Consider the following 57,671-nt stretch of genomic DNA (forward strand, 5'->3'; position numbering starts at 1 on the left):
AACTCAATTCTATCACTATAACTTTCCGCATTTCACTTTTTTGTAGTAACTTTGTTTAATCAATTACATAAGTACATACTATAAAAGACCAATTTATGGGAAACAATCAACCTTCGGCAAGAAAAAAAACTTATTATATATCCCTGGCTATTCTAGCCGGTATGTTTTTTATATTCGGATTCGTATCATGGGTCAATTCCATACTGATTCCATACTTCCGTATTTCTTGCGAGCTTACCCATTTTGAATCCTATTTTGTAGCCTTTGCTTTCTATATAGCATACTTTGTCATGGCCATTCCTTCGGGCATTCTATTAAAGAAAGTAGGATTTAAAAAAGGAATCATGTATGGCTTTATGCTGACTGCTTTGGGAGCTTTTATCTTTGTCCCGGCGGCTTTGGCACGTCAATTTGAGATATTTCTCATCGGCTTGTTTTCTATTGGCACCGGCCTGGCTATTTTGCAGACAGCCGCCAATCCCTATGTCACCATTATCGGTCCGATAGATAGTGCAGCACGACGTATCAGCATCATGGGAATCTGCAATAAAGTGGCAGGAATTATCTCCCCGCTCATATTCGCTGCCCTTATTCTGAAAGCAAACGACAGTGAACTCTTTGCATTGATTGAATCCGGTGCGCTGGACGAAGCAACAAAGAACGCCATGCTCAATGAATTGATACAACGTGTCATTATCCCATACAGCATTCTAGGCATTATCTTACTGTTGACAGGTATCGGCATCCGCTACTCCGTATTACCGGAAATAAATACTGACGAGCAGAATGCCACTGATGAACAGGACAATAAACATACTGGCAAAAAAAGCATTCTCGACTTTCCATACCTTATATTAGGTGCATTGGCCATTTTCTTTCATGTAGGCACACAGGTTATAGCCATTGACACTATAATCAATTACGCCAACTCTATGGGAATGGATTTGCTGGAAGCAAAAGTATTCCCTTCTTACACACTGGGATGCACAATGATAGGATATATACTTGGTATCATCCTTATCCCCAAATACATTTCTCAGAAAAATGCACTAATAGGGTGTACATTACTAGGTTTGGCTCTCTCATTCGGAGTGGTATGGGCAGACTTTGATATGACATTGTTCGGTCATCAAGCCAATGCCTCCATCTTCTTCCTGAATGCTTTAGGTTTTCCCAACGCTCTTATCTATGCAGGAATATGGCCTCTTTCCATTCATGGATTAGGCAAATTCACCAAAACCGGTTCCTCTCTGCTGATTATGGGATTATGCGGCAATGCCATCTTACCTTTGGTATATGGTCACTTTGCCGATCAGTACAGTTTGCGTATCGGTTACTGGGTACTTATTCCTTGTTTTATCTATCTGGTGTTCTTTGCCATCAAAGGGCATAAAATCAATTCCTGGAGATAGGATTAAACGTAAGACATTAAAAATAAAAAAAATGGAAAGACTAATTATTATCAATGGGAAGCTAATACTCCCTACCGGCATTGAAACCAATAAAACAATGGTTTGCCGGAATGGTAAGATAGAACATATTGTATCGTCCGAAGCATATATTCCTCAAGCTGACGACCGGATCATAGATGCCAACCAACAATATGTCTCCCCAGGATTTATCGATATACATATTCACGGTGGCGGAGGTCACGACTTTATGGATGGAACCGTAGAAGCTTTTCTGGGAGTAGCAGAAACTCATGCCAAATATGGAACAACAGCCATGGTACCTACGACACTGACCAGCACAAACGAAGAGCTAATGACTACCTTTGCCGTTTATCAAAAAGCCAAAAGCCTTAATAAAAAAGGGGCCCAATTTATCGGGCTGCATCTGGAAGGTCCTTATTTCTCACCTAAGCAGTGCGGAGCACAAGACCCCAACCATTTGAAAACGCCCCGGCCGGATGAATATAACGCAATACTGGAAGCCTCACAAGATATTGTACGATGGAGCATTGCGCCGGAACTGGCAGGAGCAGTCGAACTGGGGGAAAAGCTCAAAAGTTGTCACATCCTCCCATCTATCGCACATACCGATGCCATTTATGAAGAAGTGGTAAAAGCATACGAAGCAGGATATACCCATATCACTCATTTATATTCAGCTATGTCAACCATCACCCGTAGAAATGCCTATCGCTATGCAGGTGTAGTAGAGGCAGCCTATCTGATTGATGATATGACAGTAGAAATCATTGCGGACGGCATTCATCTGCCCAAACCTTTACTACAATTTGTATATAAGTTCAAGGGGGCCGATAAAACAGCACTTTGCACAGATGCCATGCGAGGTGCGGGAATGCCGGACGGTGAATCCATATTGGGCAGCCTGACCAACGGTCAGAAAGTTATTATTGAAGATGGAGTAGCCAAGCTTCCCGACCGTTCGGCATTCGCCGGAAGCGTAGCTACCGCCGATCGTTTGGTAAGAACCATGATAAATATAGCCGGCATACCCCTAATCGATGCTATCCGAATGATAACCCTTACCCCCGCCCGCATTCTGCATGTGGATGCTCAGAAGGGTTCTCTGGAGGAAGGTAAAGATGCCGACATCGTCATTTTCGACAATCAAATTAACATAACAACAACTATATCAGAAGGCCATGTTATCTACAATCAATGAAACATACCTGTTTCAACAAGATCTATTAACAGTCAAAATGTTCCCTTCTATCCAACAGATGGGAAAATGTGCTGCAACAGAAGTTACTAACAAAATATGCGAACTTCTAAAAGAAAAGGCTGAAATCAATATGATTTTTGCAGCAGCCCCTTCACAAAATGAATTTTTAAGTCATCTGATTCACAGTAAACAGATTGACTGGACCAGAATCAACGCTTTCCACATGGATGAATATATCGGTATTCATGCGGAAGCTCCACAGAGTTTCGGAAATTTTCTCCGGCAGCGTATCTTCGACAAAGTCCCGTTCAAGACTGTAAACTACTTGAACGGACAAGCAGAAAACCTTGAAGAAGAATGCAAACGTTATTCCGAATTGCTGCTTCGCCATCCAGTCGATATTGTCTGTCTGGGAATTGGAGAAAACGGTCATATTGCATTCAATGATCCGGATGTAGCCAATTTCAATGACTCCCAATTAGTTAAAGTAGTAGAACTCGACCCGATATGTCGCCAGCAACAAGTGAATGAAAAATGCTTTGAGACATTCGACCTTGTCCCTGCCAAAGCACTGACTCTTACCATTCCAGCCTTATTAAAAGCAGACTGGATGTTCTGCATTGTACCTTTTAAAAATAAAGCCAATGCAGTATATAATACCCTTTATGGAGAAATTTCCGAAAAATGTCCGGCCAGTATATTACGCAAAAAAGAAAATTCTTGTTTATATTTGGATCCTGAAAGTGCAGAACGAATAAACTTATAAATACATATGAAAAATATCTTATTTATCCTCCTTGCTTTCTTGTCTGTCAGCTTCAGACTGTATGCACAGGATGTAATTAAAATAGGAATTATCGGACTCGATACTTCCCATTCTACAGCTTTCACCGAGCTACTGAACGGAGACTCTGACGATAAGTTTGTCAAGGAGTTCGAAGTCGTAGCAGCTTACCCTTATGGTTCAAAGACTATCCAGTCCAGTTACGAACGAATTCCCGGATATATAGAAGAGGTCAAGAAACATGGTGTGGAGATTACATCTTCCATAGCAGAATTGCTTGACAAGGTAGATTGTGTCATGCTTGAAACAAACGATGGTAGAATCCACCTTGAACAAGCTATGGAAGTATTCAAATCCGAGAAAATATGCTATATCGACAAGCCTATTGGAGCGACATTGGGACAAGCTATTGCCATTTACGAAATGGCGGAGAAATACAAGGTTCCTATCTTTTCTTCTTCTGCACTCAGATATTCTCCACAAAACCAAAAACTGAGAAACGAAGAGTTTGGTAAAATTCTGGGAGCGGACTGTTACTCTCCGCACAAGGTAGAACCGACTCATCCCGACTTCGGTTTTTATGGCATTCACGGAGTAGAAACACTATATACTCTTATGGGAACGGGTTGCGAGTCAGTCAACCGTATGTCTTCCAAAGATGCTGATGTAGTGGTAGGTCGTTGGAAAGACGGACGGATAGGCACTTTCAGAGGAATCAAAGAAGGTCCGGCCATTTATGGCGGCACAGCTTACACTCCAAAAGGTGCAATCGCAGCGGGAGGATATGAAGGTTACAAAGTATTACTCGATCAAATACTCACTTTTTTCAAGACCGGAGTTGCTCCGATCTCCAAAGAAGAAACAATTGAGATATTCACTTTTATGAAAGCTTCCAATATGAGCAAAGAACAGAATGGAAGAATAGTCAGCATGGAAGAAGCATACCGAGAAGGGCTGAAAGATGCACAGAAGCTAATTAAAACCTACAAATAAAGATAGCACATGAGGTACACATACAGACACATCGGGATTCTGACCATCTCATTAATAGTTGCTTCCTGTTCTTTTTCCAAAAAGCAGGCAAACAACAACCATGACAAAGATATGAACCCAAACGTAAAATTAGTGGTCCTCGACCCAGGACATTTTCATGCCAGTCTGTTGCAAAAGAATCCGCTGGCCTCAGTGAACGACACAATTCGGGTATATGCTCCCGAAGGAGCGGAAGTCAAACAATATCTGAACGACATAAATAGTTATAATCAACGGGCGGAGAATCCCACATCCTGGAAAGAAGAAATATATATTGGGGGCGATTATCTTTCCAGGATGCTTTCCGACCGTCAAGGAGATGTAGTCGTGCTTGCCGGAAACAACCAGAAAAAAACAAACTATATTCTGGAAGCTATCAAAGCAGGATACAATGTGCTTTCCGACAAGCCTCTGGCCATTAACAAGAAGGATTTCGGCTTATTGATTCAAGCATATCAATTGGCACAGGAAAGGAATTTGCTCCTTTACGACTTGATGACTGAACGATATGACATCCTGAATATCATCGAAAAAGCATTGCTGAACAATCCGGATCTTTTTGGTGAATTGCAAAAAGGGTCTTTGAATGATCCGTCTGTTTCTATGGAAAGTGTTCATCATTTCTTTAAGAATGTATCAGGCAAGCCACTGATTCGTCCGGTATGGTATTATGACACAGAACAACAAGGAGAAGGCATTGCGGATGTAACCACTCACCTTATCGATTTGGTCAACTGGCAATGTTTCCCCAACGAAACCATCCGTTATCAGTCAGATGTAGAAGTATTGGAAGCCAGACACTGGCCTACCCGCATTACATTACCTGAATTTTCGCAGTCGACGCAGGCTGACACCTTCCCCGCCTTCTTAAACAAATATATCAAGAATAATGTGCTGGAGGTTTTAGCGAATGGTAGCCTAAATTACACCGTAAAGGGGATTCATATAGGCATGAAGGTTATCTGGAATTACACACCTCCAAGTGATGGCGGCGACACTTTTACCTCCCTTAAGAAAGGAAGTAAGGCTACATTGAAAACAATTCAGGACAAAGAAAGTGGTTTTGTGAAACAACTCTACATCCAAAGAGCCGCAGGCTCTGATCACTCTGAATTTGAGAGCCAGTTGCAAAAGGCAATCAAACAACTGCAAGCGACCTATCCGTTCCTATCCGTCAAAAAAATGAATGAAGGACTTTATCTGATTGATATTCCACAGGCGGACAGACTGGGACATGAAGCTCACTTCAGTAAAGTAGCAGAAGCATTCCTTGGCTATTTGCATGATAAAAATATGCCGGAATGGGAAAACGAGAATACAATATCTAAATATTATATCACCACTACAGCTGTAGAGCTGGCAAAGAAAGAGAAATAAGAAAGGCCGCAGACACGTGTTAAGAAGTGAAATAAAATATTATGCAGATGAATCCATGTTTCATGGATTCATTCCTCATGTTATGGGGACACGTCTTGATATCCTGATGATTCACTCCAACCTTCCCCTACTAAACATGCTTTGGGCACATATTACCGACGAGTTAGAAAGGTTGGATAAGATGTTGAATCGATTTGATGCCACAAGTGAAGTATCAAAGCTAAACAGCCATACACAACAAGATTCAGTTTCTGTCAGTGCGGAATTGGAAGATATCCTACGGTCATGCCAATATTATTATGAAAAGACTCTTCATCTTTTCGACATCACATTAAACGATTTCTCACAAATACAAATTCACGGCAATCACCATATCTCTTTTAGCAACTTTTCCGTAACACTTGATTTTGGAGGTTTCGCGAAGGGATACGCCTTAAAAAAGATTCAAGAAATCCTCTTGCGGGGAAATATAGAGAATGCTTTCGTCGATTTTGGCAACAGTTCGATTATGGGAATAGGACACCATCCTTATGGAGACTGCTGGAAAGTCAGTTTGCAGAATCCTTACACTCAACAAACTCTTGACGAATTCTGCCTTACTGACAATACGTTGTCCACTTCCGGGAATACGGAACAGTACACCGGACATATTATAAATCCGCTTACAGGAATCTACAACGAACAAAAAAAAGTTACGAGTATCTTATCAGACAATCCGCTGGATGCAGAAATACTCAGTACAGTCTGGATGATTGCCGACGACCAACAACGGGAACAGATCAACGAGAACTTCAAACATATAAAAGGAACTATATATACTCTATAAAATATGAGAAACAAAATAGAAAAAGGAGTCGATTTGAATCTCAGACAATTCATCAAAAGTCTGGGATATATCGCAGGAGGAACTGCACTGCTGGCAAGCACACCCTGGCTGTCTTCCTGCACACCCGAAAAACTTAAAGAAATCCGCAACGAGAAAGCCCGGATCGCTTTGATCGGTACTGGTTCCAGGGGACAGTATCATATCCACAATCTAAAAGAGATTCCCCATGCCCGGATTGTTGCCGTTTGTGACAATTATGCTCCTAACCTCCAACAAGCAGTAGAGTTATGTCCGGGTGCCAAAGCATACACTGACTACCGGAAGCTTTTGGAATCGGCAGATATTGACGGCGTAATTATCTCTACTCCGTTGAACTGGCATGCTCCCATTGTACTGGATGCCCTGGCAGCCGGCAAACACGTATTCTGTGAAAAAGCCATGGCACGGACTTTAGACGAATGCAAAGCTATATATGATGCCTATCAAACGACCAACCAGGTTCTCTACTTCTGTATGCAGCGCATGTATGACGAGAAGTATATCAAAGGAATGCAAATGATTCATTCCGGACTCATCGGAGATGTGGTAGGAATGCGCTGCCATTGGTTCAGAAATGCAGACTGGCGCCGTCCCGTCCCCTCACCGGAACTGGAACATCAAATCAACTGGCGATTGTACAAAGAAAGCTCAGGCGGATTAATGACCGAACTGGCCTGTCACCAACTGGAAGTATGCAACTGGGCAGCTAAAAGAATGCCGGTAAGCATCATCGGTATGGGAGACATCGTCTACTGGAAAGACGGTCGCGAAGTATACGATAGCGTAAATGTGACTTACCGATACTCCGACGGAACCAAGATTGCCTACGAATCGTTGATTTCCAATAAGTTCAACGGTATGGAAGACCAGATCCTCGGGCACAAAGGTACTATGGAAATGGCAAAAGGTATCTATTATCTGGAAGAGGACCATTCAACATCGGGCATCCGGCAACTTATCGGACAGGTTAAGGATAAAGTATTCGCTGCTATCCCGACAGCCGGACCCAGTTGGAGACCGGAAACAAAAATGGAATACACGCCACATTTTGTTATTGAAGGAGACATTAACGTCAACAACGGGCTGAGCATGATCGGAGCCGACAAAGATGGTTCCGATATCATTCTCTCTTCTTTCTGCCAATCATGTATCACTGGAGAAAAAGCACAAAATGTGGTAGAAGAAGCCTATTGCTCCACCGTACTTTGCCTGCTTGGCAATCAAGCAATGGAGGAAGAGCGACATATCCTTTTCCCCGACGAATATAAAATACCATATATGAAATTTTAAATTATGAAAGATATCATCATCACCTCCCAAAAAATTAAAAGGGAAAGAAACATTTATCTGATATGCTTTCTTCTCTCTTTTGCAATCAATATTATTGCAATCCTTGTCTATACACGTCCGTGGATTGAAATATTCACTCAACTGGGGTATGTGCTCGTTATCAGTTTTTTCATCTATTTCATACTATGGATTCCGCGTATACTCATTATCGGGTTACGTCATCTCCTTCGAAAAAAGAAGTAACAGCTTTACGTTTTTTGAAGATTGATTGACGGAAAAGAAGTCTGATATCAGTTAATAACGGCTTAACTTTGAGGAAAAATAAACACTATGACAACAAGAAGAGATTTTATCAAAAAAACAGTTGCAGGCACGGCCGCCCTTTCCTTGGGAAGCATTATTCCCGGCTTCGGTTCAAATAGTTATCAGGAAATCCTGGGTGCGAACGAAAAAATACGAATCGGAGTCATTGGTGTAAACTCCAGAGGTAATGCCTTGGCACAAGGATTTGCCAAGATGAAAGGTTGTGAAGTTACTTACCTTTGTGATGTTGATTCAAGAGCACTTGAAAGATGTCAGGCAGATATTCATAAAATAAGCGGACGCACTCCTAAAGGAGAAAAAGATATCCGCAAAATGCTGGAATCGGATGATTTTGAGGCAGTAGTCATTGCCACGCCTGACCACTGGCATGCCAAAGCAGCCATTATGGCTATGCAAGCAGGAAAGCATGTTTATCTGGAGAAACCGACCAGCCACAATCCGGCAGAGAATGAAATGTTAGTCAGGGCGACGCTTAAATATAACCGGATTGTCCAAGTCGGCAACCAGCGCCGTTCGTGGCCGAACGTTATCAAAGCAATAGAAGAGATTAAGTCTGGGGCAATCGGGAAAGTGAGATATGCCAAGTCCTGGTATGTCAACAACCGTCCTTCCATAGGCACAGGAAAAGTGGTTCCTGTACCCGACTATCTGGACTGGGATTTATGGCAAGGTCCTGCACCACGGGTACCCAATTTTAAAGACAATTATATTCATTATAACTGGCACTGGTTCTGGAACTGGGGTACCGGTGAAGCATTGAATAACGGAACTCATTTCGTTGATATCCTCCGTTGGGGGCTGGGCGTTGATTATCCGACAAAGGTAGATTCTGTCGGAGGACGTTATCGCTTTCAGGACGACTGGCAAACTCCGGATACACAACTCATCACTTTCCAGTTCGGCGACGAAGCATCCTGCTCTTGGGAAGGGCGTAGTTGCAACAGCACACCGGTAGACGGATACGGAGTAGGTACCGCTTTCTACGGAGAAACAGGCACCCTTTTCATCAGTGGAGGCAATGAGTACAAAATAACAGACTTACAAGGGAAAGTAATCAAAGATGTAAAAAGTAACTTGAAGTTTGAAACTGGTAATTTGCTAAATCCATCGGAAAAGCTGGATGCTTATCACTTCGAAAACTGGTTTGACGCCATCCGCAAAGGTGGTAAGCTGAATTCCGGCATTGTAGATGCCTGCATCAGTACTCAGTTAGTACAGTTAGGCAATATCGCGCAGCGTGTAGGTCATTCTTTAGATATTGATCCGGGAAGCGGACGTATTCTGAATGATCTGGAAGCTAACAAGCTCTGGGGCAGAGAATACGAAAAAGGTTGGGAAATACGGGTATAACCCCGCCCTTCTCTTCCTCGTTTTTTCATTAGGTTATAGTTTTGTTGGAGGGTATGTCAAAAGTAACTAAACTCCCCTCCTTCGGGAAGGAAGGGTGGCTGAAAGCCGGGGTGGTAGGTGTACTGTACAATTGAATATCAATAGTTTATGTATTCACCTACCACCTCCCCCTACGGGGACTCCTCCTTCCTGAAGGAGGAGAATTTTGTTACTATTGACTCTGACACACGCTCCTTCTTTGTATCATAAAGCGAACAGAGTTTATGTTATCATATTTCACCATATAAGCACATCCGTGGCAGAGATACTGCAACACCCCGACCAAGCTCCCATGAAAAACTTCAACCTTTTATTTATAAACCAGACAAACGTTTCTAATAAATTCCTGCATCGTTTATTATAAACGTCCCCCCAGTTTATTATAAACTCAAATTCCCCTTTTCAAAGATTAATCTTTAATTTTATGCAACAAAAAAGGCTGCAAACCCGCTAAGAGTTCGCAGCCCATCAATGATAAATGAGTCTCACAGAGTCTGTTTTTTCAGACTTCCGTTCTTTATATTGTCAGTATATCATACCAAATTAAAGGCATATACTTCCTATCAGATGCAGCAAAAAACAATTCTTTTTTCATTGGTTCAGGTTTTAATTAAAGCTGGATAGCCGACTACAAATATACAACATAAAAAGGGCTTTGTCAAGTCTTCGGGAAGTTTACACAAGAAAACAAAGGATTACTGAAGCTGTCAGCATCATAAAAAACGTGAGTTCTTTTCGTCCTCATATTGAATTTATTTCGTATTTTTGCGTGCACATCCTCCTTTTTTGATGGATAGAAGAAAATTTGTTGTTAAAGCAAAGCGAAGATTGATATATGAGTGACGAAATCAACGAGATAACGGAAGGACATTCAGACTACAAACCGGCGGACGCGCGGGACGAAAACGTAAAGCATCAGTTAACAGGCATGTACCAGAATTGGTTTCTGGACTATGCTTCTTATGTGATTCTGGAACGTGCCGTTCCCCACATCAATGACGGTTTGAAGCCTGTACAACGACGTATTCTACATTCCATGAAACGTCTGGACGACGGGCGGTATAACAAAGTGGCAAATATTGTGGGACACACCATGCAGTTCCATCCGCACGGTGATGCTTCTATCGGCGATGCACTGGTACAGCTGGGGCAGAAAGACCTGCTGATAGACTGTCAGGGTAACTGGGGTAATATACTCACCGGTGACGGTGCGGCAGCTCCCCGTTATATCGAGGCACGCCTTTCCAAGTTTGCGCTGGATATCGTATTCAATCCAAAGACGACCGAATGGAAGCTGTCTTACGACGGCAGAAACAAGGAACCGGTCACCCTCCCCGTGAAGTTCCCGCTATTGCTGGCACAGGGAGTGGAAGGTATCGCCGTCGGACTTTCATCCAAGATATTACCTCACAACTTCAATGAACTTTGCGACGCCTCCATCAGCTATCTGCGTGGAGAATCGTTTCAGCTATATCCCGACTTCCAGACAGGCGGTTCCATCGACGTAGCCAAATACAATGACGGAGAACGCGGCGGAGCGGTAAAAGTACGCGCCAAGATCAACAAGCTGGACAACAAGACACTCGCCATCACGGAGATTCCGTATGGTAAGACCACCTCTACCGTCATCGACTCCATCCTGAAAGCTGTTGACAAAGGAAAAATCAAGATACGCAAAGTAGACGACAACACAGCCGCCAACGTAGAGATACTGGTACACCTGGCACCCGGAACTTCATCGGACAAAACGATCGACGCGCTGTACGCCTTTACCGACTGCGAGGTAAGCATCTCACCCAACTGCTGTGTGATTGATGACAGCAAGCCTCACTTCCTCACCGTCAGCAAGGTACTGAAAAAGTCGGCAGACAACACACTGGGACTGCTGAAACAGGAACTGGAAATCAAGAAAGGGGAAATACTGGAATCACTCCATTTCGCTTCCCTCGAAAAGATATTTATCGAAGAACGCATCTATAAGGACAAAGAGTTCGAGCAATCCAAAGACATGGACGCCGCGTGCGCACATATCGACGACCGCCTGACTCCTTTCTACCCGAGCTTTATCCGTGAAGTGACCAAAGAGGATATTCTCAAACTGATGGAAATCAAGATGGGACGCATCCTGAAGTTCAACACCGACAAAGCTGATGAACTGATCGCCCGTATGAAAGAAGAGATTGCCGAAATCGACGATCACCTCGCTCACATCGTAGACTATACCGTAAACTGGTATCAGATGCTGAAAAACAAATACGGAAAGAACTTCCCGCGCCGTACCGAACTGCGCAACTTCGACACCATCGAAGCCGCCAAAGTGGTAGAGGCCAACGAGAAACTCTACATCAACCGCGATGAAGGATTTATCGGAACAGCACTGAAGAAGGACGAATTCGTAGCCAACTGTTCGGATATCGATGACGTGATCGTCTTCTTCCGGGATGGTAAATATATCGTCACTCCGGTAGCCGACAAGAAGTTTGTGGGCAAAAACATACTTTACGTCAATGTCTTCAAGAAGAATGACAAACGCACCATCTACAATATCACTTACCGGGACGGCAAAGAAGGAACGACGTATATCAAACGTTTTGCCGTGACAGGTGTGGTTCGCGACCGTGAATACGATGTCACGCAAGGAACACCGGACTCACGCATCACTTATTTCAGCGCCAACCCGAACGGAGAGGCCGAAATCATCAAAGTGACATTAAAGCCGAACCCGCGTGTAAGACGCATCATCTTCGAACGTGATTTCAGTGAAATCAGCATCAAGGGACGTCAGGCACAGGGAGTGATCCTCACCCGACTGCCAGTGCATAAGATTACCTTGAAACAGAAAGGAGGCTCTACCCTCGGAGGACGAAAAGTTTGGTTTGACCGCGATATCCTGCGACTCAACTACGACGGACGGGGTGAATATCTGGGAGAATTCCAAAGCGACGACACCATTCTGGTAGTGCTCAACAATGGCGAGTTCTACACCACTAATTTCGATTTGAGCAACCACTACGAAGATAATGTCAGCATCGTCGAGAAGTTCGACCCGAACAAGATATGGACTGCCGCGCTTTATGACGCCGACCAACAGAACTATCCGTATCTGAAACGTTTCTGTTTTGAAGGCTCCAACCGCAAGCAGAACTATCTGGGAGACAACAAGAATACCCGTCTGATCCTGCTGACTGATGAGTACTATCCTCGTCTGGAAGTCATATTCGGTGGGCACGACAGTTTCCGTGAAGCGATGGTGATTGACGCGGAAGAATTTATCGCAGTCAAAGGCTTCAAGGCAAAAGGAAAGCGTATCACTACCTATACGGTGGATACCATCAACGAGCTTGAACCGACCCGTTTCCCGGAACCGACTAACGAACAACCGGAACAACCGGAAGAAGAACCGGAAAATCTGGACCCGGACAGCGATAAGAGCGAAGGGGACATCATCGATGAGATTACGGGACAGATGAAGCTGTTTTAGCTAATGTATACATGCGGTAAAAAATACCCAATGTGCCAATGAAGAAAAACTTATTATACTTAGGGCTGACAGGATACCTCCTGTTCGCCCTCTGCACAAGATTACAGGCGCAGACCGACAGTCTGCAAGCACATCGCTACGTAACACGTGCCACCATGTACGGAGTCGGATTTACCAATGTGTTCGACACCTATCTTTCGCCTCAGGAATATAAAGGAATAGATTTCCGTATTTCCCGCGAGACGATCCGGATGACAAAGTTGTTCGACGGGAATGTTTCTGTGCAGAACTTCTTTCAGGCAGACGTCGGCTATACACACAACCGCGCAGACAACAACAATACCTTCTCCGGACTCGTCAACTGGAACTATGGCCTCCATTACCAGTTCCGCCTCACCGAGAACTTCAAGTTACTGGCAGGAGGACTGTTTGACGTCAACGGAGGATTTGTCTACAATCTCCGCAATTCGAACAATCCGGCTTCTGCCCGGGCATACGTCAATCTGGACGCTTCGGGAATGGCTATCTGGCATTTGAAAATCAAGCGCTATCCGATGGTACTCCGCTATCAGGTCAACGTGCCGATGATCGGACTTATGTTCTCACCGCACTACGGACAGTCTTATTACGAAATCTTCTCACTGGGCAACTCCAGCGGAGTTATCCAATTTACCTCTCTCCACAATCAACCGTCTCTCCGTCAGATGCTTTCTGTCGATCTGCCGATAGGATATACCAAGATGCGTTTCAGTTATCTGGCAGACTTGCAACAATCCAATGTTAACGGAATCAAGACACATACCTACTCTCATGTATTTATGGTAGGATTTGTGAAAGACCTGTATCGGGTTTCCAACAAAAAAGGAGCGAATCTGCCTCCGTCGGTGAGGGCGTACTAGGAGAAGTGGAGAGTGGAGAATTTATGGACAAGAACTGAAAGATTAAGAATGAGAAATAGAATTATACAACTACTTTTACTGCTCTGCTGCCTCCCGATACAGACGGGGTGCATCGGAGAAGATGATTACGCTGATGATCCCGTAGGAAACTTCGAGCAACTATGGAAGATCATTGACGAACGGTATTGCTTTCTGGACTCGAAAGGTATTGACTGGGATGCGGTTCATGAGAAATACAGCAAACTGATTGTACCGGGTATGTCCAATGACGACCTTTTCGATAAACTCTGCGAGATGCTCTATATCCTGAAAGACGGTCATGTCAATCTTTCATCTGCCAAGCGTGTCTCTTATTACGACGCATGGTATCAGGGGTATCCGTGGAATTATCGGGAGGATATTCTTTACCAGTATTACCTGGGCAGTGCCAGCAAGGACTACTATACATCGGCGGGGATGAAGTACAAAATATTCGACAATAATATCGGATATATCCGCTACGAAAGTTTCAGTTCCGGGGTCGGCGATGGCAATCTGGATGAAATCCTTGTCTATCTGGCAACCTGCAACGGACTGATTATCGATGTACGCGACAACGGAGGAGGTAATCTGACTAATTCTTCCCGCATTGCCGCCCGATTTACCAATAGTAAAATCCTGACCGGATTCATACAGCATAAAACGGGAACAGGACATAGTGACTTTTCCCAACCGGAACCGATCTACCTGGAACCTTCCAACAGCATCCGCTGGCAGAAGAAAGTCGTTATACTGACCAACCGCCGTTGCTACAGTGCAACCAATGATTTCGTCAATCTGATGCGCAGCATAGACAATGGCAAGATCATCCAGGTCGGTGACCAGACAGGTGGCGGTTCGGGACTTCCTTTCACATCGGAACTGCCGAACGGATGGAGCATCCGCTTCTCCGCCAGTCCTCATTTCGACAAAAATATGCAGCCGCTGGAAGAAGGTATTTTGCCTGATATAGCTATCGATATGACTGAGGATGACCAATCTAAACATAGGGACACACTGATTGAAAAGGCTTTTGAAATCTTAAGTGAGTAACTTTGTTGCCTAATTATTTGTCAAATCAGAAAATCTTCCTATCTTTGCACCGCTAAACAAAAAGCGACGCATGCGGATGTGGCGTAATTGGTAGCCGCGCCAGACTTAGGATCTGGTGCCGTGAGGCGTGTAGGTTCGAGTCCTATCATCCGCACACATTTATATAAACTAGAAAGCCTTCAAGAAATATCTTGGGGGCTTTTTAATTGATTACATATATGAAGAAACATCAACTTTGCTGCATCGGCCATATCACTTTGGATAAGGTAGTCACTCCTCAAAGCACAGTCTATATGCCTGGAGGCACAGCTTTCTATTGTTCACACGCTATCCGCCATTTCAATGACATAGATTATGCATTAGTGACAGCAGTCGGCGCTACGGAAATGAAAGTAGTAGACCAGCTGCGCGGGATAGGCATCAGCGTAACCGCATTACCCAGCCAGCACTCTGTATACTTCGAGAACATCTATGGAGAAAATCCGGATGACCGTACACAACGTGTGTTGGCTAAAGCCGATCCTTTCACCGCTTCCCAGCTTCAGGAGATAGAGGCGGAAATTTATCATCTTGGTTCGCTGTTAGCAGATGATTTTTCTTTAGAAGTGATTAAGGAGTTATCCCGGAAAGGATTGATAGCTGTCGATTCGCAAGGATACCTGCGTGAAGTACGTGATACGCACGTATACCCGGTAGACTGGACTGACAAGCGGGAAGCTCTGCAATATATTCATTTCCTTAAAGTAAATGAGCACGAAATGGAAGTGCTCACAGGACTTTCCGATCCGCATGAGGCCGCACGTAAACTGCACGAATGGGGAGTGAAAGAAGTATTAGTCACTTTAGGAAGTATGGGGTCTCTCATTTACGACGGTACGGATTTTTATCGCATTCCGGCTTATAAACCCGGACAAGTAGTAGATGCAACCGGCTGTGGAGATACTTATACTATCGGATATTTGTATCAACGGGTATCGGGTGCGAGCATCGAAGAAGCAGGTCGGTTTGCTGCCGCCATGTCTACGCTGAAGATCGAGAAATCCGGTCCTTTCTGTGGAAATAAGGAAGATGTTATTCGATGTATGGAGACTGCGGAGCAGATGTACTAAAAGAGAGCCATACAGGCGTTAATATCAATAAGCAGAGCGCTGTTTTATCTTGAAAAAGGATGAAACAGCGCTCTGTTTATTAACTACTTTTTTCTCCTGTTCTTAATAAGTTGCCCTAGAAAAACACCACTCATTGTGAAAATCATTGCAATGGAAGCCGAGAACCAACGACTACTTTCCGTACATAAAAGAATGGTAAAGAGTCCCAATAATAGAACAAAGAATAATGCCAATTTAATATTACCTTTCATGTATCTTCGAACGTTTAAATTTAACAATCAGGAAATAGACACTTTGAAAGAAGACGCCAATAAATATCATTTTCAGACCATCAACATCAAACATACGTTCACACAGAACTCCGACAATCTTTAAAGCACAAAGTACTGCAATGATTAATGTGAAAGCATATTGTAAGGCAGCATTTCTTATCTTTAAATATTCAGCACTTGTTTCTTTACAGCACCAAGGAAAAAGATACACCAAATTAAAGCCAACAAAAATAGATACCAAAGTATCATATTCAAAGGGTACTACGAATATCTCATATATTCCCCAAAGAATAAGCAGTATAATAATCATCACATCTGGCCTATTTTTTTTCATGAATTTCATTGTTCTATTTTTATTTATTATTCAGACTGTTCGTATACCTTTCAGCTAAACCAAGCTTTACCTCAAAAGTAATAAATATCTTTCAAGGTTCACTCTATCCAGCTAATCTTTTGACCTAAGATGTTCAATAGCAGAAAACTAGTCCTAACTGAAAATCAAGACGTCTCATATAGAGTCTATCCAATTTGTTTGGACGTAGTGTTTCCTTTTTCTCATCGGCTGTCATTTCAATCTTCTTAAAGTCTCCACTTAAAACAGAAAAGCCTCCGTTTACCGCAAGGTGGTCTGTCAATTTATATTCTACCAGAAAGTCCATATTCCCGGCCAATGCACCGGAAGTACATTTAAATTCACTATTACTTCGACCTTCATCCCGATAATGTAGATATCCGGCTCCCAATACGCAACTAATTAAAGTTCTTTCGGTTATTGGAATTTTGAATCCAAGTTGCGGTCCTAAATACCAAAGTTCTACATTGTCAGCTACATTCGTTTCATCATCAAGTGTATAATTGGCAGAAGTACCGGAGAGATTAAACTTTAATCCGGCAACCCAAAATTTATCAATTCGATAGAGTGTCTTCACATTACACGTCAAGCCTCCATTATATTCCCCACGATAATTAACACCAAAAGGTGACAAGTTTGACTTACCGAACAATACACCTTTTCCACCATCTACCGAAATAAACAGTTTATCTCCGGAAAAACTCTGTGCAAATCCTACTGTAACAGAAAACACAAATAGGAAAAATAAAATAAGTTTTCTCATAATACTATATTTGAAAAGTCGTATGAATTGAAATATTCTAATTATCAATTCATACGACTAATTATTTTATGTTTTTTCTCTAGTGATATAGATATACAATATAGAACCTAAAGCTAGAACTAGATTCATCAGTAAAATATATGTCACTTTATTGGGGTTATTATCAAAAAAGAAATAAATGCATAATGAAATTATGATAGATAATAAAAACAGTCCTGATAGAACCCATAATTTGTCAGTACTAGCATGAAATCGTTTTCTTTTCTTAATAAGTTGTCCTATGCAAACTCCCGTTGATGTACAAATCATTGCAATAGAAGCAGAAAACCAAATACTATTTTCTGTACATAAAAGAATGGAGAACAGACCTAATATTAAAATATAAAACAATGCTAATTTGATATTATTTCTCATTTACTGTACATATTAAATAATTATCAACGCAGGGGCAATAGTTTACCTATTGTGTCTCTCGCTATACTATCATCATCTCTTTCCATCGGCTTAAATTCTATTGTATCTATTTGTATTTCCGTTGGAGGGCGAGAGACTACACGGGAGCTACATAGCCAAGTTTGTAACACACACCAACCAACCGCCACAACAAATCCCGCACCAGCCGTAACCATTCCAAAAGCGGTTGACCATAAAGCACCAGCCAAGCCAAGAGATACATTGCACCCCCAATTTCCACCACGGGCTGTCAGATCGTCAAGTCCATCATATATTTCAAGAACATTACATGTATTATTTCTTTTATTAACCATTGCTTTAAAAATAGGAATATTGTTACTATCATAACATGTGAACATAGTTTCTTCAAGTGCATCTTCAGCATTTTGTGCACATTCAATTATAAGACAGTTTTCAATAACACCATTCTCTTTATAAAATGCCATTATATTATTAGCATCCATTTTACTTCGTACAACTATCATTTCCTCCCCAAAGGTTTGGATTTGTGGACGCAAAATTTCTTGCATACCTAAATCGTAATTCATTTCAGCATTATTAAAAGTAGTTCTTGTTTTTACCGAATTATTCAAGTAATCCAGTAGTTGTTGTTTCAATTCTAAACTACTCACTTTTTCAAAAGTCTTATTCTCAATAACATTCTGTTCTTCTGAAAGAGTATTTTGCTCATCCGAACATGATAAGCAGCAAATACAACATAATAAAAACATAAAAAAAATTGCTTTCATAACCGATTGAATTTAAAGGTTGATAAATACGTTACAACAATAATAAATAACAGATCCCAAAGGAAATTACCTCCTTCCTCTAACTTAATATTTTACAATTAGAAATATCGACTATACAGAAAAGGAACACAAAAAGTTACTTCTTGTCACTAAGACTAAAAGTACATTTATCCATTACCTTATTCAGTTCAGTTTCACTGTACAGTAAATGTACCTTCCAACAAACAATCATTCAAAATTATATGAATAGTATATTCTCCTTTTTCACAAGAAGACATATCAATCATGACAATGCTAGTGTTGTGATAAGTTTTGGAATGTACAATTTCACCTGTAGCTTTATTCGTTACAGTAATGATAGCATAATCTTTTGCTCTACCGAAGCTTACATTAAGAATATTAGAGAGAATAGCACATTTCTCATAAGTAGGTTGAATAGGTATTCCCATAGGATTAGAGCGGCTATCTTTTAGTAAATGAATATCATTTGAATTTGCCCATCCTTCAATCGCAAATAAGCAACAAAGTAATAATAATAGTTTTGCTTTCATAATACTTATTTTTATTGGTTATGATACAAATGTAAGGGATAAGATTTAAATAAATTCAGATGCCTGGTCACAATAAAGTTACAAGATAACTATGGATCTCGACTGCAAGTTACAGAAAAGTTACAGGAATGTCACAATCCAACATAAACACCTATGAGACAAGATATTGGCGTATAGTCATCCATTCAAAGAATTCTTCTCCTAACTTAATCTTCATGCGACTTTTCCGACTTTTAAATGCTCCTTCAGAAGCACGTGTACATAATAAGATTGTTTCTTTGGAGCAACCCAATAAGAAAAATACGCAATGGAGCAAGTCTTCTTTAGTTAAATCAGCATATTGAATTTTCAATTTAAGCATAATGTCGCCAAAAGTTTCATAAATGCTTTCACAAATCATCTGTCCTTCATGAATACTCAAAGAGGTAGCAACGCCCATCTTTTTCTCCAAAGAAAGAAGTTTCTCATGGGTTTCTGTCCTTCGAAACAACTGAAGACAAAGTTCTAAACTCGGCTCCAACATCCTCATAAAATCAGATTCAGCATTACCCTGATCCTCAAAGTCCCCAGATAGAATATCTGTACGACTCTTCATTAATTGATTTTGTAACTCAAGATACTTCTTTTTTCGACGTTTATCAATCCAAAGAGAAATCGCTCCTCCAATAATAAATAACAGCAAAAGTGATAAGACCTCAATTTTATATCTTCCCGCAATTTTTTGCTGATAAAATTCGATTTCATATTGATCAGCCAAACGAGTTATCTCAGCTGCCTTTGTTGTATCATAAATTGAATCTAGATAATAAATAAAAGAATCAGCTGCCGCTATAGCTGCTGGATAATTTTTCTCTTCTTTCTCCAATTTATATAATTCTCCATAACTTCCTCCACGGTTAAATATATAAGGAGAAGATTTACTCAAATTCAAATAATACCGTGCAGAGTCCATTTGATGGATATTACGTAAGATACAACCTTTTCGAAGATATTCAGAAAATAAATTAGTACCAGTTGGTGCAGAAGATATAGATGCAGAAAGATATTGGTTAGCCTTTTGAAATTCCCCTTTTTCATTATGCAAAATTCCCAATTCACTCAATATTATAGATTTATAATAATCTTCCCCTATATTCTCTGCAACATCCAATGCTTTTTGATAATAGACCAAAGCACTATCCAATTGATGTTGAAGCATAAAAACATACCCTATCCCTCTAACAGCATAAAATAGACCATCATCTTTCTTTTGCTTAATATAAATTTCATGCGCTTTATGATGGGCGTGCATAGCATCCTTATAAAGATTTTGTTCCGCATAACATCCCGCCAGATTCTCATAAATGGCCCCCAAATAAAGATACTCGCTCTCTTTAGGAATTACCTTTAATGCTTGCAAGAAATCTTTTACCGCCAAATCCATACACCGCATGTCTCGATACACACAACCCCGATAATAATAGGCTTGCATCTTACGCTCATTATTCCAACTTCTTTTATAATAATCTACTGCAAACCGAATCAATGAATCACTTGACTCATGAACATACAACTTAGTCCTTGCCCGTGTCAAAAATATAGCATAATCAGCTCTTTCAGAGCCGGATAACTTTTCAGGATGAGAAATGGATTCGAGGAGAGACAGGGCACTATCGGGGAACTCTTGCATCAGTGAGTCTGCCTGATGTAAAAGAGTAGTTGCATTACCTCCATCATGACAAGCAGAGAGAGACAAAATCAGGAACAACCCTATAATATAAGAAAGAAGTAGCTTCATAGTTCGTTTCGTTTTACAAATGTAAATAGAATAAAACAAACAAGCAACAAAAAGACAAATAATTTTTTCACACATCATAATTACAATGTTAAAATTGCCCTTTCTCTCTCTTTCCCTAATCTTTTTTGCCTTTCATTTGTTCACTTTGTTACTTTCGCCGGAAGACGGCAGAATAAACTTCAACCTAAATAGTAACGAATGGAAAAATTTAATGCAATGAGGACTAGACTTTTACAAGATCTTCAGAAGAAAACCATCAGGTTTAAGAGCATAGTGGCGCTCACTTGCTTGTTGCTGACCTCCGTATCCGCCTTTGCACAGACAAAGACAGTGACCGGTACGGTAACAGATGCCGCCAATGAACCGCTGATCGGTGCATCGGTGCTCGTACAAGGAACTTCCACCGGAACCATCACCGATATGGACGGTAAGTATTCAATCTCTGTCACACCAGAAAACGTACTGGTATTCTCCTATGTAGGAATGACTACACAGAGCGTCAAAGTAGGAGCACAGAATGTGATCAACGTCACCCTGAAAGAAGATTCGCAGGTACTAGCCGAGACTGTCGTTATCGGATACGGTAGCGCGAAGAAAAGAGACTTGACAGGTTCTATCACCAACGTCAAAGGAGAAGAAATTGCCAACAAACCTGCAACGAACCCATTATCTTCCCTACAAGGAAAAGTGGCAGGTGTACAAATCGTAAACTCCGGACGTGCCGGTGCCGATCCCGAAATCCGTATCCGTGGTACAAACTCCATCAATGGCTACAAACCATTGTACGTGGTAGACGGACTATTCAATGACAACATCAACTTCCTTAATCCGGAGGACATCGAATCTATGGAGATCCTGAAAGACCCGTCATCACTGGCTATCTTCGGTGTTCGCGGTGCAAATGGTGTCATCATCATCACCACCAAGAAAGCCAAAGAAGGACAGACACTGGTTAACATTAATACCTCTTTCGGTTTCAAGAAAGTAGTAGATAAGGTTGATTTGGTCAACGGTCCGCAATTTCAGGAGCTATACAGCGAACAGCTTGCCAATCAGAAGGACACTCCGTTCGACTTCAGCGGCTGGAACGCGAACACCAACTGGCAGGATGAGATTTTCCAGACTGCATTCATCACCAACAATAATATCAGTATTACCGGAGCTTCGCCGAAACATAGTTTCTACCTAGGCGTAGGTTACTCTCACGAACAGGGAAACATCAAGCATGAGAAGTTCAGCAAAGTGACTATCAATGCAAGTAATGACTACAAGATCACGGACTTTCTGAAAGTCGGCTTCCAGTTCAACGGAGCACGCACGCTTCCGGCAGACTCCAAGCAGGTACTCGGCGCTCTTCGTGCTGCCCCTATCGCACCGGTATACAATAAGGAATATGGCCTGTACAGCGTTCTGCCCGAATTTCAGAAAGCACAGATCAACAATCCGATGGTGGACGTCGATCTGAAAGCCAATACGACCAAAGCCGAAAACTACCGGGCATCGGGTAATATCTATGGCGAAGTGGACTTCCTGAAACATTTCAACTTCAAAGCGATGTTCGCTATGGACTATGCTTCCAACAACGGACGTACTTATCTGCCTATCATGAAGGTGTATGACGATACTGCCGCAGGAGATGTAGTTACATTGGGAACCGGCAAGACAGAAGTCAGCCAGTTCAAGGAAAATGAAACAAAAGTGCAGAGTGACTATCTATTGACTTACACCAATAGTTTTGATCACGGCAATCATAACCTGACCGCTACAGCCGGCTTCACGACGTATTACAATTCACTGAGCCGACTGGACGGAGCACGTAAACAAGGTGTCGGTCTGGTGATTCCTGACGATCCGGACAAGTGGTTTGTCAGCATCGGTGATGCCGCAACAGCTACCAACGGAAGTACCCAATGGGAACGGACTACGGTATCCATGCTGGCACGTGTGATCTACAACTACAAAGGAAAATACCTGTTCAACGGCTCGTTCCGTCGCGATGGTTCTTCCGCCTTCTCGTACACCGGCAATGAGTGGCAGAACTTCTTCTCACTAGGCGGCGGTTGGTTGATGACCGAAGAAGAGTTCATGAAGGATATCAAATGGCTCGATATGTTGAAGATCAAGGCATCTTACGGTACATTAGGCAATCAGAATCTGGACAGGGCCTATCCCTCCGAACCGCTGTTGTCAAATGCTTACTCGGCTGTTTTCGGCAAGCCGTCCATTATCTATCCCGGTTACCAGCTCTCCTATCTGCCCAACCCCAATCTGCGTTGGGAAAAAGTAGAAGCTTGGGAAGCAGGTTTCGAAACGAACGTGCTGCGCAACCGTCTGCACTTCGAAGGAGTATATTATAAGAAAAGGACCAAAGACCTGCTTGCCGAAGTGCCCGGTATCTCCGGAACAGTACCCGGTATCGGCAACTTGGGAGAGATTGAAAACATGGGTGTTGAAATGGCAGCCAGCTGGCGTGACCAGATCGGCGACTGGGGATATTCTGTCAGCGCCAACCTGACCACCATCAAGAATAAGGTGAAGAGCCTCGTTCAGGATGGATACTCCATCATCGCGGGAGACAAACAGCAGAGCTACACGATGGCGGGCTATCCTATCGGTTTCTTCTACGGTTACAAGGTGGCAGGCGTATACCAGTCGCAAGCCGACATCGATGCATCGCCCGAAAATACCCTTGCCACAGTCACTCCCGGTGACCTGAAATTCGCCGACGTGAACAAAGACGGCAAGATTACTCCGGAAGACCGTACAATGATAGGTAACCCGACACCGGATTTCACCTATGGTCTTTCTCTAGGAGTAAACTACAAGAACTGGTCATTGGGCATCGATATGATGGGACAGCACGGTAACGAAATTTTCCGTACCTGGGACAATTATAACTTTGCACAGTTCAACTATCTGTCACAGCGTATGGACCGCTGGCACGGAGAAGGCACCTCCAACAGCCAGCCGTTGCTGAACTCCAAACATTCTATCAACAACCTGAATTCGGAGTATTACATCGAAGACGGCAGCTTCTTCCGTATCCGTAACGTGCAACTTGCTTACTCGTTCGACAAGGCCCTCCTTGCCAAAATACGCTTGCAGGCACTGAAAGTCTATGTCAACATACAGAACCTGAAGACATGGAAGCACAACACCGGCTACACACCGGAACTGGGAGGTAGCGCCACCACCTTCGGAGTAGACGACGGCAGCTACCCCGTACCTGCTGTCTATACCTTCGGCATCAACCTGACCTTCTAGTGGCGTGGCAAGGTGCCACACCCAAGTTTCCATGCGGGTGGCACACCCAGGTTTCCATGCGGAATATAACTTTAATGAATCAAATCTATAATTGTATGAAACTAAATAAATATCTTTTTTCCACCTTTATTGCCGCCTCCACTCTGCTGATAAGCAGTTGCAGCGACTTTCTGGACCGGAGTCCGCAGGGACAATTCACCGAAGACGATAATCCCAATGCGCTGGTCAACGGTAAAATCTACAATGTCTATACCATGATGCGTAGTTTCGACATCACCGCCGGTACTCCCGCCATTGCTATCCATTATCTACGCTCCGAAGACTCCGAGAAAGGAAGTATCCCGAGTGACGGATCGGATGTAGCCGAAATGTACGATGACTTCTTATACACCCCGACCAACGGTTTGCTAGGTTCATACTGGGGAAAGAATTACGCCATCATCTACCAGTGTAATGATATCCTCGACGCCATTGCCGAGAAAGAGACTGCCGGACAAACAGAAACCGAAGATATCATCAACAAAGGGGAAGCTTCTTTCTTCCGTGCTTATTGTTACTTCAATCTAGTGAGAGCCTTTGGCGAAGTACCTTTAGTGACTTACAAGATCAACGATGCCTCGGAAGCCAACATTCCGAAGACTACCGCCGATAAAATCTATGAGCAGATCGATACCGACCTGAAAACTGCAGAAGAGTCATTGCCCGAAACATGGAGCACCGAATATACCGGACGCCTGACTTGGGGAGCTGCCCGTTCACTTCATGCCCGCACCTATATGATGCGCAGTGACTGGGACAACATGTACAAAGCCTCTACAGACGTTATCAACAAAGGTTTATATAATCTGAAAACTCCGTATAACGAAATATTCACCGACGACGGAGAGAACAGTGGCGGTTCTATATTCGAACTGCAATGTACCGCCACTGCCGCCCTTCCACAGAGTGACGTTATCGGCAGCCAGTTCTGCGAAGTGCAAGGCGTTCGCGGAGCCGGTCAGTGGGACTTAGGCTGGGGATGGCACATGGCAACCCAGTTGATGGCCGACGCCTACGAGACAAGTGACCCTCGTAAAAACGCCACCCTGCTCTACTTCCGCAAAACGGACGATGAACCGATCACCCCGGAAAACACCAACGAACCTTATGGTGAATCCCCCGTCTCTCCGGCTATGGGAGCTTACTTCAACAAAAAAGCTTATACCGACCCCGCACTGCGTAAGGAATACACCAACAAAGGCTTTTGGGTGAATATCCGCCTGATCCGGTATTCGGATGTAGTATTGATGGCTGCCGAAGCTGCCAACGAAAAGAATATCCCCGGAGAAGCAGTGGATTATCTGGAAATGGTACGCGCACGTGCCAGAGGCACCAATACGAATATACTACCCAAAATAACGACCAACGATCAGGGAGAATTGCGGGAAGCCATCCGCCACGAACGCCGCGTGGAACTCGGGCTGGAGCCCGACCGTTTCTACGATCTTGTCCGTTGGGGAATCGCCTCGGAAGTATTGCACGCTGCCGGGAAAGTAAACTACCAGGATAAGAACGCATTATTGCCTTTGCCTCAGTCAGAAATTGACAAGTCCAAAGGAGTACTGGTACAGAATCCGGATTATTAATTAATATTCAAATCAAACTGATAGAACGATATGATAAATAAGAAGATATTTTTTTCACTTCTGCTGCTCGCTGCCGGCTTCCTGAGTGCGGCAGCGCAGAAGTCGCCACAAGACATGGACCGCTTCATCGACGCATTGATGAAAAAGATGACGGTGGAAGAAAAGATAGGTCAGTTGAACCTACCTGTCACCGGAGAAATCACTACGGGACAAGCCAAAAGCAGCGACATCGCCGCCAAAATCAAACGGGGCGAAGTAGGAGGCTTGTTCAATCTGAAAGGAGTAGAAAAAATACGCGATGTGCAGAAACAGGCGGTAGAACAATCCCGTCTGGGCATCCCCTTGCTATTCGGTATGGATGTCATTCACGGATACGAAACCATGTTCCCTATCCCGCTGGGATTATCCTGCACCTGGGATATGACCGCCATAGAAGAATCGGCACGTATCGCAGCCATAGAAGCCAGTGCCGACGGTATCTCATGGACATTCAGCCCGATGGTGGACATCTCACGCGACCCTCGTTGGGGACGTGTTTCCGAAGGCAGCGGTGAAGATCCCTTCCTTGGAGCCATGATTGCCGAAGCGATGGTACTCGGTTATCAGGGAAAGAACATGCAACGGAATGACGAAATTATGGCATGCGTAAAACACTTTGCACTGTATGGCGCAGGAGAAGGCGGACGTGACTACAATACGGTAGACATGAGCCGCCAGCGGATGTTCAATGAATATATGCTGCCTTACGAAGCGGCTGTAGAAGCCGGTGTAGGTAGTGTAATGGCTTCGTTCAACGAAGTAGACGGTGTGCCCGCTACCGCCAACAAGTGGCTGATGACGGATGTACTGCGTGGTCAGTGGGGGTTCAACGGATTTGTGGTAACCGACTATACCGGAATCTCCGAAATGATCGACCACGGTATCGGTGACCTGCAAACGGTTTCCGCACGTGCCATCAATGCCGGAGTAGACATGGATATGGTGAGCGAAGGCTTTGTCAGCACACTCAAGAAATCCATTCAGGAAGGCAAAGTTTCTATGGAAACACTGAATACTGCCTGCCGCCGTATCCTGGAAGCAAAATATAAACTGGGATTGTTTGACAATCCCTACAAGTACTGCGACTTAAAACGTCCGGCACGTGATATCTTTACGAAAGCGCACCGAGACGCTGCCCGCAGAATTGCCGCAGAAAGCTTTGTTCTTTTAAAGAATGACAACGTGACCCTGCGTCCGGGAACTCCTGCCGAACCTCTTCTTCCTTTTAACCCGAAAGGTAACATCGCCGTGATAGGTCCGTTAGCCGACAGCCGGACAAACATGCCGGGTACATGGAGCGTAGCTGCCGTACTCGACCGCTGTCCGTCACTGGTAGAAGGCTTGAAAGAGATGACTGCCGGAAAAGCAAACATCCTATATGCCAAAGGGAGCAATCTGATCAGCGACGCCTCTTACGAAGAACGCGCCACGATGTTCGGACGTTCACTAAACCGTGACAACCGGACAGACGAGCAATTGCTGAACGAAGCATTGACGGTAGCCAATCAGTCGGATATTATCATTGCGGCTCTCGGAGAATCTTCCGAGATGAGCGGAGAAAGCAGCAGCCGTACAGACCTGAACATTCCGGATGTACAGCAAAACCTGCTGAAGGAGTTGCTGAAAACCGGAAAACCTGTCGTACTGGTATTATTCACAGGTCGCCCGCTGACGCTGACTTGGGAACAGGAACACGTACCTGCTATTCTGAACGTATGGTTCGGAGGCAGCGAAGCTGCTTATGCCATCGGTGACGCACTCTTCGGATATGTCAATCCGGGTGGAAAACTGACAATGAGTTTCCCGAAGAATGTCGGTCAGATTCCGCTGTATTATGCACATAAGAATACGGGACGCCCGCTGGCACAAGGCAAGTGGTTCGAAAAGTTCCGCAGCAATTATCTGGATGTGGACAATGAGCCGCTTTACCCGTTCGGATACGGACTGTCTTATACTACCTTCTCTTACGGTGATATCGACCTGAGCCGTTCTACCATCGACATGACGGGAGAACTGACGGCAGCAGTAATGGTCACCAATACCGGCACATGGCCGGGATCGGAAGTAGTACAACTCTATATCCGTGACCTCGTCGGCAGCACTACCCGTCCGGTGAAAGAGCTGAAAGGCTTCCAGAAGATATTCCTTGAACCGGGACAGTCGGAAATTGTACGGTTCAAGATTGCACCGGAAATGCTGAGATATTACAACTACGACCTGCAACTAGTAGCAGAACCGGGTGAATTTGAAGTAATGATCGGAACAAACAGCCGGGACGTGAAATCCGCACGATTCACGCTAAAATAAAAATCGTACAATAGGCACGGATTACACGGATTCACACGGTCTTTAACTGCGAAATCTCTTAAAACCGTGAAATCCGTGTAATCCGTGCCTAAATTTTATTCTCTCATTTAAATCCACAATCAATGAAAAAACTATCTCTCTATATTTCGCTCCTCTGCCTGATACTGACAGCGGGAGCCTGCAAAAACAAGACCGGCGGACCAGCCACCGCCAGTTCCGAGCTCACGGACGACGCCTTGATGGACACCGTTCAGCGCCGCACCTTTCTCTACTTTTGGGAAGGTGCCGAGCCCAACAGCGGACTTGCCCCCGAACGGTATCATGTAGACGGGGTATATCCGCAGAATGATGCCAACGTAGTCACTTCCGGCGGCAGCGGCTTCGGCATCATGGCTATCCTTGCCGGAATAGACCGGGGTTACGTCACCCGCGAAGAAGGTCTGGCACGAATGGAGCGCATCGTCTCCTTCCTCGAAAAAGCGGACCGTTTTCACGGAGCATATCCGCACTGGTGGTATGGCGATACAGGAAAGGTGAAACCTTTCGGACAGAAGGATAACGGAGGTGACTTGGTAGAAACTGCCTTCCTGATGCAAGGACTGCTCGCCGTACACCAGTATTACATCAACGGTAATGAGAAAGAAAAAGCACTGGCAGCACGCATTGACCAAATATGGAAAGACGTTGACTGGAACTGGTACCGCAACGGTGACCAAAATGTACTATACTGGCACTGGAGCCCCACCTATGGCTGGGAAATGGACTTCCCCATACATGGGTACAACGAATGTATGATTATGTATATCCTTGCCGCAGCCTCTCCTACCCACGGAGTACCGGCAGCTGTCTATCACGATGGCTGGGCGCAGAACGGAGCTATCGTCTCCCCGCATAAAGTGGAAGGCATCGAACTGCATCTCCGCTATCAGGGCACGGAAGCCGGACCGCTTTTCTGGGCACAATACTCCTTCCTCGGACTCGACCCCGTCGGTCTGAAAGACGAATACTGTCCCAGCTACTTCCACGAAATGCGCAATCTGACATTAGTGAACCGTGCTTACTGCATCCGCAACCCCAAACACTACAAAGGTTTCGGACCGGACTGCTGGGGACTGACTGCCAGCTATTCCGTCGATGGATACGCTGCTCATTCACCGAATGAACAGGATGACAAAGGGGTTATCTCTCCCACCGCCGCCCTTTCATCCATCGTCTATACACCGGAATATTCGATGCAAGTGATGCGCCACCTGTATAATATGGGGGACAAAGTCTTCGGTCCTTTCGGATTCTACGATGCTTTCAGCGAAACAGACAACTGGTATCCGCAACGTTACCTTGCCATCGACCAAGGACCAATTGCAGTCATGATCGAGAATTACCGGACAGGGCTGTTATGGAAACTCTTCATGAGTCATCCCGATGTACAAGCAGGACTTACCAAGTTAGGTTTCAATACCAATAAGCAGGATGTAAGGCAGAAATAAAGAAATCACAGCGTGCGTGGAAGTGGTCTACTGACCACCTCCTCCACCTGTATTCCCACCTTCGCCGCCACCACCTTTCACATCGTCATTATTGATGCTTCGGGCAGCTTTCTTCACACTAGCTTTCAGTTCACCAATCCGGTAGCTGATGCTGACTCCAAAGCTACGACTCGGCCACTTGCTGCTGCTCTTCGACAGGAAGTTTACGCCTTCCGTATGATTGTTATAGCTTCTGTATTTCTCAAATATATTACTGCAATACACATTCAGGCTCAAACGCTCATCTTTCAGGAAAGAACGGCTCGCACCCAAACTATAATAATAATAGCCGGAACCTTTTCCCTGTAGATTAATATAAGGAGTACTACCACCACCATTCAGACTTAACCGTATTTTCAACGGAAGAGTATGCTGGACGCCACCATAGAAAGAACCGTTCCATCCATAATTGTGCAATCCCTGCGCTTCACTTTTCAAGTCACTATAGTTTCCACGGCCATTGACGTACAGGCGCGTTTTAGGAGACGCGTTCCAGTTCAGATACAAGCTCATTCCTGTATTCCGGCTCTTTCCTATATTGGCATAAGTGCTGTACAAAGCTCCTTCCGGTGCTATGTGTGTAGGGTCATTGTCAAACATCTCCCCTTCGGGCGCCGTAATCAACCGGCTTATATTCTCAATACTGTTATTGTTGAAAGAATGGCGCAGCGACACATTGATATTGAACTTCGCACTAAAATTGCTATAAGACAAGTCGAACGCATGGCTTTTTTCACTTTTCAGGTTCGAGTTACCTTGGGTGATAAACATCGGATTCAGATTATTAAAATAAGGATTCAGATTCCAGATGCCCGGACGCCAGATACGCATATTATAACCGGCACGCATGTTTTGAGTCTTGCCGAGCTTCATGCCAAGAGAAACGGATGGCACCAGATCGCTGAAGTTCGTGTGAAAATTCTCACCCGGTCCAACGATATATTTCACCCGCTGCACAGTCTGTTCATAGCGCACTCCCGGCTTGAAGGTGAAATCCTTATATTTCAATGTATATCCGAGATAAGCGGCTAAAATATGATTCAAATGACGATAGTCGCTACTGCGGTCTTCGTTATATAAATAATCGTCACTTCCTCCGGCTGCTTCATATAGTTTGTTGTCACTGGTATTGCGGCGGAAGATATATTTCGCACCTGCCTCCACGGTATGCAACTCGCCTATCGGAGTCGTATAGTCCACTTGGAAGGTCTGTTCCATGGTATTCGTTTTGCCGTCCGACTGGCTGTTTTTCAACAGCAACCGTTTCACGAGGTCGTCCACCTCCTCTTTGGCGTGAATATCTTCATAGCCAGTATTAGAATTGCTTGTCTGAGGCTGCGTATTGATCTTATAGGAGAAAGTGATCATCCGCTGCTTGTTCTTTCTGGACGTGCGCTGATAGTCGATGTTTCCATTGATGGAATACCAGGAGCCATCTCCATGATTGCCGGTCCGGTAGCTGTAGGCTATGTCCTCATGGTCAGCACCATACATGGTGGTAAATCCATCGCCATAATTTTTACTATTGCTGCCATACATTCCAAAAGCCACCGTCAGCAGCCTTAAGGTGTCGATCTCATAACTGCCTTCCAGGTTTCCATACTGGAAGTTGCCTTTCGACTTGGAACTGCTATTTGATTCAAGATATTTTTCCGTATCCGACTCATAGTTCTCACGGTAGCTGTCCGAATATCCACGGGGCCGGTCATTGTAATTAAAGTTGTAATTGGCAGAGACAGTCATTTTCCCCTGCTTCACCATTGCGTAGCCGCCGGCACCGGCACCGTAGTTGCTGGCATTTGCCCGGAATGTTGCCGTATATCCTTCGAATCCACCGCCTACTGTTACGATATTCAAAATACCTCCCACTCCTTCAGCGTCATATTTAGCTCCGGGCGATGTTATCACCTCGATATATTTAATGGAATTGGCGGGCATACTCTTCAACACCTCTTTCGGGTTGTTGCTCATCATATTGTTGGGCTTCCCGTTGACGTGTATTTTAAAGCTGCTGCTACCATTCACCTGTATGTTGTCTTCTCCGTCCACTGTCACTAAAGGCACTTTTCGAAGCATCTCCAATATACTGTTTGATTTCGAGTCGGGGTCATCCTCAATATTATACTCTATCTTGTCTACATCCACCTTGACCAAAGGCTTTTGCGCCACGACTTCCACTCCTTTCAATTCATTATTAGCCTCAGCGGAGAGCATTGTCCCCAAATCAATGACTCTAACCGATGGTTTCAAAGTGAACTCTTTCGTGACGGGCGCCTTGCCTATCGAAGAAATAGTAATGACGTAATCTCCCGCACCTACATTCAGTTTCTCCTGAAACCTACCATTGGCACCCGTCACCGCCATCTTGACAGCCTTGTCCGGTGCTCCTTTTTTAGTAATCTTAATAGTAGCGTATGGTTCTCCATCCTGAGTCAGTGAATCCAAAAGTACCCCTTTGACAGTATAGGACGGCGTAGCGGAGTTTTGTGCCCAACCTGTCATCACTGCGGTGAACACGAATAGTAATAGTAGCAACAATCTGTGTTTCATGTTTGGAATCGTTTTAGTTTTTAGTTTATTAGACGAAGTTTCTTTCAATTTCTTACAAATACGGGGTAAAAGTAGATGGTTTCTTTATGGTTACGAAATCTTCGGAGTTAAGAATCGTAAAAGAAGAGATAAAAAAGATTATACGAAAAGAGAAACCGATTTCTAGGTCATAGAATGGCAGAGGTCTTTCTTGGCTGCACATTATAAATACATCTTCAAAATCTTAAGAACAACGGCATAATTGAATAAAGGTTTTCTCTGTAGAAAATAACGTCACCGCATTCATAAATTAATTCGTCCGGCTATAGGCATCTTTTCGTCCGCCTATAGCCGGACGAAAGGTTGCCTATAGGCAAACGCAACTTTGCCTATAGACGGACGAATTAATTCATTCACTAAGAGAGATTAAGTTATACACTAAAAGGTATTATATTTAGAACCCATATTTTATTTGCCATTAATATCAAGTAATTCCTGATATATCAGAGAATCGTTTTTCATTTTATTGCACATCCACTTCCATGCAGGCATCACCTTGATTTCCCTTCTCTTGAGCTTGCATCAACCATATACCAAGCAACTTGTATGAGGTATGAGTTGTATAATGTCAGAAATTCTTGCGCTGCCCCCCCTTCCCATCAAAGCCAGATGCTTTTATACGCCATACTATAAATTTTCAAATAGAAGGGTAGCCTTCACCTTTTCTTCGAAACCTTTTATTCATAAGTGATAACAGGTGAAGCATATCGCCCTTCACCGATCCTTCACCCAATTTTCATATGTAATCATAAAGACATCGTTCACTTTGCTATAAGCTAATTTGTTTTTGCTATAATGATATTCGTATTAGCTATAACCTAATAAAAAGATGCTAATAGATTATTTTTTTCTTCCCAATGTTTGTTTCAAACCATTGATAGTTTATTTCAAACACTTACAATGTTTTCTCCACTCACTAGGTGAATAGCCGTCCCTTCACCCGAGATCACTGATAAATAAAAGGTTGAGAGGAAAAAGTGAAGGTGAAGGCGACACTCGTAACATCTGCTGTATGGTTATTTAAAGCAATGCTTTAGCAACCATAAAGCATAGCTTTTGAAGATACAAAGCGTTGCTTTACGAAGGAGATAAATGTGCTAAGTGATATTAATGGCAAACAACACCTTGAAATAACATCGCCTAAACACAAAAAATCATTCTAAATACCAGACTTCTTTTATTTATTCCCATTCTCCCACTTTATTCCGAAAAAACATATATCTTTGCTGTACACTTTCTGCGCATCAGCGAGATGTAATAAGCGGGTAGTGTTTTTTATTCCTTAAATAGGAGTATTAATAATGTATTGTCTCTCGTACTCGAAACTAGCAATTTCACGCAAAGAGAGATGATACAACAGATACTCCACGTGAATGGCTGTATATCAACATATCAATAAGAGATGTGTTATATATAAACGATTGGCGTGGATGTCTGTTGTTATCATTGTCTTTTGCAAGGGTTTGCTAGGCCTCGAGTACAGATAATGGTTCAACAGCATCCATGCCTCTTTTGTATCCGGTCGGTTCCCTTACATAATCCCCATACCCCATAACCCTCCGACTAGAAAGCAAAATGCAGGGATGCTTGTTGCACCATGCTTGGCAAGAGTTATTCGCTCTTTTTGTTAAACGCATAAACAAAGAAACACTATGCCGAAATGGATTAGCATAGACGAAGCGGCGCACAAGTACGGAGTCAAAGAAGAAGACATCTGTTTGTGGGCAGAAATGGAAGCAATCACCGCATATTTCACTGAAACTACTCTTATCATAGACGAAAAGAGCCTTCAGAAATTCTTGTGTTGGCACAAAACCCTTCCCACCAAAGACTACATTCATACGCTGGAACAGCTCTGCAATAACCAATCCGAAGTATGCAAAGTTTATCTTGAAGTCATTGAGCTACAAGAGCAAGACCTTCAATGCAAAAAGCGTAGAATTTCAGTGTTGGAAAAGCAGTATGCGATGGCAACCGAACAGAACAAGTTGAGAGAAAAGATAATCACGATAACTTCTGATACGCTAAGTAAAGCTGAAAGTGGATGGTGGGAGAAATTGTGGATGAAGATCAAAGCAACAAGATCATCACAAAACATTCGGCAATCAGAGCACAAAAGAAGAAATAAATAGTTTATACAATAAGATTCCACCATCAAGATGAAAGTAAAAAGACGCATTCATTCCCAATACGGTATTTCAGCATCCAAATATTAAAATAAATTTATACCATTAGGATTCTATCTATCAAACTATAAATGAAGTCCATTCAAAAATATTTCTATTAATACTCCGTAAACAGTGCAATTGCTAACAAGGCCAAGTCCAATAAAGGCATAATGCAAATCTTTCAAAAAAGTAACAAACATCTCTAAATTCTTTCACAATGTTATATATTGAAGATAAAAAGAATCAATCTATTCGTCAATGTCGAAAATCACCTCATTGCCGGTTCTTAAGTCACTAAAATTTAACACAGTTGTAATATGAAAAAGACGTTAGAAACTTTGCACGTTTCATAGAAAAAAATAACTTTGCTAAACTATTATTATTGAGAGAGAACAAAATGATAAATGATTCACAAAAATTTTATTAATTAATTAACAAAGCAACAAAATGAGAAATTTGAACTTTCTGAAGTTATTCTACGGGCTTATGCTTGTAATGGTTAGCACAGCTTTCGTAAGTTGCGTTGACGACAATGATGATACCGAGGCTCCATACCTCGAAGTTTCGCCTACAACCTTGATTTTCGGCTTAGACGGTCAACCAGCCAACGGAAGCCAAGCTTCTTTTGACATTTCAACCAACCGTAGTTGGAAAGCTACAGTAAAGGATGACAAATCATGGGTTACTCTATCAAAATATGAAGGTGAAGGTTCTGCTACTATTCAGGTTAGCATTCCGGAAAACGTTAATGATGAAGCCAGCGTTGTTATTGAGATTTCAAATAAAGTGGGTGTGTTGATGTCAGAGACTGTTAAGATTAGCAGTGGAAGCGTAGAGCCATCTGTAGTAATCTACAACGACAATGTTGGTACAATTGAGCTTGATAAAACGAATTGGCCTTTTGTTGATAAATACGAAGGATGGAATAAAACAGGGGTCGGTTCAGAATCCGTTACTTATACAGGCGTAAATGCTTCAGTCCGTAATAGTGGATTAGCAAATACAGATGCTTATGCAGGTGCATCAGGACCTAACGTTGTATTTTTCGGCAAAACTCCTACAAACTTCAATGTTAATACGATCACGCTTACTTCCGAACAAAAGAATCTGCAATTGACATTTGGAGCCAGCCGTTCTGTGAACAATAACGGAACATACGACAACACCTTCGATGTTTCCAAATTTGAAGTTGCATTAAGTGCTGATGGTACGGCTTGGGTACCAATTACATATACTAAGAATAATGGCGATGCCGATTATCCTTATTGGGTTTTTGCAACAGCAAACTTCACATTAAAACAAGTTCCAGAAAACCTATATATCAGATTCACAGCTTTAGATGCTTCAGCTATTCGTTTAGATGATATCACTTTGGCAACAGGTGCTGGTGGTACTGAAATTGATTTTGGAACAGCAGGAGAACCTAAAGTAACAACCACAGATGCAAAAGCCATCACAGCTACTACTGCAACATTAGGTGGTTCAGTTGCTAATATTGAAATTTCTGAAGCCACCGAAGTTGGTGTACAGTATATTGAATTCAGTACTGGAACTGTAACAGATATTGATTGGACAAAAGCAACTAAAACAGCCGCATCGGTAAAAGAAAATCCTTGGACAGTAGCTGTTACTAATCTGACTAAAGACAATCAATATGCATTCCGTGCTTATGCAACAACTGCATCTAGTACTATTTACGGTGAGCCTAAAACATTTGTTGCTACCGAGTCTACTGCAACTCCTATTTCTATAGCAGACTTAGTAACAAAAATGACAAGTACTTCCACAGCTGTAGATGAAAACTATGTAATTCAAGGTATTATTTGTGGTGATCCTGCAGGCAAGAACTACTCTTATGGTACTCTTTATCTGATGACCAAAGGAGCTACCACAGCGGGTAATGCACTTTCTTTATATAACAACCAAATAGATGTAACTCAGTATGCATTAGGTCAAGAGATTAAAGTAACATTACAAAAAGATGTAGCCAAAATATATAAACGTTATGATGTACCTCAAGTTGAAGGATTCAGTGCAGATAATATTGAGGTTATTTCTGCAAACAATGCCGTAACACCTGTAAAAGTCACTTTATCTCAACTAGCAGCATTTGTATGTATGCCTGTTACAGTTGAAAATGTCAATATTGCAACAGGAGGAGTGTGGAAAGATGCTGGTGCTGGCAAAAATCATACATTCAATGTTGCAGGGACATCATTCACTGTCAATATAAACAAGAACGCAACTCCGTTCGATAATCAGCCATATGCAGCAACAACAGCATCAATGACGGGTATTGCTTCCATCTACCAAAGTGCAGGACAATTGGCACCTCGTAATCTTGAAGACGTGAGCGGATTCGCTTCCAATAAACCAATGATTGTATCGGTTGATCCATCTTCTGTTAGTTTTTCTTCTATAGGTGGAAGTCAAACAATTGAAGTAACGACTGTTAATCAAGGCAGTAATACACTTGCAATAAGCCAATTAAGCGGTATTTTATCTGCAAAACTCGAAAATGGGAAAGTAATAGTTACATCAAATGCTAACGAAAGCAGTGATGATGTTAAGCAAGACCTCACCATCAGCATTACTAATGGCAATAGTGTTACTGTGCCTATAAAAGTTTCAGCAAAAGGAGGAAGTGATACAAAAGGAACTTATACTTCCATGACACCCTTCTTATTCGCTCAAGGTTCTGATAAAACAAATGCCTACTCTCAAGATTTATCTATTAATGAAACTACTATTGAAGGACTGAAATTGGGTACCAGCAAAAAAAGTGGAACATTTACAACAGGAGCTTTAGGAATCAGTGGCAACAAAAAATTGTCTTTCTATGCTAGCGCATGGAATAAAGAGACAATGACTGTTTATATAAAAGTTAATGGAGGTGGTAGTGTGTCAGGTGATGATAATATTACAGCAGAGCCAAATACTGGTGTAGCAGGAACTGGAACATTCATTGTAACCTTTACTGATTCAGACTATTACACTTTTAACCTTACAGACTTAACACCTGAGTCAACAATCACAATTGCAACTGATGCTAATTTTGATGGGAATGGAGCCAAAGCTCGAGGTGTAATGTGTGGATTCCAATTATATTAAAATCTGATAGAAATTAGTAAACTCTTGGCAGGTAATACTTGCCAAGAGTTACTTGTCTCTAAATATATATCTTAAAATGATATCATTTACCAAATACTATACATCATTATTGCTATCAGTGCTCATTTTATTAATGACAGCATGTAGCAACGATGACTCCAACGGTGGAGGCTCGTCACAAACAGGTGATGCCTACTGGAAAATTTCCTCCACTGTAAAATCAGCATCCGGATCGTCTGCCATAATCATCACAGGTACTCCTGGGACAATATGGAATGCAGAAATCACTGAGGGCACAACATGGTGTTCTTTCAGTAGCAATGATCTGACCTTATCCTCTAAATCCGGAGAAATAAAAGACGGACTCAATGTTTTATACGTGTATTATAATAGCAATACAGGTAAAGAACAACGTGTAGCTAAAATTTCACTCCAGTTTGCAGACCAAGAGGCGAAAGTCTTTGATTTAGTACAATTATCTGAATCACAGCAGAACCTACCTGCTTTTAACCTGTGGGCTGAAGTACCTGATTTCAAGGAAAATGCTAATTATCAGTATGTAACTCATTATGCTCTTTTAAATAACAAGACAATACGTAATTATTCCATTTGTTTTGATAAGACTAAGAAAGCAGCTTTGTGGGTAGCTTATCCAATACATAACGCATACCTCAAAGGTTCAGGAGAACGTACAGACCGTTGGGCCTTCGATCCTATCATTCCTCAAAGTTATCAGGCTGATTGTACATTAAGATCTTATGGAGGATCTTATGACCGTGGTCACCAGCTTCCATCAGCCGATCGCTTAGGAACAGACGAAATGAATGCTCAAACCTTCTATATGTCCAATATGACCCCACAGCTTAATCGTTTGAATCAGGATATGTGGGCTAAACTTGAAACAAAAGTTCGGGCAAATAACTGTTCTGATACCTTGTATGTAGTTACCGGCGCATATTTTGGGGCAGGTGCAACCACCACTACAGATGGAGCAAGGAATACAGTTCCGGTTCCTACAAACTATTTTAAAGTACTTCTGCGTACGAAGAGTGGAAAAACAGGAAAGAACATCAAAGATTGTTCAGACAGTGAACTGATATCAATCGGATTTTGGGTAGATCACAAATCATATGGAAACATTGAACCTCCTAAGTCTATCTGTACTTCTGTAGCAGACATCGAAAAGATGACAGGATTTACCTTCTTTCCACAAGTATCCAACAGTGTAAAACAACAAAATAATCCCACTCAATGGGGGATTAACTAATAAGCTAGCTTATGAAAAAACTGTTATTAGTAACCGCGCTCTTTGCGCTGCTGATATCGTTCAGCTTTGCGCAGAAACCGTATAAGGTTGTATTTTACAATCTTGAGAACTTCTTCGATACAATCAATGATCCGGAAGTTCACGATGATGAATTTACTCCCGAAGGACCTAAGAAGTGGAACTCAGCCAAGTACAATAAGAAGTTGGCTAACACAGAACGTGTATTCTTCGATATTGCAGCTATCAACAAGGATTATCCGGTAATTATCGGTGTATCGGAAGTAGAAAACCGCAGTGTACTGGAAGATATTATCGCAACCCGCAAACTGGCTCCGGCAAACTATCGGATTTCACATTTCGACTCTCCTGAAGCCCGCGGTGTAGACGTTGCTTTTCTGTATCGTCCCGATGTGTTTAAAATAGAAGGAGAAAAAGCTGTAAGAACAGTCATCCCTTCACTTCCGGACTTCAAGACCCGTGATATCCTGACGCTTTGGGGAACGATTGAAAACGAACCCTTCTTCTTTATGGTAGCACACTGGCCTTCACGCCTGGGAGGAAAAGAAGCTTCAGAATTTAAACGTATCGCTGTAGGCGAACAGATGCGCAGCATTGCAGACTCTGTAATGAAGGCCAATCCTAACACGAAAGTGGTTATGATGGGAGACTTCAATGATGATCCGACCGACAAAAGTATAGCACAAGGGTTAGGAGCCAAATTCAAACTGAAAGATTTGAAGGAAGGCGACTTCTTCGCTCCTTATGCCGATATGCTCAAAGCAGGATACGGAACACTAGCCTACGGAGATGCCTGGAATATCTTTGATAATATTGTAGTATCCGAGAATTTAGCAAAAGGATCGACAGGAAAGCTGAAATTGCAGCAAGCTCCCGGATCTAAATTCTATGGAAATATCTTCAAGCAACTTTACATGGTGCAGAAAGAAGGACAATACAAAGGATATCCATTGCGCACATACGTAGGTAATAACTTCCAGGGAGGTTACAGTGACCACTTCCCCGTATATATCTATATAGGTAAATAAAAAAATAAGTTTATATGAAAATCAAAACAATCCTATTCATGGTATTATCTTTGATGTCATTCACTGTTTTTGCACAAAACAATGGTGGAGTCAAAGGTAAAGTCGTTTCCCGTACGACACGTGCGGCCATAGACGGCGTAAAAGTGACATTAACCCCGGGAGATGTAACAACCAAGACTGATGCGTCGGGTAACTTCGTCATCGAAAACCTGGCAAAAGGAGAATACACGCTGTCTTTCGAAGCTGCAGAGTTCGAACCTTTAACTCTGGCTGTCCGTGTGGATAAGTTGATCAGAGATATCAATAACGTCATTTTGATCCCTGAAAACGTTGCTCCTACGATGGACGATGCTATCTTTGCCGAATTTGACACAGAAACGCTGGAGGATGCACAATCACTTCCCTCGTCTCTGTCCGCATCAAAAGACGTATTCAATAACATTGCTTCCTACAAATTCAGTGAAATGCGTTTCAATGTACGTGGTTATGATTCTCAATACTCCGACGTTTATATGAACGGTATTCAACTGAATGACGCAATGACAGGATATACTCCCTGGTCTTTGTGGAGCGGCTTGAATGATGCGACTCGTAATCAGGAAGTCACATCTGCGCTGAACATGGGGGATATGGGCATCGGTGGTATCGCAGGTACAACAAATATCAATACCCGTCCTTCACAGATGCGCAAAGGCCTTCGCGCCAGCGTAGTTAACGGTAACTCCATGTACCGCTTCCGTGGTATGCTGACCTATGCATCCGGATTACAGGATAACGGCTGGTCTTATGCCTTCTCCGTATCAACCCGCCAGGGAGGAAACTCTTATGTAAACGGTGTGTACTACAATGCCTTCGGATATTTTGCCGCTGTAGAAAAGCAATTCAATTCACAACACCGCTTGGCATTAAGCATCCTGGGTGCTCCCACAGAACGTGGTGCACAACAAGCTTCTACTCAGGAAGTCTACGACTTAGTAGGCAACAACTACTACAATCCAAACTGGGGTTGGCTGAATGGAAAGCGTGTCAACGCACGTGTGCGCAGCTATCATGAACCTATTACGATGTTGAATTATACATTCGACATCAATGACCGTTCACAATTAAACGTTGCAACCTCTGTACGTTTCGGACAGAACGGTTACTCTGCGCTGACTTGGTACGGTGGTCCCGACCCACGTCCCGACTATTACCGTTATTTACCGAGTTTCTATAACAACACTTACGTCGGAGCACAACTGTATGAAGCATGGATGGGAAATACTAATAACATCCGCCACATCAACTGGGACAACTTGTATCATATCAACCAAAGCCAGGAAGAGAACCCGACCTATGGAGCCGGTCATCGTGCCATCAACATGATTGAAGAACGCCATGCCGATCAGATAGACTGGAATCTCTACACACAATTTTCTCATATCTTCCGTGACAATTCTAAAATTAACGGTGGATTGAACTTGCGTCGTAATCGCACAGAATATTATAGCGAAGTGAAAGATTTGCTGGGTGGTGATTACTGGGTAGACGTAGACAAGTTTGCCGAACGTGACATGGGTGGTATGAACCCAATCCTTTACCAGAACAACATGGAGTACTATGATAAGTACGGTCATGCCCAAGCTGTCAAGAAGGGTGATAAATACAGCTACGACTACTACGGAAATATTATCAACGCACGCGCTTGGGCACAATATAGCAGAAACTTCGGCAACTTTGGAGTCAATCTGGGTGGAGAACTCGGACATACTACTCTGTGGCGTCATGGTATTTGGAAAAAAGGGTTGTTCCTTGACAATTCTCAAGGAGACTCTAAGAAGCAGAATTACCTGACTTATAAACTGAAAGCCAACTTCAGCTATAAGTTCTCTGCTGCTCATTCTATTGATGCCAACATCATCTATATGCAGGATGCTCCTGCCTTCCAGGCTTCATTTGTTTCTCCCCGTACCCGTAACTCTGCGACTCCGGGTATTTCAAGCGAGAAGGTATTTGGTGTAGACGCCTCTTATAACTTGCGTTGGGGGGATGTTAAAGCACGTATCTCCGGATACTATACGAAGTTTATGGATCAGTCCAAAGTTCTCTCTTATTATGATGACGTAGAAGCTACCTTCTCCAACTTTGCAATGAGCGGTATCAACAAACGTCACTTCGGACTTGAAGCAGCAGCTTCTGTACCTATCTATGCAGGACTTTCTCTGAATGCAGCCATCAGCTGGGGACAATTCACTTATGACAATAACCCGGATTATGTACAGATTCAGGATAATAGTGGAGAAATCAAAAACCAGGGTAAAGTATACTGGAAGAACTTCCGTGTAGAAAGCACTCCGCAAACAGCACTGAACGTAGGCTTGTCTTACCGTGGTCCTAAAAACATATTTGCGTCATTAGATATGAACTATTATAATAATATGTACTTATCTATGAGTCCGCTCTATCGTACAGATGCCGTACTGACACCGGGAATGACTGAAGAAGATATCGCAACGTTACGTAATCAGGAGAAATTCAACTCTGCTTGCGTTTTAAATGCAAGTGTTGGTAAGAACTGGTACATTAACCGTGCCTATACTCTTGGTTTCAGCCTGGAGGTAAAGAACCTGCTCAACAACCAGAATATCAAGACCGGCGGTTATGAACAAGTTCGTCTGCTGAAGAACAAGGATGAAAGTTATCAAACTTACCAACCGTTTGATTCGAAATATTTCTATATGTTCGGTACAACCTATTACATGAACATTTATTTCCGTTTCTAAGGACATCATAAGTAAAAAGAACAGTTATGAACAAAATATTTAAATTATTTATGCTTGCGGTAGTAGTGCTCGGTTTCAGTAGCTGCTACAACGAATTTGAAGAGCCTGCTCCAGCCAAAGTCTGGACAAAAGAAGACTTCTCAAATAGCAAACTAATCTCCATCAAGGACTTTAAGCAACTTTTCTATAAAGAATACGGAAACGGTGCAGCCAGTCTGGGAAAAACTCTGGAAATCACAGAAGACTATGTCATCAGCGGAAAAGTCATCTCAAGCGACCAAGCCGGTAATGTATACAAATCAGTATACATCTATGATGAATCATCCAAATCAGCCATTGAACTGAAATTGATGGTTAGCAACTATGTTTATTTTCATGTAGGGCAGACTCTCTTTGTTAAAACCAAAGGTCTGGCTATCGGTAGCTATCGTTATATGTTAAGTGTAGGTGGAATGCCGACAGCAGAAGACATTTCCAAAGGTTATGCAAACCGTAATCTCGAGAATACCTTATTTGTAGATCAACATGTATTCAAAGGTGAACTCGGCAGTCTGACAGAAGACGACATATTGGTTATCAATGAAAATAATTATAAAACAGAATTGAATGATGATGCATTAGGACGTTTGGTACGTTTCGAAGGACTGACTTACAAAGAAGGCACATACGACGGCGACAAGTATCCTCAATATCTAGAAACAACTTACCCGAACGGTTCAACCACCGCTGTATATGAAAACAAATATTATGCAGAAGAAGGATTGACTCCAACCTATGCTTACAGCTATGGAGGTAATCGCTATTATGGTTCTTCCTGGTTTGCTTATGACAATACGACATCTACAGGTGGCAACTATATCCTGCGTGTCAGCGGATATTCAAACTTCGCACTTCAGCCTCTGCCTGCAGATGGTGCCAAAGGTAATATCACCGCTATTTATACCAAATATTCTTCTAAAAGTGGAGGATATATTAAATATCAGTTATTGGTTAATAGCATGAACGATATTGATTTCTAAATAACTTCATTAAAAAAGGCATCTGTTTCTCAGATGCCTTTTTTAGATAATAACTCAGCACACCCTTCTGCAATAGTCAATATCATCTCTTTTCCCTTTTTCCGAGGAATACGAATGCTCTCTCCAACAATCAGCATATCTTCTATAGTAGGATTACCATGATTATTAACAGAGGTAGCATGTTCTCCATTATATCCGTTATTGCATCGGGTCAAGTCATAAGCCGGAGCTAACGCCCAGTTCCCCTCTTTATAAATGAAACTAAAGTTTTTGGCATGGTCATCTTTATTATCCGTTAAGACATTGAACACCATACGCCGGAACATTTCATCTACCTGTTTAGGGTCTTGGGTAAGATAACCAACCAAGTGCAGTAAAGTCTTATAATCCAATCTGGGTTGCATAATAGATTCATTAAGTAGTGCCCCTGCCGTAGCAATATGATACCTAATACCATTTTCAATATCAAAACGTTTGGTAGCAAAATACTTTCCGTCCATCAATTTAAAGTCCGGTACTGTTATGCCACATTTACGAGCGACTTCATTATAACGATACTCCATCGCTCCCATATCTTTCGGATCATATGTATGCCTGAACTTCACCAACCAAGCTCCTTCTGTATCGTGAAGTAAACATTTAGGGCGGCATCCACCTGAGTTGCCACTATTAAAGTAAAGTACCTCTTCATCCTCATATGACTTCTCTGACAGTATGTCCAATGCCATTTGCTGAAGGCAATCCAGTGTCGGAAGAGATTTTTCTTCGCCAATGTATGTCTCCGGTATATAGCAAAGAGCTCCCATCCCTGATGTCCCGACTATACTCAACCGTTGCAAGGGAGTTAGCTCGCTATCATTCACCCCTTGTTTTTTGAGTAAACGATGAAGTAAATAACGCCCATATCCATCAGGGAGACTGTCTTCAAAAATACCAAAGTTTCCCCAAAAAGGTTGTGGCTTAGCAATAAACAAATCAGGTTTTAAAGGCAAGTCAAGCGGAGAGATAGAAAACCCATTAGCCAACCACTCTCTATCATACTGAAATGCGCATAGCCGATTATCAGGTGTCATACTGAGAGTTCCAACACTTCTACTATGATAGGTTACTATCAGTTTATTTACTGATTTCATTACGCCCCTTCTTTCTGTTTTTATTCTTATTAATCATTTCCAACTCCTCCATTGTACTAAACAGCGGTTCAGATAAAAGTTCCTTGATAGCTTTGGAATAACCCAACGCTTTTGCTAATGCCACATAGGATGCTAATGAAATAGTATGCTTTTGTTCGAACTTGGCAATAGTAGGCGTCGGAACTCCGCTAAGTTCGGTAAGAGCTTCTCGGGAAAGTCCTTTCTCAAGCCTGCGTTTCTGCAGATTCTGAGCCAGAATTGCCAGCAACTCTTCGGGTCTCTCTACATCAAAATTATAAAGTAAAGGCATACAATTGTATTCAATTAATTAAAAAATAGCACTATTCAGATACTATTATATCTAAATACAAAGATAGTTTCTTTATTCAAAAAAACAAAATATAAGCCAGTTCTATTGAGTGTATTCGGCAACAAAAAGGATGCCCCCCTTTTCTACAAATAGAAGAACAGAAGCAACACAAGATTTACCCCGATCACCGTCCCGAATCCTCCCAAAATCCAGGGACGTAACTTACTACCTTTCCCTGCAAAAAATAAAGCATAAAACATATTCACCAGAATATTACTGATAATAGCCTGCATACTGCAAGCCACAACAACCAGTACAGCTACGCTCCCTGTATTCTGCAAAAGGTTCAAGATAAAAGGAGTAATGTCACTAAGTCCGGATACAAAAGAAAGCAGATTCAATCCGCCTGTACCCGCATAAACCAAAGTATAGTGCGTCAGCACTGTAAACACAACGAAGAGAGTGGCAAAAATCAGAGCAACTTTAAATTCGAGCGGGTTACTGCTGTCCTCATCTTCCGACTCATCGGTCATATCCTTGGAGCGTCGATGACGGGAATGGATAAACCACGCAACAACGGCAGCTACCACAGACATAATCAAAAGATAAGGATAGATAGATGTAAATATCTCCCTGCTAAAGATCAGAATCAATATCATAAAACGCAGAAACATCATGCTGACCGCAAGCAGCATAGCAGCTACATATTCGTTCGCCTCCTGCTCGGAAGCCTTTCTGCTTTTACGGGCCAATACCGAAATTGTGGCAGTACTACTATATAATCCACCGATAATGCCGGAAACCAATACTCCCGATTCATGAAACACATAGCGTTTCAGTAAGTAAGACAAATACGAGATACCGGAGACAACAACCGTCGCCAGCCAAATAGAATAAGGAGTGAGATTAATATCCGGAATCAGGTTCTTGTGCGGTAACATAGGCAATATGATACCACTGATAGCCAAGAACTTTGCCAATGTAATCATCTCATCGTTCTTCATCCGCTGGGCAAACTCCGTAAAGGTATGTTTAAGCTCTGTCAATAAAAGCACCGTCACAATCACCATCACATAAAACCAGGAAGGCTGGGTAGAAACAATAGGAGCCAGACAATAAGTAATCAGTGCAATAATAATGGTCGTTACACCAAAAACATGGAATTGAGACTGCTTGACGTAATAGTTCAAGCCCAGCAATAAACCGAGCACAGCACCACCACCCATAAACAGACGCATATCCGTAGGATCGAGTATATAGAGCAAATAGCCTAGAATACCAATGAAAGTAAATGTACGATCAGTCCCGAAGAGAGTTGTTTCCCCTTCACGCTTCAGACTGATCCGTCGTTGTGACAGTCCGATAAGTAAAGAAAATAAAGTAACCAGAACGAAAGTTATCAGTTCTCTCGGTAGATAATTGTACAACTGTTCCATATACTGCTCTTTTAGTACTAGGAACAAATATACAGCTTATTTGTTAACATTCACCACGTTTTATACGGTTTTTTCATCAGGTGAGAGTTATAGTAGCGTATATCCCCGGTCACTTCTTCGCCAATAAACCCGGGCTTGACAAACGCCTCATCTTCCGTGCCCAGCTCTACTTCAGCCACAATAAGTCCTTCATTCTCACCGTAGAACTCGTCTACTTCGAAGATATGATTGCCACTACGTACCAGATAACGGGTCTTATCAATCATTCCCGGTTCGCAAAGTTTCATCAGTTCTTCCGCTTCGGACAAGGGAAGTTCCTTTTCCCACTCATAGCGACTGGTACCCGATTCATTGGAAGCACCTTTGATAGTGAGATAACCTTTATCGTCACGAATACGAACCCGCACCGTCCGACCACGGGCGCTGCAAATATATCCCTGCATAATCCGGCTCTGCGCAAAAGCAAAGGATTTAAAATCACCGGAAACTAAAAATTTACGTTCTATTTCTTGTGCCATAGCACAAAGATAATTAAAAATCAAAATCTCGTCATAAACTCAATAACGATTTTATCACGCTCCGATTCTTTGGGAACTCCGGACTTCTGATAGAAATACTTCTCAAAGTTGAGACGGAGATCGGCAATAAAAGCTTTGGAAAGGCTCAGCGTGATACCGCCTGTCACACGATGACGGGCATAGTCGTTTATCTTCAAAACACCTGTCTCACTGTCCGCCAGCCCATTACTGTGGTCAGTCATCATATCATAACGGGCCAGAAAAGAAATCTTATTGAATACTTTTTTCAACGGCAAATCATAATTCACAAAGCTATTGACCGCATGAACGTCCTTAAACGCTTCGTGTCCATACATTTTATACAAATACTCCGCTTCGATATGAAAACGATTATTCTGATAGTAGATGCCGGCATCATACATATTAATACGGGTATGTTCCGGCTTTATCATTTGAGTGCTCAAAGTGAGATTCCAATTTTTATTAGGCAGCAACTGTGCTTTTATCGAATAATTCAAGGTCTTATGCCATTCCTTCTGATTAGTCAGTCCGGAGCCGTTAAACAATCCACCTTCAAGGATAAAAGGAAGACCTTCTTTTTGTGTATAACAACCGGTGAAGCCGACATCACGCACATTGCCCACCTGCTTGGCTATAAAAGAACGATTGGCAAAATACTGCTGATGGGGAGAACGATGGGCGTCGATCGTGAAAGGTACACGCATCTGACCAATCGTAAAATTCAGGTCCTTGACAGGAAATACACGGGCATACGCATCAAGCATCTTGATGGAACCCTCGTCGGACAAATCGATCTCCGCTTTATAGGCAACAATCGGATGTACATTTCCCGAAACACTGAAGCGGGCATTCCGCACTTCAAAACGGCTTTCGTTGGTTTCTGTCTGGAACTCATATTTTCCCCGGATTGTCCCATGAATTTCAGGCAAATAATCTTTCAGTTCCATGGTCTGCTTATCCAGCTGTTTGCCATCCCCGGCATCTTCTTTAGCCTGTCCGCAGGCTGCTGTCGCCAACAAAAGCAGGGCGACGGTTGTTGTAATTCTACTCATTCAGTTGTTTGCTACTTAATTCGCGGCAAAGGTACAATGAGCAAGATACGGAGAGATTACAAAAGAGATACGGTGAAATTACAGAATGGTTACAATACTGTTACACGGATAACAAAGGGGTTACAAAAAAAGAATTCACCACGGACTACCCTCGTCAGCATGGATATTCACCGTCGACAATCAACGTGTCCCCGTCCATGCAAAACTGTGTAACCTGTGGTGAATCAATCAGCCGAAAAAGGAATATGCGATCAGCATAATCAGCGCCAAAATAATGAGTGAAACAAATACTATCTTGACTACCCGCTGGGCCTGCTCCTCCTCTTTCTTACTATGTGCTACTTTTCTCTTACTTTTACCCATAATGTTAGCTTTAAAGTTCAACGCTAACAAAGTAAAAACAAATCTTTTAACTTTCCAAAAATAACACTCGCTAATTTTTGTTTTTATGATTCCTGCGATGAAAATTCCATCAGATAGGCTTTGATGAATTCCTCGATTTTACCATCCATCACTCCGTTTACATCCGAAGTCTGATAGTTGGTACGATGGTCTTTCACGCGACGGTCATCGAATACATAGCTGCGAATCTGCGATCCCCATTCGATTTTCTTCTTACCGGCTTCCACTTTCGCTTGTTCTGCCATGCGGTGCTGCAATTCTTTATCGTATAAGATAGAGCGCAACTGGCGCATTGCATTCTCACGGTTCTTCGGCTGGTCACGAGTTTCGGTATTCTCGATAAGGATTTCCTCTTCTTCTCCCGTATAAGGGTCTTTGTACTGATAGCGCAGACGGACGCCGGATTCCACCTTATTAACGTTCTGACCACCGGCACCACCGCTTCGGAATGTATCCCATGAAATGCAGGCAGGCAGAATATTCACTTCGATACTGTCGTCCACCAACGGAGTGACGAACACGGAAGCAAACGATGTCATGCGCTTGCCTTGCGCATTGTACGGAGAAACACGTACCAGACGGTGAACACCGTTCTCTCCTTTCAGATAACCATAAGCGAAATCTCCCTCAATATTGATGGTACAGGTTTTGATTCCTGCCTCATCCCCTTCCTGAAGGTTGGCGATAGTAGCCTTGTAACCGTTCGTTTCAGCATAGCGCAGATACATACGCATCAACATAGATGCCCAGTCCTGACTTTCCGTACCACCCGCACCGGAGTTGATTTTCAACACACAGGCCATCTGGTCAGCTTCATCACGCAGCATATTCTTGAGTTCGAGTGCTTCCACCGCTTCACTGGCTTTCGCATAAGCCGTGTCCACATCTCCCTCAGTCACTAATTCTTCTTTATAAAAATCGAACGACAGTTCCAGTTCGTCCGCCAGTGTCTTGACTTCATTATAGCCGTCAATCCACTTTTGCAGGTCTTTCACCAGTTTCATCTGGGCTTCCGCTTTCTTCTGGTCATCCCAGAATCCCGGCGCCTGCGTTCTTAGTTGCTCTTCTTCGACTTGAATTTTCTTCCCGTCGATGTCAAAGATACCTCCTCAGCGCATCAGTGCGCTCTTTCACGTCTTTAAGTTGTTCAATAGTAATCATGTGATTTACAATTTTATCATTTACAATTTACAAATTTCTCTTTTCGGTGCAAAGGTAAGAAAAATTCCGCTACCTTTGTTTCTGTCACTAAAATGTTGTCACAATATGAACAAACTCCTGAAACTTTCATGCTTATCGCTCTTCCTTGCATTAGTGATGAGCAGTTGTAGCTCACAAAAGAAGTATAGCTACGAGACAGTGCCCAATGACCCGCTGAAAGCCCGCATCTACACACTGGACAACGGATTAAAAGTTTACCTCACTGTAAACAAGGAAACTCCCCGCATTCAGACATTCATCGCCGTGCGGGTGGGCGGAAAGAACGACCCGGCAGAAACGACCGGACTGGCACACTACTTTGAACACCTGATGTTTAAAGGTACCGACAAGTATGGCACACAGGATTATGCTGCCGAAAAACCACTATTGGACCAAATTGAACAGCAATTTGAGATATACCGCCAGACGACGGACGAAGCAGAGCGCAAAGCGATCTACCACACCATCGACAGTCTCTCTTACGAAGCATCCAAATACGCCATTCCCAACGAATATGACAAGCTGATGGCTGCTATCGGTTCTTCCGGCAGCAACGCCTACACATGGTATGACCAGACTGTCTATCAAGAAGATATCCCCTCCAATCAGATAGAGAACTGGGCAAAGATTCAGGCAGACCGCTTCGAGAATAATGTCATCCGCGGTTTCCATACGGAACTGGAAGCTGTATACGAAGAAAAAAATATGTCTCTGACCCGGGACAACAGCAAAGTGCAGGAGGCGATCTTCTCCTCTCTCTTCCCCAAGCATCCTTATGGAACACAAACCGTATTGGGTACACAGGAGAATCTGAAGAACCCTTCCATCACCAATATCAAGAATTACTATAAACAATGGTACGTTCCCAATAATATGGCGATCTGTATGTCCGGAGATTTAGACCCGGATGAAACCATTGCCTTGATAGATAAATACTTCGGAGGCTTGAAGCCGAATCCGGAACTTCCCAAACTGAATCTGCCGAAAGAAGATCCGATCACCGCACCTGTAGTTAAAGAGGTATTAGGTCCGGATGCGGAAAGCGTTGCACTGGCATGGAGATTCCCCGGATTGGCCAGCAAGGATTTCGAGGTTCTGCAAGTTGTTTCGCAAGTATTATACAATGGAAAGGCAGGACTCATCGACCTTGATCTGAACCAGCAGCAGAAGGTGCTGAACAGCTACGGTTACCCGATGGGACTGGCAGATTACTCAGCCTTCATATTGGGCGGACTTCCCAAACAGGGACAAATGCTGGAAGAAGTCAAAGACCTCTTGCTGAACGAAATAAAGAAACTTCGTGCCGGAGAGTTCGATGAGAAGATGCTGCAAGCCAATATCAACAACTTCAAGCTCTACGAGCTCCAAAGCATGGAAAGCAATGAAGGACGTGCCGACATATTCGTCAACTCATTCATTAACGGAACAAACTGGGAGGACGAAGTAACCGCCATCGACCGCATGGCTAAACTGACCAAAGAGGATATCGTGGCCTTTGCCGATAAATATCTGAAGGAGGATAATTATGCCGTTGTCTACAAGAAACAAGGCAAAGACCCAAACGAGAAGAAGATGACAAAACCGGAGATTACTCCCATCGTATCCAACCGGGATGTGGCAAGTCCATTCCTTACCTCCATACAGGAGAATGCAGTAAAGCCCATCGAACCTGTATTCCTCGACTTCAAGAAAGATATGAGCCAGCTGACAGCGAAATCCGACATTCCGGTACTCTATAAGCAGAATACTACCAACGATCTCTTCCAACTGATCTACGTATTCGATATGGGTAACAACAACGACAAAGCATTGGGAACGGCTTTCGACTACCTTGAATATCTGGGCACTTCCGACATGACACCGGAAGAACTGAAGAGCGAGTTCTATCGTCTGGCGTGTACTTTCTACGTTTCTCCGGGCAACGAACGCACCTACGTGGTTCTTTCCGGTCTGAATGAGAATATGCCGGCTGCCATGCAACTATTCGAAAAATTACTGGCAGACGCACAAGTAAATAAGGAAGCTTACGACAATCTGGTCGGAGATATACTGAAAGCCCGTGCAGATGCCAAACTGAATCAAGGACAGAACTTCTCCCGCCTGATGAATTATGCGATGTACGGTCCGAAGTCTCCCGCCACCAATTTACTGACGGAAGCAGAACTCGCCAGCATGAATCCACAGGAACTGGTTGACCGGATTCATAATCAGAACAACTACAAACATCGTATCCTGTATTATGGTCCTAGCAGCAGCAAAGACCTGCTGGCTACCATCGACCAATATCACCAGGTACCGGCTACTCTGAAAGATATTCCTGCAGGAAACGAGTTTTCTTATCTTGAAACACCGGCGACCAAAGTACTGGTAGCTCCTTATGAAGCCAAACAGATCTATATGGCGCAAATTTCCAATCTTGATAAGAAATACGATCCGGCTATCGAACCTACCCGCGAATTATATAACGAATATTTCGGCGGAGGCATGAACTCCATCGTCTTCCAGGAAATGCGTGAAACACGCGGACTGGCTTATTCCGCATGGGCGGGTATAATGCCGCCAAGCTATCTGAAGTATCCATATACGATACGTACCCAGATTGCAACTCAAAATGACAAGATGATTGATGCCGTCAATACGTTCAACGATATTATCAACAATATGCCAGAATCCGAAGCAGCCTTCAAATTGGCAAAAGAAGGATTAATCAACCGCATGCGTACCGACCGCATCATCAAAAGCGATATTATCTGGACTTATATCAATGCACAGGATTTGGGACAAAGCGTAGATCCGCGCATCAAACTCTATAATGACGTGCAGACTATGACATTGAAAGATATCGTTGATTTCCAAAAGGAATGGGTGAAAGGACGCACGTATGTGTATTGCATCTTGGGAGACAAGAAAGACCTCGATATGAATAAGCTGAAAGCAGTAGGCCCTATCGAGGAACTCACTCAGGAACAAATCTTCGGTTACTAAAGTATAGTGTTCTCTATAAAATAGCAGATACATAGCCAATTGATACACAAAGAACAAACGGTGAACAGCTTGCCAAATATGCAGCTTGTTCACCGTTTATCGTTTATCATCAGGCCAGACCGAGAAAAGCCTTATTCTTCGTACATCTTCTCAATCAGTTCTTTGTAGTTTTCAGAAACCACTGAGCGTTTCAACTTCAATGTATTAGTCAATTCTCCACGCTCCATGCTGAAAGGTTCAGGAAGTAATGTGAAGCGTTTGATCTGTTCATAATGCGCAAATTGCTGTTGCAAGGTCTCTATCCGTGCACGGAACAGACCGACAATCTTTGGATGCTGCAACAGTTCGGCCATATCTTTGTATTCGATTCCTTTCTCCTTCGCATAGTCCTTGACAAACCCGTACACCGGAACGATCAAGGCAGAAACAAACTTCCGCTGATCTGCGATAATAGCGATCTGGTCAATATAACGGTCTATCACCAGTTTGGTTTCCAATGCTTGCGGAGCAATATATTTACCATTCGATGTCTTAAACAAATCCTTAATGCGCTCTGTCAGGAATAACTGCCCATTCTTGAAATAACCGGCATCTCCTGTATGGAACCAGCCGTCAGCATCGATAGCAGCAGCAGTAGCCTCCGCTTTTTTATAATATCCTTTGGTTATACTTTTTCCACGGAGCAGGATTTCATTGTCTTCGCCTATCTTCACTTCCAGTCCCGGCAATACCACACCTACCGAACCGATATCATAACCTACCGGCAAAGTACATGATACCGTAGCCGTAGACTCTGTCAGTCCATAGCCGACCACCATGTTGATTCCTACCGAATGAACAAATTCATTGATTTCATCGGGCACGGCTGCACCGGCTGTCGGAAAGAAATTTCCATTCTCAATACCGATCGTCTTCTTCAGCAAAGAATAAATAGTCTTCTCGTAGAACTTATATTTCAGTTGATTCATCACCGGAGGGGTCTTTCCCAACCGAAGATAATCCAGATTATGGATTCTGCCGACTTTGATGGCATCCAGCATCAGCGCCTTCTTCAATCCTGTCGTTTCATTGATCTTCTCCTGTACACCGGCATATACCTTTTCCCAGAAACGGGGTACGCTGCACATCAGTGTCGGGCGAATTTCTTTAATGGTTGTCTGGATATCTGCCGGACGAAGATTGATGCAGATCTGTACTCCTTTATGAATACAAAGATAGCACCATGCCTTCTCGAATACGTGTGTCAACGGAAGGAAGTTCATAGAAACGTCCTTGTCGGTCATTGTCGTCAGACGCTCGTCATGCGTATGGAACTGCTCCAGATAGCACGAATGATGCAACATTACTCCCTTCGGCTCTCCCGTCGTACCGGAAGTATAAAGGATGTTAGCCAAATCATCGTAAGAAGCACGTGCGGTACGTTCTTCCACCACCTCATTATGCGGCAATCCTTCGCCCATTGCCATAAACTCATCAAAATAGATGGAAGAGACATCACGCGGGTCTTTTACTACCGAACGGTCGAAAATAATCAGTTGTTGTAACGAGGAACAAAAGCCGAAGATGCTGAATGCAGAATCATACTGATACTGTTCGCCTACAAAAAGATAACGGATTTGCGCATCGTTGATAATGTATTGTGCCTGTGCGGGTGAACTCGTTGCATAGAACGGAATAGTAACCCCGCGATTGGCAAATGCGCCGAAATCGACATAGAACCATTCAGGTTTATTCTGTGAAAAAATACCGATATTCTCTTGTTCCTCCACTCCTAGCGCAACGAAAGCATTAGCAGCCTGTCGTACAGTTCCGGAGAATTGATTCCAGGTAATCGGAATCCATTGTGCTGTCTCATAGTCGCGGTATCTCAATGCTACCCTGTCGCCATACTTTTCAGCCTGACGGTGGACCAAGACAGATAAATGATGATAAGTCATACTCTTTGTATTGATAAATATGGTACAAAGGTATTAGTTTTATTTGAAACTATTGCGCAAAACGAGTATCTTTGTGCAAATATTAAGCTCTAAATTAACAAGTTTGTATATGAAATACGATATTCCAACCATGACAGCCGAAGCTGTAAGCCTGTTGAAATCACTAATCAGCATTCCGTCCATCAGTCGGGAAGAGACGCAAGCCGCTGATTTCCTGCAAAATTATATCGAAGCCGAAGGGATGCAGACCGGACGCAAAGGAAACAATGTTTGGTGCCTCAGCCCTATGTTCGACCTTAAAAAGCCGACAATCCTGCTCAATTCTCATATCGACACGGTAAAACCCGTAAATGGCTGGCGCAAAGACCCTTTCACACCCCGCGAGGAAAACGGTAAATTATACGGATTGGGCAGTAACGACGCCGGAGCCAGTGTTGTTTCGCTCTTACAGGTGTTCCTGCAACTATGTCGCACTTCTCAAAATTACAATCTCATCTATCTGGCTTCCTGCGAAGAAGAAGTTTCGGGTAAGGAGGGAATTGAAAGTGTATTACCGGGGTTACCCCCTGTTTCATTCGCTATCGTAGGCGAACCTACGGAGATGCAACCTGCCATTGCCGAAAAGGGGTTGATGGTACTGGATGTAACTGCTACGGGAAAAGCCGGACATGCCGCACGCGATGAAGGAGATAATGCCATTTATAAGGTATTGAACGATATCGCCTGGTTCCGTGATTATCGTTTCGAGAAAGAATCACCTTTACTCGGACCGGTAAAAATGAGCGTTACGGTCATCAATGCAGGCACTCAGCACAATGTAGTTCCCGATAAATGTACATTTGTTGTTGATATCCGAAGCAACGAACTTTACTCCAACGAAGATTTATTTGCAGAGATCAGAAAGCATATAGCCTGCGATGCGAAAGCCCGCTCGTTCCGTCTCAATTCTTCACGAATTGATGAGAAACATCCGTTCGTACAGAAAGCGGTGAAGATGGGACGCATACCTTTCGGTTCCCCGACTTTGTCAGATCAGGCATTGATGTCCTTTGCATCGGTAAAGATCGGTCCGGGACGCTCTTCACGTTCACATACAGCCGAAGAGTATATTATGCTGAAAGAGATAGAAGAGGCTATCGGGATTTATTTAGATTTGTTAGACGGACTAAAGCTTTAGTCCGTCTTTACCACTCATCAAGTAGAAAATCGGCTATATGCCGATGCTTAACCCCTTCAATATTATCTTGCCATAGATCATCCATACTAACCACATATTTAGGATAATGATCATCAATTGCCAGTAAAGGGGCAAACTCACAATCGATGGTTGCTTGCAAGCCAAGTTGATAAGTAACCTGCACATATATTTTCTCTTCACGCCTAATGGCTACAAAATCAACTTCTTTTTCATCCTGTTTACCTACATATACTTCGTATCCGCGGCGTTTCAACTCCATGCAAACCAAATTTTCGAGCATTCCCCCTATTAAGCGGTCCCGATATCCCATCACAGAATAAATTAATGAAAGATCACTTACAAAATACTTTTCATTGGTTTGCAGAATCTCTTTGCCCTTGATGTCATAACGTGGTATACGTTGAATGACAAAAGCACTATCTAAAGCATTGAGATAATTATAAATCGTATTGATATCTACTTTCCGTTGCTGACTTTTGAAATAGTCGGCAATATTTTTCGCATTTAGTTTATTCCCAATATTATCAAAAACAAACTTCACCACTCTTTCAAGCATTTCTACGTTACGAATGCTATGCCTCTGCACGGTATCACGAAGAATGACAGAAGAATAAATATCATACACTATTTTGTAGATAGCATTATAATCATAGTTTGCCGTATGAATAGCCGGAAATCCTCCCATACGAAGATATTTCAGAAACTCCGTTTTACGGTCGGATACAGAAATTGTCAGCGGGAGATCATGAAATAATAGATATTCTCTAAAGGATAAAGTCATAATGTGAAAGGCAACGTATCTTCCTGCCAAATAAGTCGAAAACTCGGAAGATAGTAAACGTGAATTAGAACCTGTCACATAAATATCTACATCCAAGTCAACCAAAAAGGCATTCACTGCCTTTTCCCAATCTGTAACTTCCTGAATCTCATCCAAGAGAATATAATATTTTCCCGGGGCTTTCGTAGCTTCCCGAATATGAGCGTATAACGCCTTCGCCTCCTTCATGTCTATCCACTCGAAACTTTCAAAGTTCATATAAATAATATAATCCTCAGATACTCCTCTTCGTAAAAGTTCCTCACGAATTAAACGCAACACGACCGACTTGCCACAGCGACGAATACCAGTGATAACTTTCACAAATGGCTTATCAATAAAAGGAGTGATTTGCTCCATATAAAGTTCACGATTAATCATACAACTGAAGTTTTTAGGGTTATAGACACAAATATAAATAATTAATCGGAAGTTTTTAGGGGTATACCCCTAAAAACTTCCGATTTCAAGTATGTTTTATGGTTATAGACAGAAACGACAATGGCATTTATGAAAAAAGGGGCACCTCCTGTATCTTTATCTAAGATAAGAAATTTAGCCACCATCATAATAACGGTGGCTAAATCAAAGAAAAACAACCAGTTTCAATGGTCTATTCAATCCATCCCGGATTTACAAAGAGCATAGAGAAAAAAGTTTACCCGATTCATATTATATATCAAATCAGACATTTCCATGCGATCCACTATTGCTCATTTTGTTAAGATACTGTTTCCATATCAAAAAGGCAATTATGCCTAACAGAT

At 42.9% G+C, this 57,671-nt stretch carries 40 protein-coding genes and 1 tRNA gene; 26 read left to right on the forward strand and 15 right to left on the reverse strand.

Features of this window, described 5'->3' with window-relative positions:
• The first annotated feature begins 95 nt into the window (after positions 1 to 95).
• From KTR07_RS20905 to KTR07_RS20965, 14 genes are all read left to right on the forward strand, one after another.
• On the forward strand, positions 96 to 1,412 hold the full coding sequence (locus KTR07_RS20905; protein WP_062695798.1) for a sugar MFS transporter: 1,317 nt from the start codon (positions 96 to 98) through the stop codon (positions 1,410 to 1,412).
• Positions 1,413 to 1,443: 31 nt separating this feature from the next.
• Positions 1,444 to 2,631, forward strand: coding sequence for an N-acetylglucosamine-6-phosphate deacetylase (gene nagA, locus KTR07_RS20910; protein ID WP_103877998.1), 1,188 nt, complete (start codon positions 1,444 to 1,446; stop codon positions 2,629 to 2,631).
• On the forward strand, positions 2,612 to 3,397 hold the full coding sequence (locus KTR07_RS20915; RefSeq protein ID WP_103877999.1) for a glucosamine-6-phosphate deaminase: 786 nt from the start codon (positions 2,612 to 2,614) through the stop codon (positions 3,395 to 3,397). Before nagA ends, KTR07_RS20915 begins: the two co-directional genes overlap by 20 nt.
• Positions 3,398 to 3,403: 6 nt before the next feature.
• Positions 3,404 to 4,408: a Gfo/Idh/MocA family protein gene (locus tag KTR07_RS20920; protein ID WP_103878000.1), complete on the forward strand. Its 1,005-nt coding sequence runs from the start codon at positions 3,404 to 3,406 to the stop codon at positions 4,406 to 4,408.
• Between the two features lie 9 nt (positions 4,409 to 4,417).
• Positions 4,418 to 5,824 carry a putative oxidoreductase C-terminal domain-containing protein gene (locus tag KTR07_RS20925; RefSeq protein ID WP_117981108.1) on the forward strand — a complete coding sequence of 469 codons (1,407 nt, stop codon included), beginning with the start codon at positions 4,418 to 4,420 and terminating at the stop codon, positions 5,822 to 5,824.
• Between the two features lie 55 nt (positions 5,825 to 5,879).
• Positions 5,880 to 6,650 carry an FAD:protein FMN transferase gene (locus tag KTR07_RS20930; protein ID WP_008767111.1) on the forward strand — a complete coding sequence of 257 codons (771 nt, stop codon included), beginning with the start codon at positions 5,880 to 5,882 and terminating at the stop codon, positions 6,648 to 6,650.
• A gap of 3 nt (positions 6,651 to 6,653) precedes the next feature.
• The gene (locus KTR07_RS20935; RefSeq protein ID WP_008767112.1) at positions 6,654 to 7,979 is read left to right on the forward strand and encodes a Gfo/Idh/MocA family protein; all 1,326 of its coding nucleotides are present in this window, start codon (positions 6,654 to 6,656) and stop codon (positions 7,977 to 7,979) included.
• Positions 7,980 to 7,982: 3 nt separating this feature from the next.
• Positions 7,983 to 8,222: a hypothetical protein gene (locus KTR07_RS28820; RefSeq protein WP_008767113.1), complete on the forward strand. Its 240-nt coding sequence runs from the start codon at positions 7,983 to 7,985 to the stop codon at positions 8,220 to 8,222.
• An 87-nt stretch (positions 8,223 to 8,309) separates the two neighbouring features.
• Positions 8,310 to 9,653, forward strand: coding sequence for a Gfo/Idh/MocA family protein (locus KTR07_RS20940; protein ID WP_008767114.1), 1,344 nt, complete (start codon positions 8,310 to 8,312; stop codon positions 9,651 to 9,653).
• Between the two features lie 874 nt (positions 9,654 to 10,527).
• On the forward strand, positions 10,528 to 13,173 hold the full coding sequence (locus KTR07_RS20945; protein WP_008767115.1) for a DNA gyrase/topoisomerase IV subunit A: 2,646 nt from the start codon (positions 10,528 to 10,530) through the stop codon (positions 13,171 to 13,173).
• A 38-nt stretch (positions 13,174 to 13,211) separates the two neighbouring features.
• Positions 13,212 to 14,072 (forward strand): DUF3316 domain-containing protein, encoded by an 861-nt coding sequence (locus tag KTR07_RS20950; protein ID WP_008762529.1) that lies wholly within the window; start codon positions 13,212 to 13,214, stop codon positions 14,070 to 14,072.
• Positions 14,073 to 14,120: 48 nt separating this feature from the next.
• Positions 14,121 to 15,143 carry a S41 family peptidase gene (locus tag KTR07_RS20955; RefSeq protein ID WP_217315498.1) on the forward strand — a complete coding sequence of 341 codons (1,023 nt, stop codon included), beginning with the start codon at positions 14,121 to 14,123 and terminating at the stop codon, positions 15,141 to 15,143.
• A 72-nt stretch (positions 15,144 to 15,215) separates the two neighbouring features.
• Positions 15,216 to 15,297, forward strand: a tRNA-Leu gene (locus KTR07_RS20960).
• Positions 15,298 to 15,361: 64 nt separating this feature from the next.
• On the forward strand, positions 15,362 to 16,252 hold the full coding sequence (locus KTR07_RS20965) for a PfkB family carbohydrate kinase (RefSeq protein WP_008762527.1): 891 nt from the start codon (positions 15,362 to 15,364) through the stop codon (positions 16,250 to 16,252).
• A gap of 240 nt (positions 16,253 to 16,492) precedes the next feature.
• On the opposite strand, the gene KTR07_RS20970 is transcribed toward KTR07_RS20965, so the two are convergent.
• From KTR07_RS20970 to KTR07_RS20990, 5 genes are all read right to left on the reverse strand, one after another.
• Positions 16,493 to 16,867, reverse strand: a complete 375-nt coding sequence (locus KTR07_RS20970) for a hypothetical protein (protein ID WP_008767119.1) — start codon at positions 16,865 to 16,867, stop codon at positions 16,493 to 16,495.
• 124 nt (positions 16,868 to 16,991) lie between these two features.
• A complete protein-coding gene (locus tag KTR07_RS20975; protein ID WP_008767120.1) occupies positions 16,992 to 17,639 on the reverse strand; it encodes a hypothetical protein in 648 nt (215 codons plus the stop codon).
• A 437-nt stretch (positions 17,640 to 18,076) separates the two neighbouring features.
• Positions 18,077 to 18,841 carry a hypothetical protein gene (locus tag KTR07_RS20980; RefSeq protein WP_008762523.1) on the reverse strand — a complete coding sequence of 255 codons (765 nt, stop codon included), beginning with the start codon at positions 18,839 to 18,841 and terminating at the stop codon, positions 18,077 to 18,079.
• A gap of 194 nt (positions 18,842 to 19,035) precedes the next feature.
• Entirely contained in the window at positions 19,036 to 19,392 is a 357-nt protein-coding gene (locus tag KTR07_RS20985) for a DUF3244 domain-containing protein (protein ID WP_008762522.1), read from the reverse strand.
• Positions 19,393 to 19,543: 151 nt separating this feature from the next.
• Positions 19,544 to 21,169, reverse strand: a complete 1,626-nt coding sequence (locus tag KTR07_RS20990; RefSeq protein WP_022472115.1) for a tetratricopeptide repeat protein — start codon at positions 21,167 to 21,169, stop codon at positions 19,544 to 19,546.
• Positions 21,170 to 21,367: 198 nt separating this feature from the next.
• On the opposite strand from KTR07_RS20990, the gene KTR07_RS20995 reads away from it, so the two are divergent.
• The 4 genes from KTR07_RS20995 (at position 21,368) to KTR07_RS21010 (ending at position 29,891) form a co-directional block, all read left to right on the forward strand.
• Positions 21,368 to 24,433: a TonB-dependent receptor gene (locus KTR07_RS20995; RefSeq protein WP_117981109.1), complete on the forward strand. Its 3,066-nt coding sequence runs from the start codon at positions 21,368 to 21,370 to the stop codon at positions 24,431 to 24,433.
• 95 nt (positions 24,434 to 24,528) lie between these two features.
• Positions 24,529 to 26,058 (forward strand): RagB/SusD family nutrient uptake outer membrane protein, encoded by a 1,530-nt coding sequence (locus KTR07_RS21000; protein ID WP_117981110.1) that lies wholly within the window; start codon positions 24,529 to 24,531, stop codon positions 26,056 to 26,058.
• A 30-nt stretch (positions 26,059 to 26,088) separates the two neighbouring features.
• Positions 26,089 to 28,404: a beta-glucosidase BglX gene (bglX, locus tag KTR07_RS21005; RefSeq protein ID WP_008762518.1), complete on the forward strand. Its 2,316-nt coding sequence runs from the start codon at positions 26,089 to 26,091 to the stop codon at positions 28,402 to 28,404.
• 122 nt (positions 28,405 to 28,526) lie between these two features.
• The gene (locus tag KTR07_RS21010; protein ID WP_055229072.1) at positions 28,527 to 29,891 is read left to right on the forward strand and encodes a glucoamylase family protein; all 1,365 of its coding nucleotides are present in this window, start codon (positions 28,527 to 28,529) and stop codon (positions 29,889 to 29,891) included.
• 27 nt (positions 29,892 to 29,918) lie between these two features.
• Here KTR07_RS21010 and KTR07_RS21015 read toward each other — a convergent pair whose 3' ends face one another.
• A complete protein-coding gene (locus KTR07_RS21015; protein WP_103878004.1) occupies positions 29,919 to 32,480 on the reverse strand; it encodes an outer membrane beta-barrel family protein in 2,562 nt (853 codons plus the stop codon).
• A gap of 1,691 nt (positions 32,481 to 34,171) precedes the next feature.
• On the opposite strand from KTR07_RS21015, the gene KTR07_RS21020 reads away from it, so the two are divergent.
• The 6 genes from KTR07_RS21020 to KTR07_RS21045 all read left to right on the forward strand — a co-directional run bounded on the left by KTR07_RS21020 (position 34,172) and on the right by KTR07_RS21045 (position 43,892).
• A complete protein-coding gene (locus tag KTR07_RS21020) occupies positions 34,172 to 34,651 on the forward strand; it encodes a hypothetical protein (RefSeq protein WP_119188057.1) in 480 nt (159 codons plus the stop codon).
• Positions 34,652 to 35,134: 483 nt separating this feature from the next.
• The gene (locus KTR07_RS21025; protein ID WP_022472122.1) at positions 35,135 to 37,798 is read left to right on the forward strand and encodes a DUF5689 domain-containing protein; all 2,664 of its coding nucleotides are present in this window, start codon (positions 35,135 to 35,137) and stop codon (positions 37,796 to 37,798) included.
• Positions 37,799 to 37,931: 133 nt separating this feature from the next.
• Positions 37,932 to 39,065, forward strand: coding sequence for a DNA/RNA non-specific endonuclease (locus tag KTR07_RS21030; RefSeq protein WP_225659343.1), 1,134 nt, complete (start codon positions 37,932 to 37,934; stop codon positions 39,063 to 39,065).
• Positions 39,066 to 39,076: 11 nt separating this feature from the next.
• Positions 39,077 to 40,111, forward strand: coding sequence for an endonuclease/exonuclease/phosphatase family protein (locus tag KTR07_RS21035; RefSeq protein ID WP_022472124.1), 1,035 nt, complete (start codon positions 39,077 to 39,079; stop codon positions 40,109 to 40,111).
• Positions 40,112 to 40,125: 14 nt separating this feature from the next.
• Positions 40,126 to 42,873 carry a TonB-dependent receptor gene (locus KTR07_RS21040; RefSeq protein WP_022472125.1) on the forward strand — a complete coding sequence of 916 codons (2,748 nt, stop codon included), beginning with the start codon at positions 40,126 to 40,128 and terminating at the stop codon, positions 42,871 to 42,873.
• 26 nt (positions 42,874 to 42,899) lie between these two features.
• Positions 42,900 to 43,892, forward strand: coding sequence for a DUF5689 domain-containing protein (locus tag KTR07_RS21045; RefSeq protein ID WP_022472126.1), 993 nt, complete (start codon positions 42,900 to 42,902; stop codon positions 43,890 to 43,892).
• A 29-nt stretch (positions 43,893 to 43,921) separates the two neighbouring features.
• On the opposite strand, the gene KTR07_RS21050 is transcribed toward KTR07_RS21045, so the two are convergent.
• From KTR07_RS21050 to prfB, 7 genes are all read right to left on the reverse strand, one after another.
• Positions 43,922 to 45,025 (reverse strand): type II toxin-antitoxin system HipA family toxin, encoded by a 1,104-nt coding sequence (locus tag KTR07_RS21050; protein ID WP_022472127.1) that lies wholly within the window; start codon positions 45,023 to 45,025, stop codon positions 43,922 to 43,924.
• Entirely contained in the window at positions 45,009 to 45,335 is a 327-nt protein-coding gene (locus KTR07_RS21055; RefSeq protein ID WP_016269701.1) for a helix-turn-helix domain-containing protein, read from the reverse strand. The genes KTR07_RS21050 and KTR07_RS21055 overlap by 17 nt, the downstream gene beginning before the upstream one ends.
• 143 nt (positions 45,336 to 45,478) lie before the next feature.
• Positions 45,479 to 46,771, reverse strand: coding sequence for a DUF4010 domain-containing protein (locus tag KTR07_RS21060; protein ID WP_008762506.1), 1,293 nt, complete (start codon positions 46,769 to 46,771; stop codon positions 45,479 to 45,481).
• Positions 46,772 to 46,821: 50 nt separating this feature from the next.
• Positions 46,822 to 47,289 carry a CYTH domain-containing protein gene (locus KTR07_RS21065; protein WP_117578038.1) on the reverse strand — a complete coding sequence of 156 codons (468 nt, stop codon included), beginning with the start codon at positions 47,287 to 47,289 and terminating at the stop codon, positions 46,822 to 46,824.
• Positions 47,290 to 47,309: 20 nt separating this feature from the next.
• On the reverse strand, positions 47,310 to 48,362 hold the full coding sequence (locus KTR07_RS21070) for a porin (RefSeq protein ID WP_117860269.1): 1,053 nt from the start codon (positions 48,360 to 48,362) through the stop codon (positions 47,310 to 47,312).
• A 228-nt stretch (positions 48,363 to 48,590) separates the two neighbouring features.
• Positions 48,591 to 48,725, reverse strand: coding sequence for a hypothetical protein (locus KTR07_RS28635; RefSeq protein WP_010536260.1), 135 nt, complete (start codon positions 48,723 to 48,725; stop codon positions 48,591 to 48,593).
• Positions 48,726 to 48,808: 83 nt separating this feature from the next.
• Positions 48,809 to 49,925, reverse strand: a protein-coding gene (prfB, locus tag KTR07_RS21075) for a peptide chain release factor 2 (protein WP_165360405.1) whose coding sequence is annotated in 2 segments (ribosomal slippage) — positions 48,809 to 49,861 and positions 49,863 to 49,925 — 1,116 coding nt in all. Because the reading frame shifts where the segments join, the coding sequence is not laid out codon by codon here.
• A 105-nt stretch (positions 49,926 to 50,030) separates the two neighbouring features.
• Between prfB and KTR07_RS21080 the strand changes: the two genes are divergently transcribed.
• Complete coding sequence (locus KTR07_RS21080) at positions 50,031 to 52,949, forward strand: pitrilysin family protein (RefSeq protein ID WP_182423533.1); 2,919 nt, start codon at positions 50,031 to 50,033, stop codon at positions 52,947 to 52,949.
• A 131-nt stretch (positions 52,950 to 53,080) separates the two neighbouring features.
• Here the strand turns inward: KTR07_RS21080 and KTR07_RS21085 are convergent, their stop codons facing one another.
• Positions 53,081 to 54,886: a long-chain fatty acid--CoA ligase gene (locus KTR07_RS21085; protein ID WP_008762502.1), complete on the reverse strand. Its 1,806-nt coding sequence runs from the start codon at positions 54,884 to 54,886 to the stop codon at positions 53,081 to 53,083.
• A gap of 109 nt (positions 54,887 to 54,995) precedes the next feature.
• Here KTR07_RS21085 and KTR07_RS21090 point away from each other — a divergent pair, with 109 nt between their 5' ends.
• Positions 54,996 to 56,063: a M20 family metallo-hydrolase gene (locus tag KTR07_RS21090; protein WP_008767146.1), complete on the forward strand. Its 1,068-nt coding sequence runs from the start codon at positions 54,996 to 54,998 to the stop codon at positions 56,061 to 56,063.
• Positions 56,064 to 56,070: 7 nt separating this feature from the next.
• Here KTR07_RS21090 and KTR07_RS21095 read toward each other — a convergent pair whose 3' ends face one another.
• Positions 56,071 to 57,285, reverse strand: coding sequence for an ATP-binding protein (locus tag KTR07_RS21095; protein WP_022472130.1), 1,215 nt, complete (start codon positions 57,283 to 57,285; stop codon positions 56,071 to 56,073).
• Positions 57,286 to 57,671 lie beyond the last annotated feature (386 nt).

Origin of the sequence: Bacteroides sp. MSK.20.82 (genome assembly GCF_019052485.1) — a bacterium.
Lineage (GTDB): Bacteria > Bacteroidota > Bacteroidia > Bacteroidales > Bacteroidaceae > Bacteroides > Bacteroides thetaiotaomicron.

Coding starts and splice junctions, on each gene's coding strand:
- KTR07_RS20905 (WP_062695798.1), top strand. CDS start 96: ATGGGAAACAATCAACCTTCGGCAAGAAAAAAAACTTATTATATATCC.
- nagA (WP_103877998.1), top strand. CDS start 1,444: ATGGAAAGACTAATTATTATCAATGGGAAGCTAATACTCCCTACCGGC.
- KTR07_RS20915 (WP_103877999.1), top strand. CDS start 2,612: ATGTTATCTACAATCAATGAAACATACCTGTTTCAACAAGATCTATTA.
- KTR07_RS20920 (WP_103878000.1), top strand. CDS start 3,404: ATGAAAAATATCTTATTTATCCTCCTTGCTTTCTTGTCTGTCAGCTTC.
- KTR07_RS20925 (WP_117981108.1), top strand. CDS start 4,418: ATGAGGTACACATACAGACACATCGGGATTCTGACCATCTCATTAATA.
- KTR07_RS20930 (WP_008767111.1), top strand. CDS start 5,880: ATGTTTCATGGATTCATTCCTCATGTTATGGGGACACGTCTTGATATC.
- KTR07_RS20935 (WP_008767112.1), top strand. CDS start 6,654: ATGAGAAACAAAATAGAAAAAGGAGTCGATTTGAATCTCAGACAATTC.
- KTR07_RS28820 (WP_008767113.1), top strand. CDS start 7,983: ATGAAAGATATCATCATCACCTCCCAAAAAATTAAAAGGGAAAGAAAC.
- KTR07_RS20940 (WP_008767114.1), top strand. CDS start 8,310: ATGACAACAAGAAGAGATTTTATCAAAAAAACAGTTGCAGGCACGGCC.
- KTR07_RS20945 (WP_008767115.1), top strand. CDS start 10,528: ATGAGTGACGAAATCAACGAGATAACGGAAGGACATTCAGACTACAAA.
- KTR07_RS20950 (WP_008762529.1), top strand. CDS start 13,212: ATGAAGAAAAACTTATTATACTTAGGGCTGACAGGATACCTCCTGTTC.
- KTR07_RS20955 (WP_217315498.1), top strand. CDS start 14,121: ATGAGAAATAGAATTATACAACTACTTTTACTGCTCTGCTGCCTCCCG.
- KTR07_RS20965 (WP_008762527.1), top strand. CDS start 15,362: ATGAAGAAACATCAACTTTGCTGCATCGGCCATATCACTTTGGATAAG.
- KTR07_RS20970 (WP_008767119.1), bottom strand. CDS start 16,867: ATGAAATTCATGAAAAAAAATAGGCCAGATGTGATGATTATTATACTG.
- KTR07_RS20975 (WP_008767120.1), bottom strand. CDS start 17,639: ATGAGAAAACTTATTTTATTTTTCCTATTTGTGTTTTCTGTTACAGTA.
- KTR07_RS20980 (WP_008762523.1), bottom strand. CDS start 18,841: ATGAAAGCAATTTTTTTTATGTTTTTATTATGTTGTATTTGCTGCTTA.
- KTR07_RS20985 (WP_008762522.1), bottom strand. CDS start 19,392: ATGAAAGCAAAACTATTATTATTACTTTGTTGCTTATTTGCGATTGAA.
- KTR07_RS20990 (WP_022472115.1), bottom strand. CDS start 21,169: ATGAAGCTACTTCTTTCTTATATTATAGGGTTGTTCCTGATTTTGTCT.
- KTR07_RS20995 (WP_117981109.1), top strand. CDS start 21,368: ATGGAAAAATTTAATGCAATGAGGACTAGACTTTTACAAGATCTTCAG.
- KTR07_RS21000 (WP_117981110.1), top strand. CDS start 24,529: ATGAAACTAAATAAATATCTTTTTTCCACCTTTATTGCCGCCTCCACT.
- bglX (WP_008762518.1), top strand. CDS start 26,089: ATGATAAATAAGAAGATATTTTTTTCACTTCTGCTGCTCGCTGCCGGC.
- KTR07_RS21010 (WP_055229072.1), top strand. CDS start 28,527: ATGAAAAAACTATCTCTCTATATTTCGCTCCTCTGCCTGATACTGACA.
- KTR07_RS21015 (WP_103878004.1), bottom strand. CDS start 32,480: ATGAAACACAGATTGTTGCTACTATTACTATTCGTGTTCACCGCAGTG.
- KTR07_RS21020 (WP_119188057.1), top strand. CDS start 34,172: ATGCCGAAATGGATTAGCATAGACGAAGCGGCGCACAAGTACGGAGTC.
- KTR07_RS21025 (WP_022472122.1), top strand. CDS start 35,135: ATGAGAAATTTGAACTTTCTGAAGTTATTCTACGGGCTTATGCTTGTA.
- KTR07_RS21030 (WP_225659343.1), top strand. CDS start 37,932: ATGACAGCATGTAGCAACGATGACTCCAACGGTGGAGGCTCGTCACAA.
- KTR07_RS21035 (WP_022472124.1), top strand. CDS start 39,077: ATGAAAAAACTGTTATTAGTAACCGCGCTCTTTGCGCTGCTGATATCG.
- KTR07_RS21040 (WP_022472125.1), top strand. CDS start 40,126: ATGAAAATCAAAACAATCCTATTCATGGTATTATCTTTGATGTCATTC.
- KTR07_RS21045 (WP_022472126.1), top strand. CDS start 42,900: ATGAACAAAATATTTAAATTATTTATGCTTGCGGTAGTAGTGCTCGGT.
- KTR07_RS21050 (WP_022472127.1), bottom strand. CDS start 45,025: ATGAAATCAGTAAATAAACTGATAGTAACCTATCATAGTAGAAGTGTT.
- KTR07_RS21055 (WP_016269701.1), bottom strand. CDS start 45,335: ATGCCTTTACTTTATAATTTTGATGTAGAGAGACCCGAAGAGTTGCTG.
- KTR07_RS21060 (WP_008762506.1), bottom strand. CDS start 46,771: ATGGAACAGTTGTACAATTATCTACCGAGAGAACTGATAACTTTCGTT.
- KTR07_RS21065 (WP_117578038.1), bottom strand. CDS start 47,289: ATGGCACAAGAAATAGAACGTAAATTTTTAGTTTCCGGTGATTTTAAA.
- KTR07_RS21070 (WP_117860269.1), bottom strand. CDS start 48,362: ATGAGTAGAATTACAACAACCGTCGCCCTGCTTTTGTTGGCGACAGCA.
- KTR07_RS28635 (WP_010536260.1), bottom strand. CDS start 48,725: ATGGGTAAAAGTAAGAGAAAAGTAGCACATAGTAAGAAAGAGGAGGAG.
- KTR07_RS21080 (WP_182423533.1), top strand. CDS start 50,031: ATGAACAAACTCCTGAAACTTTCATGCTTATCGCTCTTCCTTGCATTA.
- KTR07_RS21085 (WP_008762502.1), bottom strand. CDS start 54,886: ATGACTTATCATCATTTATCTGTCTTGGTCCACCGTCAGGCTGAAAAG.
- KTR07_RS21090 (WP_008767146.1), top strand. CDS start 54,996: ATGAAATACGATATTCCAACCATGACAGCCGAAGCTGTAAGCCTGTTG.
- KTR07_RS21095 (WP_022472130.1), bottom strand. CDS start 57,285: ATGATTAATCGTGAACTTTATATGGAGCAAATCACTCCTTTTATTGAT.